33 protein-coding genes are annotated in these 41,812 nt (G+C 58.3%); 22 read left to right on the forward strand and 11 right to left on the reverse strand.

Annotation, left to right across the window (positions count from 1 at the left end):
* The 3 genes from IH881_12470 to IH881_12480 all read left to right on the forward strand — a co-directional run.
* Window positions 1–225 (forward strand): IS3 family transposase (locus IH881_12470; GenBank protein MCH7868500.1); only part of this gene is annotated, 225 nt, incomplete at its 5' end.
* Window positions 226–459: 234 nt separating this feature from the next.
* A complete protein-coding gene (locus tag IH881_12475; protein ID MCH7868501.1) occupies window positions 460–2,007 on the forward strand; it encodes a long-chain-fatty-acid--CoA ligase in 1,548 nt (515 codons plus the stop codon).
* 38 nt (window positions 2,008–2,045) lie between these two features.
* Window positions 2,046–2,900, forward strand: a complete 855-nt coding sequence (locus tag IH881_12480) for a TauD/TfdA family dioxygenase (protein ID MCH7868502.1) — start codon at window positions 2,046–2,048, stop codon at window positions 2,898–2,900.
* A 21-nt stretch (window positions 2,901–2,921) separates the two neighbouring features.
* Here the strand turns inward: IH881_12480 and IH881_12485 are convergent, their stop codons facing one another.
* On the reverse strand, window positions 2,922–4,184 hold the full coding sequence (locus IH881_12485; GenBank protein ID MCH7868503.1) for a Glu/Leu/Phe/Val dehydrogenase: 1,263 nt from the start codon (window positions 4,182–4,184) through the stop codon (window positions 2,922–2,924).
* A 378-nt stretch (window positions 4,185–4,562) separates the two neighbouring features.
* Between IH881_12485 and IH881_12490 the strand changes: the two genes are divergently transcribed.
* The 4 genes from IH881_12490 (at window position 4,563) to IH881_12505 (ending at window position 7,451) form a co-directional block, all read left to right on the forward strand.
* Window positions 4,563–5,057, forward strand: a complete 495-nt coding sequence (locus tag IH881_12490; GenBank protein ID MCH7868504.1) for an SGNH/GDSL hydrolase family protein — start codon at window positions 4,563–4,565, stop codon at window positions 5,055–5,057.
* 12 nt (window positions 5,058–5,069) lie between these two features.
* A complete protein-coding gene (locus IH881_12495; protein ID MCH7868505.1) occupies window positions 5,070–6,524 on the forward strand; it encodes an amidohydrolase family protein in 1,455 nt (484 codons plus the stop codon).
* Between the two features lie 92 nt (window positions 6,525–6,616).
* On the forward strand, window positions 6,617–6,865 hold the full coding sequence (locus IH881_12500; GenBank protein ID MCH7868506.1) for a CDGSH iron-sulfur domain-containing protein: 249 nt from the start codon (window positions 6,617–6,619) through the stop codon (window positions 6,863–6,865).
* Window positions 6,866–6,944: 79 nt separating this feature from the next.
* Window positions 6,945–7,451 carry a YIP1 family protein gene (locus tag IH881_12505; GenBank protein MCH7868507.1) on the forward strand — a complete coding sequence of 169 codons (507 nt, stop codon included), beginning with the start codon at window positions 6,945–6,947 and terminating at the stop codon, window positions 7,449–7,451.
* Between the two features lie 267 nt (window positions 7,452–7,718).
* On the opposite strand, the gene IH881_12510 is transcribed toward IH881_12505, so the two are convergent.
* Window positions 7,719–8,951 carry a CoA transferase gene (locus IH881_12510; GenBank protein MCH7868508.1) on the reverse strand — a complete coding sequence of 411 codons (1,233 nt, stop codon included), beginning with the start codon at window positions 8,949–8,951 and terminating at the stop codon, window positions 7,719–7,721.
* A gap of 716 nt (window positions 8,952–9,667) precedes the next feature.
* Here IH881_12510 and IH881_12515 point away from each other — a divergent pair.
* The 4 genes from IH881_12515 to IH881_12530 all read left to right on the forward strand — a co-directional run bounded on the left by IH881_12515 (window position 9,668) and on the right by IH881_12530 (window position 15,885).
* Complete coding sequence (locus IH881_12515) at window positions 9,668–11,026, forward strand: glycosyltransferase family 4 protein (GenBank protein ID MCH7868509.1); 1,359 nt, start codon at window positions 9,668–9,670, stop codon at window positions 11,024–11,026.
* A gap of 59 nt (window positions 11,027–11,085) precedes the next feature.
* The gene (locus IH881_12520) at window positions 11,086–15,252 is read left to right on the forward strand and encodes a phosphodiester glycosidase family protein (GenBank protein ID MCH7868510.1); all 4,167 of its coding nucleotides are present in this window, start codon (window positions 11,086–11,088) and stop codon (window positions 15,250–15,252) included.
* A gap of 48 nt (window positions 15,253–15,300) precedes the next feature.
* The gene (locus tag IH881_12525) at window positions 15,301–15,543 is read left to right on the forward strand and encodes a hypothetical protein (GenBank protein MCH7868511.1); all 243 of its coding nucleotides are present in this window, start codon (window positions 15,301–15,303) and stop codon (window positions 15,541–15,543) included.
* 165 nt (window positions 15,544–15,708) lie between these two features.
* A complete protein-coding gene (locus tag IH881_12530; GenBank protein MCH7868512.1) occupies window positions 15,709–15,885 on the forward strand; it encodes a hypothetical protein in 177 nt (58 codons plus the stop codon).
* Window positions 15,886–15,922: 37 nt separating this feature from the next.
* On the opposite strand, the gene IH881_12535 is transcribed toward IH881_12530, so the two are convergent.
* Window positions 15,923–16,981, reverse strand: coding sequence for a dihydrodipicolinate reductase (locus tag IH881_12535; GenBank protein MCH7868513.1), 1,059 nt, complete (start codon window positions 16,979–16,981; stop codon window positions 15,923–15,925).
* A gap of 87 nt (window positions 16,982–17,068) precedes the next feature.
* Window positions 17,069–17,878 carry an SDR family oxidoreductase gene (locus IH881_12540; GenBank protein MCH7868514.1) on the reverse strand — a complete coding sequence of 270 codons (810 nt, stop codon included), beginning with the start codon at window positions 17,876–17,878 and terminating at the stop codon, window positions 17,069–17,071.
* A 96-nt stretch (window positions 17,879–17,974) separates the two neighbouring features.
* On the opposite strand from IH881_12540, the gene IH881_12545 reads away from it, so the two are divergent.
* The 4 genes from IH881_12545 (at window position 17,975) to IH881_12560 (ending at window position 21,937) form a co-directional block, all read left to right on the forward strand.
* Complete coding sequence (locus IH881_12545; protein ID MCH7868515.1) at window positions 17,975–18,574, forward strand: hypothetical protein; 600 nt, start codon at window positions 17,975–17,977, stop codon at window positions 18,572–18,574.
* A gap of 105 nt (window positions 18,575–18,679) precedes the next feature.
* Window positions 18,680–19,924 (forward strand): sulfatase, encoded by a 1,245-nt coding sequence (locus IH881_12550; GenBank protein MCH7868516.1) that lies wholly within the window; start codon window positions 18,680–18,682, stop codon window positions 19,922–19,924.
* Window positions 19,925–20,006: 82 nt separating this feature from the next.
* Window positions 20,007–20,702 (forward strand): PEP-CTERM sorting domain-containing protein, encoded by a 696-nt coding sequence (locus IH881_12555; protein ID MCH7868517.1) that lies wholly within the window; start codon window positions 20,007–20,009, stop codon window positions 20,700–20,702.
* Window positions 20,703–20,767: 65 nt separating this feature from the next.
* Complete coding sequence (locus IH881_12560) at window positions 20,768–21,937, forward strand: SGNH/GDSL hydrolase family protein (protein ID MCH7868518.1); 1,170 nt, start codon at window positions 20,768–20,770, stop codon at window positions 21,935–21,937.
* Window positions 21,938–21,960: 23 nt separating this feature from the next.
* On the opposite strand, the gene IH881_12565 is transcribed toward IH881_12560, so the two are convergent.
* The 3 genes from IH881_12565 to IH881_12575 form a co-directional block, all read right to left on the reverse strand.
* A complete protein-coding gene (locus tag IH881_12565) occupies window positions 21,961–24,195 on the reverse strand; it encodes a N,N-dimethylformamidase (GenBank protein ID MCH7868519.1) in 2,235 nt (744 codons plus the stop codon).
* Window positions 24,196–24,226: 31 nt separating this feature from the next.
* Entirely contained in the window at window positions 24,227–24,436 is a 210-nt protein-coding gene (locus IH881_12570; protein ID MCH7868520.1) for a hypothetical protein, read from the reverse strand.
* Window positions 24,437–24,582: 146 nt separating this feature from the next.
* Window positions 24,583–25,827, reverse strand: coding sequence for an aminopeptidase P family protein (locus IH881_12575; GenBank protein ID MCH7868521.1), 1,245 nt, complete (start codon window positions 25,825–25,827; stop codon window positions 24,583–24,585).
* A 273-nt stretch (window positions 25,828–26,100) separates the two neighbouring features.
* On the opposite strand from IH881_12575, the gene IH881_12580 reads away from it, so the two are divergent.
* Window positions 26,101–27,618 (forward strand): sulfatase, encoded by a 1,518-nt coding sequence (locus IH881_12580; protein MCH7868522.1) that lies wholly within the window; start codon window positions 26,101–26,103, stop codon window positions 27,616–27,618.
* Window positions 27,619–27,829: 211 nt separating this feature from the next.
* Window positions 27,830–28,603: a sulfatase-like hydrolase/transferase gene (locus tag IH881_12585; GenBank protein ID MCH7868523.1), complete on the forward strand. Its 774-nt coding sequence runs from the start codon at window positions 27,830–27,832 to the stop codon at window positions 28,601–28,603.
* A gap of 89 nt (window positions 28,604–28,692) precedes the next feature.
* On the opposite strand, the gene IH881_12590 is transcribed toward IH881_12585, so the two are convergent.
* Window positions 28,693–30,045 (reverse strand): beta-glucosidase, encoded by a 1,353-nt coding sequence (locus IH881_12590; GenBank protein ID MCH7868524.1) that lies wholly within the window; start codon window positions 30,043–30,045, stop codon window positions 28,693–28,695.
* A 258-nt stretch (window positions 30,046–30,303) separates the two neighbouring features.
* Between IH881_12590 and IH881_12595 the strand changes: the two genes are divergently transcribed.
* Window positions 30,304–31,683: a glycosyltransferase family 39 protein gene (locus IH881_12595; protein ID MCH7868525.1), complete on the forward strand. Its 1,380-nt coding sequence runs from the start codon at window positions 30,304–30,306 to the stop codon at window positions 31,681–31,683.
* A 91-nt stretch (window positions 31,684–31,774) separates the two neighbouring features.
* On the opposite strand, the gene ggt is transcribed toward IH881_12595, so the two are convergent.
* Window positions 31,775–33,523: a gamma-glutamyltransferase gene (gene ggt / locus IH881_12600; protein ID MCH7868526.1), complete on the reverse strand. Its 1,749-nt coding sequence runs from the start codon at window positions 33,521–33,523 to the stop codon at window positions 31,775–31,777.
* Between the two features lie 137 nt (window positions 33,524–33,660).
* Here ggt and IH881_12605 point away from each other — a divergent pair, with 137 nt between their 5' ends.
* Window positions 33,661–34,734, forward strand: a complete 1,074-nt coding sequence (locus tag IH881_12605) for a hypothetical protein (protein ID MCH7868527.1) — start codon at window positions 33,661–33,663, stop codon at window positions 34,732–34,734.
* A gap of 207 nt (window positions 34,735–34,941) precedes the next feature.
* Window positions 34,942–35,457 carry a hypothetical protein gene (locus tag IH881_12610; protein ID MCH7868528.1) on the forward strand — a complete coding sequence of 172 codons (516 nt, stop codon included), beginning with the start codon at window positions 34,942–34,944 and terminating at the stop codon, window positions 35,455–35,457.
* A gap of 95 nt (window positions 35,458–35,552) precedes the next feature.
* Here the strand turns inward: IH881_12610 and IH881_12615 are convergent, their stop codons facing one another.
* Together IH881_12615 and IH881_12620 are read right to left on the reverse strand one after the other, a co-directional pair.
* On the reverse strand, window positions 35,553–36,443 hold the full coding sequence (locus tag IH881_12615) for a phytanoyl-CoA dioxygenase family protein (GenBank protein ID MCH7868529.1): 891 nt from the start codon (window positions 36,441–36,443) through the stop codon (window positions 35,553–35,555).
* Window positions 36,444–36,522: 79 nt separating this feature from the next.
* A complete protein-coding gene (locus IH881_12620) occupies window positions 36,523–37,761 on the reverse strand; it encodes an FAD-binding oxidoreductase (GenBank protein ID MCH7868530.1) in 1,239 nt (412 codons plus the stop codon).
* Between the two features lie 185 nt (window positions 37,762–37,946).
* On the opposite strand from IH881_12620, the gene IH881_12625 reads away from it, so the two are divergent.
* Both IH881_12625 and IH881_12630 read left to right on the forward strand, forming a co-directional pair.
* Window positions 37,947–39,530 (forward strand): APC family permease, encoded by a 1,584-nt coding sequence (locus tag IH881_12625; protein ID MCH7868531.1) that lies wholly within the window; start codon window positions 37,947–37,949, stop codon window positions 39,528–39,530.
* A 67-nt stretch (window positions 39,531–39,597) separates the two neighbouring features.
* Window positions 39,598–41,812, forward strand: a 2,215-nt coding sequence (locus IH881_12630) for an aminotransferase class III-fold pyridoxal phosphate-dependent enzyme (protein MCH7868532.1), incomplete at its 3' end; no start/stop codon positions are given.

The raw sequence follows: 41,812 nt of genomic DNA on the forward strand, positions 1-41,812 counted from the left end.
GTGGTGAAGCTAGAGAACTACTACTTCCCGTGGGAGCTGGAGGCAGCGCTGCGGGACTTCGTGGCTTACTACAACAACGAGCGCTACCACGAAGCTCTCGATAATGTGACGCCGGCAGATGCGTACTTCGGCCGGCGATACGCGATCCTCTCGAAGCGCGGGAGGATCAAACGACGTACGATGCAAGAGCGAAGGCGGCTGTACCGAGCTGGGAAGGCAGCCTAGGCAGAAACCGAAAACCGTCTCTTAGCTGAGGCCATCTGCAATCCGAAATAGTCTGACGACATACATTCACCGCCGCCAGTGTGGTCATTCAGGGCCCCCAATGTCAAGTCGAGAATCGATTGGAGGCCGAGGGTTTGCGCGGGAATAAACTGATTGGACTAAGATACGAAGGGGTACGGCGGACTGGGGCAGGTCACGCTATCGCCAGGGAGTCAAACCTCGGGAGTATTTGAGATGAACGTAAACATCGGACAGTTCGTCGCCAAGCGTGCCGCGCTTCGGCCCGACCAGGAAGCCATCTTCGACGTCGCAAAGGGAGTGCGACTGACCTACCGCGAGCTCGACCAGCGCTGCAACCGGCTGGGGAATGGCCTGGTGGGGGCTGGTCTCGCGAGCGGCGACCGGGTCGCGACCCTGCTGATGAACGGTTCCGAGTTCGTCGAGGTCTTCTTTGGCGCCGCGAAGGTGGGAGGCGTGATCGTCGCCTTGAACTGGCGGTTGGTCGCCGACGAGCTCTCCTTCATCCTGACCGACTCGGGTGCCGAGACCCTGATCTTCGGTACGGCCTTCGCCGACGTGGTGGCAGAACTGCAGTCCCGCGGCGAGGAGGGAACCCAGGTCAAGAGTTGGATACACGTCGGCGACGCCGCCGATCGCCCGGACTTTGCATTCGGCTACGAAGACTTGCTGTCGGGAGCGACGGCCGACGAGCCCGGGATCGGCGCAAGCGACGATGACTTACTCTTCATCTTGTATACGTCGGGCACGACCGGTTTGCCCAAGGGCGTGATGCATAGCCACACCACGACCATGTGGGCGTCGTTGACCGCCCTGGTGACCGCGGACGTCCAGTGGGACGATCGCTATCTCATCTGTCTGCCCCTGTTTCACGTGGGTGCCCTCAACCCACTGCTCACGGTGATCCACCGAGGGGGCGCGGTCACGATCATGGCCGAGTTCGATCCCGTGCGGATCTGGGAGATCTACGGCGAGGAGAAAATCACCGTGACCCTCGCGGTGCCCGCGATGCTCAACTTCATGTTGAGCACTTACGACGCAGGGGCACACGATATCTCGAACTTGCGCTGGATCATGAGTGGCGCGGCTCCCGTCCCCGTAAGCTTGATCGAGAAGTACTCGGCGATGGGGATCGAGATCCACCAGGTGTACGGACTGACCGAATCCGGCGGGCCGGCGTGCTTGATCTCTCCCGACGAGGCCATCAAGCGCGCGGGTTCAACGGGCAAGGCGTTCTTCCACACCGATATCAAAGTAATCGATCCGGACGGCGGCGAAGTCACGGCAAACGAAACCGGCGAAGTCATCATCCGGGCACCCCATTTGATGCTCGGCTACTGGAACCGTCCCGATGCCACCGCGGAAACGATCATCGACGGCTGGCTCCACACCGGCGATATCGCGAGGATTGACGAAGACGGCTTCATCTATATCAAGGACCGCATCAAGGACATGATCATTTCGGGGGGCGAGAACGTCTACCCGGCCGATATCGAAAACGTGCTCGCATCCATGGAGGGTGTGAAGGAGGTGGCGGTCATCGGGATGCCTTCGGCCAAATGGGGAGAGTCGCCGCTTGCGATCGTCGTCAAGGAAGACGATTCGCTCACTGCCGAAGAGGTTCTCGCCTTTTGTAAAGGAAAGCTGGCGCCCTTCAAGTTGCCCAAGGCCGTGGAGTTCATCGAAGTGCTCCCCCGCAATCCAACCGGGAAGATCCTCAAACGCGTTCTCCGGGATCAGTTTCTGGGCGCGGCACCGTCCTAGCGTAATCGCCCTATTCGCATCAAAGGTCAATCTTCTCCATGCCTGATCCCTCGATTCACGTCATGCCGATCACCGGGTCCATCGGCGCAGAGATCGAAGGTGTCGATATTTCCAAACCCCTCTCTGACGCATCGTTTGAATCGATTCAGATGGCCCTCGACGAACATCTGGTGATCTTCTTTCGAGATCAACCCATGACGCCCGATCAACAGAGCCAGTTCACCCGCCTCTTTGGCGAACCCCATCCGACACCCTTCATCAAGACAATGAAAGACCATCCCGAGGTCATCGAAGTCATCAAGGAGGCCGATGAGGCGAGCAGATTCGTATTTGGCGGTGGTTGGCACTCCGACTTCAGCTTTCTCGAGCGCCCACCCTATGTAACCTGCCTCCACGCCAAGGAGACGCCGGAGTTTGGAGGCGACACCCTGTGGGCCAATATGATCCTCGCCTATGAAACCCTGCCTCCGGAAATGAGAGAAAAGCTCAGCACGATGGTGGCTCTTCATTCGGGGGAGCGAGCCTACTCGCCCCGAATGCAGGACCTGCAAAATCTGCTCGAAAACATGCAGGTCGAGACCACGGACGAAGCACTGGTCCGGAGACAGCATCCTCTGGTCCGAACTCACCCGAGGACCGGCAAGAAGGGCCTCTTCATCAATTCTGTCTACACAGTCGGTATCAAGGACATGCCGGAAGACGAAGCGACTGAACTGCTTGCTGGTCTCAACCGCCATGCCCTACAAGAAGTCCTGACCTGTCGCTTCCGATGGAGAAAAAACTCTTTGGCCCTCTGGGACAACCGCTTCACGCAACACTATGCCCTCAATGACTACCCAGGAAAACGCCGCCAGATGCACCGAACCACTTGTACGGGCGAAGTTCCCAGATAGCCCAAGCGCCCAGCCGCTTTACTACGGAAATATCTGCCGCTGGCGATACGCGCCCTGCATCCGCTGAAGTGCGACACCATAGGCTGCGGTGCGCGTAGAGCATTTGAATTCAGAGGCAAAGGCCGACACGTTGCCAAACGCGTGCTGGATCGTTTTCGCGAGTTTGGCGTCCACCTCTTCGAGTTCCCAATGCTCGCTCTTCTTGTTCTGAACCCATTCGAAATAAGACACAATCACACCGCCTGAGTTGCAGAGAAGGTCGGGGATGATATCCACACCACGATTGATGAGTGCCTTTTCTGCATCGGGCCTCATGGGGCCATTGGCCGCCTCGGCGATTACCTTCACATCGATGCTATCCACATTGTCCACTGTGATCTGGTCCTCTAGTGCAGCGGGAACCAGAATATCGGCCTTGATCTTGAAGAGTTGATCCAGAGCAATGGTCTCGACACCGGAGAAATCAGCGAGATCCTTCTTCTGATCCGCCCATCGCTTGACCCCCTCCGCATCGATCCCGTCGGCACTGTAGATCGCCGTTCGGCTATTGCAGATCGCAAGCAGGCGGGCGCCGAGTTTGGCGAGAAGCACCGCGGTCCAACTCCCCGCGTTTCCAATCCCCTGCACGACGAAGGTCGATTGGCTGAGATCGATGCCCCGCTGCTTCGCCCACTCTTGAATGCAGTACACGGTGCCTTGCCCCGTCGCCTTGTCGCGGCCCTCGGAACCACCACATTCTAGGGTCTTGCCCGTCACGACATGTCTCATGCTGGAGCGCGCATGGGCCGAGGTGCTGTTGAGATAGGTATCCATCATCCACACCATCGTCTGGCCATCGGTTCCCATATCCGGCGCGGGGATGTCGTATTCGGGCCCGATGTTGTCGCCCAACGCATGGGTGAATCGACGGGTGAGGCGCATTTTTTCGTCGACGCTCAGCGCCTTGGGATCGCATTGCACGCCACCCTTCGCGCCGCCAAGCGGGATGCCCGCCAATGAACATTTGAACGTCATCCACATCGCAAGGGCCTTCACCTCGTCAATATGAACGTTCGGATGGAAGCGCATCCCTCCTTTATAGGGGCCGAGGATATTATTGTGTTGAACGCGATAACCCTTGAAGAGTCGAAATTCACCATTATCCATTTTTACCGGAAAGTGGACCATCAACTCGTTCTTGGGCTCACTTAGAATCGTCGAGATGGAAGAATCCAGCTCGATGAGATCCGCCGCCGCCCGCCACTGTTCCTGCGCCATTTCAAATAGATTGAATTTGTTTTCCATCGCCGAATTTAATCACAGATGGAAGGATTTGTCCCGGACCGGGACAATTGCGTAGTAGTTGGTGAACGACTGCCGGTAGGGACCTATGGAGAGAGCTACCTGCTGGGCCCCGATAATTTTGTGCACTAATTTACTGAAGCGATGACCCACATAAGAACAATCTCCCAAACTCTCGTTCTAGCGCTAATCGCCATCATTGCGACACCGATCGGCGATTCTGCAGGTGCCGACAATTCTGATTTACCGCGTTACCTGTTCATCGGCGATTCGATTTCGCGAAGCTACAACCGTGGATTGCGAGCGGCGCTCGAGGGCAAGTTCGACGTGCATCATCCGCCAACCAATTGCGGGTCTTCGGCCAGGGGGCGCGCGAATATTATGAGCTGGTTGGGAGCGTATGGCGAGAAGGGGCGTCAATGGGATGTGATTTCCTTCAACCATGGGCATTGGGATTCGGACATCACCAAAAGTGAGTACCAGGAGAACTTGGAAGCCATTATCGTGGAGCTGAAAAAGACGGGCGCGAAGTTGATTTGGGTCACGACATGCCCCGTCCCGAATGGACTGGGCGAGGCCAAAGAGCTAACTGAAGAGGGTCGGGCGCCGGGGCGTAGAACAGGTGTGATGGAAAAATTCCTCAATCTCTGGGCGGCCGAGGTAATGGCTCGGCATCCGGAGATTTCCATCTGCGACCAATGGCAGTTCGTGAAGAACAATGAAGGCGGCCTCTATACCCAATGGTGGGCGGGCAGGGACGTGCATTTCACGGGGGAACCCGCAGACGCTCTTGGTCGGTTCCTGGCGGAGCACGCGCTGATGGTCGCTGGGGACTCAAAGACTCGAGCCAAGGTTCAGCCGAAGGCCAAGCGGTAGGTGAGGTTCGCCATGAAGTTTCAGTTCATCATGTTTACGGCTTGCGTGTCGATGCTGCTTGCCGCTACTTCGGATGCGCAGGGGGCCGAGCCCTCTGCCGAAGTGGTGGTGCTGCGGGGTGGATGGCTCTTTGACGGGATCGCGGATGCGCGCATACGCAATACCGGGATCGTGATTCGTGACGGAAAATTTTCCGAGGTTGGCGCCGATTTGAAGGGGCGCAAATTCCCCAAGGCGCGGGTGATCGACCTGGACGACGACGCAACCATCTTGCCCGGGATGTTCGACTTACACGCCCACTATAACCTGGACCTGGTTGACGCCGGCCGCGCAGAAGAGATGCGCAACAATGCGATGTTGTTTCTCGCCAATGGCGTGACTGCGACCTGGTCCGCGGGCGAATTCTATCCCGAGCGTGTAATCGCAGCCCGCAGTCGCATCGATCGTGGCGAAGAGGTCGGTACACGGATTTTCAATTCGGGCCCCTATTTCGGTGCCTTTCGTTGCGAGTATCAGATCGAGACCGCGGCGGATGATTGTAAAGCTTGGCCCAATGACATCACCGAAGCGGAGATTCGCCGGGAGGTGGACTATTGGGCCAAACGGGGGGTCACGAGTATCAAGATCAAGCAGTCGACTCCGGAGGAGACGCGCATCCTGATCGACCAAGCGCACAAAAATGGCATGACGGCCACGGGCCACTTGGCAAATTACAAAGACGTCTACGACGTCCACGCCCGAGACGCGATCGCGATGAAGATCGACCGCCTCGAGCACTGGATCACGCTGGAAGAAGGGGGCGAAGAGAAGTCCGAACTGTCGGAAATGATTGCCCTCTTTTTAGACCACGGGGTCTACTTCGACGCCAATTTGCAGATGTACGGCGAAGGAAAACTTCGCAACGATCCCGCTCTCGACATGGTATGGACGGATGAGGGGCGCTTCTTCACCCCGTATACCCGCAAACTCTTGAAAAAACGCGTCGCCGCCGACCCCAGTTTTGAAACGGGTCAGTCTTCGGATTTTCCGCAACGTGTCGTCGAATTCAAAGCCTTCTACGACGCCGGCGGCGGCCCGCTCATGCTGGTGGGAACCGATGAGCCGGTCTACAACCTATTGCTCCCGGCGTTTGCCTATCACCGGGAACTTTTGGCGATGGTCTGGGCCGGCATGCCTCCGGTCGCAGTCCTGAAAGCTGCGACGATCAATGGAGCCCGGGCTCTCGGCGTGGACGACCGGCTCGGCTCCATCGAGGTCGGCAAGCTTGCGGATCTATTTGTCGCAAACGGCAATCCATTGGCAGAGATCACGGCGGCGCGAGACATCCATCTGGTCATCAAGGACGGCGTCGTTTATCGCCCCGAGGATCTCTTCGCTGCTGCGGAAAATCAGATCGGACCCTCGGGCCCGGATGACCACGAAGCATGGACGCTCCGTGTTACGCCACTCGTGCGCATTAAGTTCTAGCGTGGTCCAAGTCGTCGCTGTACTGTTTGCCAACAACCTTTGAAGGCTCGGGGGGTTCGACCGATCGAACCACAAAATAGGAGCTAACAAATATGAAGACTCCCGTGATTGCTCAAAGAGCGCCAATCTCAATCGATGTTGAAGCGGGTAAGGTTTACTTCTGGTGCGCGTGTGGAAGAAGCCAGAAACAGCCATTCTGCGACGGCTCTCACAAGGGCACGGAATTTACGCCGATCAAATACGAGGCAGAGGAGGCGACAGCAGTCTTTTTCTGCTGCTGTAAGCATTCGAAGAGCGCACCAATCTGCGATGGATCTCACAAGACATTGGAGGGGCGATAACGATATCGCTCGATCGTCCGGTCGTTACTATTCACACCCGTTGTAAGGAGAGAGAGCTGTGCCCAGTATTCAAGATCGTATGATCCGCGCCGCCAAGCTGGATGCCCAGCTCTACGAGGAGGTGGAGGCGGATCAAGGGGCCATGGGGCAGGCGAGGGCCGTCGTGATCCTCTCGGCCGTGGCGGCGGGAATTGGCAATTTTTCGCAGGGGGGCATCGGCGGGATCGTGGTGCTCAGCGTTGCGGCGCTCGTCAGCTGGTATATCTGGGCTTTCCTTACCTACATGATCGGAACGCGACTCCTGCCCGAGCCAGGCACTCGCGCCGACCTGGGGGAACTGCTGCGGACCCTCGGCTTTGCGAGTGCGCCGGGTCTGATTCGGGTGCTCGGGATCGTGCCTGGTTTCACCCAGATCGTGTTCACAGTGGCGAGTATTTGGATGCTGATCGCGATGGTGATCGCGGTGCGGCAGGCCCTGGACTACGAAAGCACCCCCCGCGCGGTCGGCGTTTGCGTGATCGGCTGGATCGTGCAGGCGATCCTGCTCGTGCTCGTGTTCTCGATGATAGGGGGTGCGCCTGCCTAGTGGAAGTCATGCCTGGTTCAGCTAAGCCCGGCGACCTGGACCCGTCGGTGCGAGAGCTACACTAACGGGATGGCGACGGACTTAGACAGTGCTGGCGTGTACTTCTTGAGCGTCGAGGAGTTTGAGTGGCGGCCGGAGCACGACAACCCAGACGAACCTGCCGGAAAGAAAAAGAAGAGTCGGACCGCCGAAAGTGGACATGGCAGCAATACTACGGATGGGCAGCATGGTCCGATCGAACCGGCGGCAGGATTCTCGAGGTAGCCGTCATATGACACCTTTGGTACGCAGCCCATCGATTTCCGCCTGGGTGTAACCGTGCACTTCACGCAGGATCTCGTCGGTATGCTGGCCGAGGCTCGGTGGCGCCTGGGTGTGGCTGAGAGGGGTTTTTGAATACTTGATCGGCGAGGCGACGCCGGGGGTCGTGCCTGTCACATCGTCTTCGATTTCGATTTGCATGCCTCGGCTCCGGATCTGGGGGTCGTCGAAAACAGCACCCATCGAATTGATTGGCCCGCAAGGAACGCCCACGGCTTCCAAATCACCAATCCACTGAAGCGAAGACCTGTCACAAAAAATCGTCTGCAAGACGGGGAGCAGTTCCTCGCGATTCTTGACCCTCAACGAATTGGTTACATAGCGCTCGTCCGTCGCCAACTCTGGTTGCCCCGCCACTTCGCAGAAGCGGGCGAACTGGGCATCGTTTCCCACGGCGAGTATGACAAAGCCATCGCTCGTCGCGAAGGCGTGGTAGGGAACGATGTTCGGATGTGCATTGCCAAGTCGCCCGGGCGGCGTGCCCGTGGCGAGATAATTCGAAGCTTGGTTGGCCATCACCGCCAGCTGCACGTCGAGAAGCGCAAGGTCGATGTATTGCCCTTCGCCCTTGAGTTCGACGTGGGCGAGGGCGCCTTGAATTGCGATGACCGCATAGAGACCTGTGAAGAGATCCGCTACCGCGAGTCCGACTTTCATGGGCTCGCCCCCGGGTTCGTCGTCGGGCTGGCCCGTTACGCTCATGAGGCCTCCCATTCCCTGGATCAAGAAGTCGTATCCCGGGCGGTTGTGGTACGGGCCCGTTTGTCCAAAACCCGTGATGGAGCAATAGACGAGCCTGTGGTTCAACTTCTTGAGGGATTCGTAGTCGAGCCCGTAGCGCTCGAGCCCCCCCGGCTTGAAATTTTCGATCAGCACGTCGCTCGATTGGGCGAGTTGGTTCACGATCTCCTGGCCCTCGGGCTTTGTGAAGTCCACGGTGATGGAGCGTTTGCCACGATTTGTACACAGGAAGTAGGCGGCGTCTGTGGTACCCGCCCCATCGCCTTGCTCACCTCTTTTGACGAAGGGCGGCCCCCAGCTGCGGGTATCGTCGCCGACTCCCGGTCGCTCGACCTTGATCACGGAAGCGCCCAGGTCCGCGAGGGTCTGCGAGGCCCACGGCCCAGCGAGGATGCGACTCAGCTCGAGCACTCGGATGTGACCAAGAGGCCCTGCCATGGACTGGTTTCCTCGTCTGGACTGATGTGGAATCGCGTGGGCTGATCGAGATCGACTTCATTCGTCGCAATCGAATCAGCACAATAACCATGTCGGCTCGGATTGGCGATGGCCAACGGATTGGTCCACGAGCCAGCGTGCTATTTGCGCGCCGGTGGCTTGTTTTGCAAAATTGCGGCTTGAATTGCCTATTCTCCATGGATCCATCGTTGGAGGTTGGCGTGAGCCGGAGAGCAGGCAATCTTACACTCGTTTGTCGACTCGTATGCAGCGCTCTCGTTGCCGGGGCTTTGGTTTACTGGAACGGTGTGGCTGACGGCGACGTGTACCACTTTCTCGGCTTGGTTTTGCTTGCCCCGATTGCTGGGGTCGTCCTCATTGCAAATTCCCTGTTCTGCCTCGTTCGCTATCACGGCTGGAGGTCGGCCTCGGTTGCGCTCATCTTCATTCCTGTTGGCGCCGTGGGAATCCTTCTGGCGGTGCATTTTCTACCGCAGTTCAGGATGTGAGCGCGAATCCTGAGGCCAATGAGCGCGGTCTCGTTTCCCGACTTCCTGGGAACCCAATTTGGGGAAGCCGCCCTGTAAGTCACGCTCTGGGCGGCTGAATTTGATGGCGGCTCGGAACGGTCGAGTCCCCCTGGAAGCGACCCCCAGAAAAAATATCGATCAGCCCCACGGGGGATCAAGCCATTGGCGCAAATTTGCGACACACTCATGGAAATTCCCCCCCCAGCCGATCTCTATCCAATGCTCGAGGCCACGAAGGTGGCCCATCACGAGCAAGGCCGGGACATAGTGAATATCGGAATGATCATTGGTCGGATCGGTGACGTTGATGGGGTCGCGCTCGAAGCCGAAAAATGGATACAGGTGCTCGAGCGGCTGGGGCACCAGGTCTTCATCCTGTCTGGGCGTTTCAAGGGCCACCCGGTCCCACTCGAACGCGAGACCCACCTCCCGATCCTGTCGTTCTTCTCGCCCGAATGCGAGTGGGAACAGAACCGCGCGTTCTTCTTCCCCCCCGACGATCCCGATGAACTCCTCACTACGGTAGAGAGCAACGGCCATAACATCGCGACGGAGATCTTTGCCTGGGCACTGCGCAACAAGATCGACGTACTACTTTCCGAAAACGCGTCGGCGCTTCCCTGCCACCTCTCGATGGGACTCGGGATCAAGCTTGCGGTCGACTCCATGGACATCCCGGTGGTGACCCACGATCACGACTACGCGTGGGAGCGCGGCTCCCGATACGATTCGCCGTTCCAAGAGATTACAAGTCTGGTCCACGACACCTTTCCGCTGCGTTCGGATCCCCAGATCCGCCACGCAGTAATCAACTCCGCGGCCCAGCAGGAACTCAAGCAACGCTTCGACATCAATGCCCACGTGGTTCCGAACGTAATGGATTTCAAGCGACCATTTGGGGTAACGGACGAATACAACCGCGATCTCCTCAAAGAGATCGGCTTCGACCACAACGACATTCCGGTCTTCCAGATCACGCGAATCGTCGAGCGGAAGGGAATTGAGGTCGCGATTGATCTGATCGGGCAACTCGACGACCCGCGCATCAAGCTCGTCATCACGGGCAGCGCTGCGGACGACGAACGCAAGGGATACTTCAAGCGCCTTGTCGACCAGATCGCCCAACAGGGACTCGGCGATCGCGTTCGTTTCGCTTATCACCGTATTTTGTCCGACCGCGACCGTCTTCCCGACGGCCGCAAGATCTACTCCCTTTCCGACGCGTACGCGAGCAGCCTTGCGTGCACCTACTTCAGTACCTACGAGGGGTTCGGCAACGCATTTATCGAGACGATCCTCGCGAAGCGTCCTGTTTTTGTGAACAACTACAAGCCGGTCTTTTGGCCGGACATTGGGAGCAAGGGGTTCAAGTGCGTGATGCTCGAGAACAACCAGCTCACCGACGAGGTGCTCGAAGAAGTCGATGAAATTCTCCACAACCCCGAGTTGCGCAAGGAGATCACCGAGCATAACTTCCGACTTGGTCGCGAGCATTTTTCCTACGAGGTACTCCAGGACAAGCTCGAGGAGCTGTTCTCATTCTGAAATAGCGCAATTTTGCCCGCGTCCGGTGATCCGCAACAGCGTGAGTCTTAGGGGGCGAATTGGGCCAGCAGCGACACCCGCGCAGCGATGAGATGCTCGACTCGCTGCGCGAAGAAAATGTCACGACCTGGTTCGACCTGTGTCTATTTCTGGATCGCCTGCGAGAGAACCGACCGAGTCCCGCGTGCCAGCCCAGCGCGGATCTGCCTGCCTTCGAGCGAAACGTCGCGACCGGTATTGCCTTCATTACATTCGATATCGGGATCGACGGCGTCTCGATGGAGATTGCGAAGTACGCAGAAGCGCTGCGGCTGTTTCTCGGAAATCCCAGGATTCACTACATCGCAGGTCACTTCGAAGAGTTTTCGGACCACGTCATCAACCCCGAAGATACCTGGCACATCCTTCCAATCATTCAGGGATTCAATGATTGGCCGAGTTATCGCCACTTCTTCTCGCAAAAACTTGACCGAGGCGGGCCGCTCTACAACGAGTTGATCGGAAGGATCTGGTCCGAGGTGTTGAGCATCTGTGAGCAGCTGGGTGCGATCATCGAAGAACATGACATCCGCCTCCTCTATCTGGTGAACACGAATTCCAACCCCGGAAACGTCAGCCTTGGCCTGGCGACGGTCCTCGTCTCTGAATACCTGGGGATTCCCGTCGTCAATAATTGTCACGACTTCTACTGGGAGGACGGTGAAAGCGCGGTTGCGCGCGAAGTCGCAGGGACCTCCCGCGGCCCACGCGATCACTTTTTCACCAACTCACATGTGGGGGAGTTTTTCTCGGTGATCGAGATGCTCTACCCGTGGGAGTCGCGCAGCTGGGTATCGGCGTGCATCAACGCGACCCAGGTCGACGTACTGTGCAAACGCTTTGGTCACAATCCCGCGAACCTCGTTGAGATCGGAACCGCAATCGACACCCAGCACTTTAGAATACTCGACCGGCGCCGCACCAAGGATGCGTGGAAGCAGGTCGCGGATATCCTGAGTGACGGTCGCGTAAGGCTTCCCGCCCATGCGGTTGCCGATGTCATCAAAGAGGGACGGCTTGCGGCGGATATTCGCCGTCCGATGCTGATTGCCGGGACCAAGCAAGCGAACGTAGACTTTGCAAACGCGAACACAGTTCTCCTTCAACCCACCCGTATCATCTCACGCAAACGGATCGAGGTGAGCCTCAAGCTCATCGAAAAGCTATTCGGAATCTCACGCTTCCTGAACGCCTTTCTCGATCATCCCGAGAAGAAGCTCACACTCCTGGTCAGTGGCCCCGTGGCTCAGGGCCAAGATGCCTATCTGGAACGATTAGTCGGCGAGTTCTCGAAGTTCGTTGTTCGGCTTCCGAAGGCGGTACAAGGCCGGGTCTATCTCGCTTTCCTCTTCAGTGAATTCGATCATGCGGAATTTCGCGCCCAACAATCGGATCCGATTGAGATGCCTGAGCTCTACAACATCTCCTCCCTTGTCGTGTTGCCGAGCAAGACCGAAGGACGAGGCTTGCCCATCATCGAGTCCGCGGCGTGTGGTGTTCCGATTCTGACCCATCACTACGAACCCGCCGAGGTCTTCGCAGCGGTGATCGGTGAAACCCTTGCTCGCGAGGATCGCCTCGACGTCATCATCTTTCGAGGTACCAAGTTCAAGGACGCCATGGTCGAGAGGCTCTGTGAGCAATTGTTATCTCCCGATCGTCCAGAGGATATGCGCAGTCACAATCGTCGGGTCGTCGAGCGCCGATTCAGTCTCGCCGCTCTGACTCTGGATTTTGGACAGATACTTGAAAAGCTCCACCTTCAAATTCAGAAACCCAAGCGCTGGATGAAGTGTGCGGGCAATGCGATGGAGCGGTTCGCCGAGCGAGTCGCCGTGAAAAGTCCAGAACTCGACGCCTTGCTCGAGACTCGGCAACGCACGTATCTGCCCGGCTTCGGTCGCATGGGCCTCATGCTGATGCTGAAGTCGCTGATCGACCCCAGCTATTTCCGAATCGAGGAACAGCGCATGCGCGGAATGGCTTTCGAGTTTGCGAAGAGGCTGATGCGCGAGACGCCTGGGGCAGACGACCTGGACCTCGGGGATTGTGCGGACTTCTACAACGCCATAGACAGTCTCTTCTGGGTTCAAGCTGGCGAGATTCCGATTCAGGTCGATCACTCCCTTGCGTACCGACACCGGAGTCGCCGTCATCATCCCTATCGCGAGCTGACCCCCCAGGAACTTACTGGTGTCATTATCTCGATCCACCGGGAGGCGTTCGGTCCGATTCCATCGGTCGAGGTTGCGTACGATACTTCGCACCAAGTAGCGGATTGGCCCGCAATGGTGGCGCGGTGCTTCGGCGGCGGGATTCCCGAAATCGACGACCGGGACTTTCTCAACGAGCGCCTCCGCGAGGACGTTCCGGTTGCAATCTTCCCCGGAGCATTGACGGAGCACGAACTCGAGGTCTTTGTGCTCCAGACGGCGCGCATGCGGCTAGGCCTTGGAACCCATGACGAACTTCCGGCGGAGTTTCTCGCTCGAATCAGGCGCCTTGCACCGATCACGATAATCGAAAGACGGGACCCACTGCCTGGGGGGGTCAGCGCCGAGACGCTCGAGAAGTATTTGGTGGAGCGGGCGGACTGGGAACTCAAGCTGCTCTACGACACTGGAGTCTGTCGCGTCATCGCCAGCGAGCAGATGTCCGTAGGAATCGACTTCCGTCAACTCGGTGACGAAGCAACTCGGGTACTCGATGAGATTCGCGCAGCGGGAGGCTTCATCGTCGCGCTCTGTCCAGAGGCGGCGATGACCACCGATGCCGCAACACTGGACCGTTTTCACATCGGTTGCGCCACAGATCCGACGACGGCGAACATTCTCGGCATCGCGCTGGGCGCGGGCTATGTACAATGGTCACCTGCGGGTGTCCGTTCTACGCTCGCGTATCCGACACCAGTGCAGACCGCAAAGAGTCTCAGCGAAACGCTACACACCGGGCGATATGCGCGACTACGCAAGCGCCTTGGTGACTCCGCGCTGCGAAAGGCACTCTGCGAGGACGCGATCACTTGCGGTTCGCGGGTTGAAGACCTCATCGAACGTCTCGCGACCGTGAAGGGTTCTCAACCGGGGCGGGTGGAAGCCCATGCACTGAACGGCGTGTACAGCGATGGCTGTCCGTGGTCGGGCGTGATCGCGCGAGTCCCGCCCTCTCGCAGGGCGCTCCAGTACGAGATTCTCTCTTCCAACAAGGGCAACCAGACCGTGCCCGAATTCGTGCGTCGCTTTGATAAGTCTGCTGACCGCCGCGCACAAATCGCGTGGAATGGCGGCTACATCCTGAACGCAGAGCTGGTGGGAAAGCTCGGTCTCCCCGAGAGTTACATCGGCTCTCCCCTGGGATTGATCATTTCGCAGCAGCGGCTGCTGAGTCCACCGCTGTTCGAAAAGCCTGCGTTTCTGGTCGGAGAAGATCGAACACTCTCGATTCGTCGCGTGAGTTGCAAACAAGGGCTGACCCTGCGAGCCGGACGAACCACCATCGAACTCGGCCCAGAAACTCGCAATCTCGCCAAGCCCGGATCTGATCCGTGCTTCTACGACCTCTTCTACGATGCACCGACACTGCCCGGAGACGGCCGATCGCTCGTACGACTGGTAGGCAATCGAATCATGGAAATCGTGAATACGAAGTCGGGTGAACATCCGCCAGTGCTCCCGGTTGGCCTGGTGGTTTCGTTCTCGGCAAAGAGTGTTCCGAACAGCTGGAAGGTTGGACGGGCTCTCGCAATCGAGATCGTTGGACTCACGGGCATCGGGAATGCGGTGGAGGCTGGACCCCTGCTGCTCGCCGAGGGCAAGATCGCGGTCGACATGGAACGGGAGGGATGGAAGACGCGAACCTCCATTCAGTCCCAAGCCGCTCGCATCGACTACCTCGACATGCGCGGGCCAAAAATTGCGATCGGGCTCGACGACCAGGGCACTCTGGTTGTTCTTGCGGTGAACGGCCGCATTCGCGAGTCAGTCGGTGCGACCCACATCGAAATGGCGGAGATCCTGCTCGAGCAGGGCATGCGGAGCGCGATGGGATTTGATCCCGGTGGCAGCGCGACGCTTGTCGTCAACGGAGAGACCCTGAATATTTCGCCCTACAATCGCGACTACGAGCGGAACGTTTATTCCCTCTCACCGGAGCCCCGCAGCGTGGCGAACGCCGTGGTGGGCTATTGATGAGACCACAGCAAGTGGACCGCAAGAAGGATTGCAAAGGAGATTCCCGTGGCGAGGCTTGAAGGCGTTGGCGATTCAGAAGCTGGCCTGGTTACCCGCCAGGTCTTCAGGGGTGCGGCGAAAAAGTTGGGCGTCGTACCCGATCCGCTGCGCCTCATGGCCCACTCAAAGCCGGTCATGTTTGCAGACATCCTGTTTGAACTCGCTTGGGCCAAGGCCAAGAACCTCGACCCGGTGCTCAGAGATCTGTGCCAACTCAAGGTTGCATCGATGGTGGGATGTTTGTTCTGACTGGACATCGGCTCTGCCGTCGGCAGAGAAGACGGAGTCAGCGAAAGGCAGATTGCCGAGCTGGCGAGTTATCGGGAAAGTGATGCGTTTGACGAACTACAGACACTGGTACTCGACTACGCGGTTGCCTTGACCCAAACCCCGGCGGTTGCAACGGACGAGCTGGTGGCTTCGTTGCGAATGAGCCTCGACGAAGTGGAACTGGTCGAACTCACCACCGGTATCGCCTGGGAAAACTTCCGCGCACGCTTCAACCGCGGGTTCGATGTCGCGGCACAGGGCTTTTCAGACGGAGCGTTCTGCCCAATTCCGGAGCGTGCTGGAGCCGCGCCGACGACTTGACCGATGTCGCCAGCGCAGAGTGGTCTGACAGGTGCGCTCATCGCCGGTGCTCCGGTGCTGCGCGACCCGCGACCAACGGCAGATCGAGATAAGTCTTGATCCCAGGGTCTGCCTGACAAACATATGGGATTGCGCTCACGACGTGGATCGCAGTGGCGACGATACCGGGATTGCGCTTCAGCCCCGCCTCGACTGACTCGGGATGCCAACCGTGAAAGGTGACCTTGGAAGTGGGATCCCCGGTGACCTCAACTTCAAAACGCTCGCCCTCGGGTCCAAAGGTCCAGGCCGGGTCAAGGCCTTCTTCGCCCATGAACCAGTTGGTGATGACCGAGATCACGACTTTGCCGCGCACGCTGGCCTCCCAGGTAAATCGTTGGGCCGCGACCAGGCCGGGCTCGATGATGCCGATCGGTGAATCGATCGGCACCGTGGCGACCGCGACCTCGTGGTTCGTGCGCTTTTGTTCATCGAGGTCGAAGCCCAATGCGTCCGCGATCATGTCGACGGATTCCAGAAAGCCGCCTCCCAACACGTCGAGCATCGGGCTCTTGGCTGCATCTTCCGGGGTCTTTCCAAAGCCCATGATCTCACCGACGACAAAAGGAGCATCGTAGCTTCGAATGTCGGAGAACTCTTCGGCGCGAATGTGGGTGATGTTGCGCGACAGTGCCGAAACCATGAGCGGAAAGCGCTCGGTGATACCGCCGGGGTGAATGCCGGTTCCATGGAGTGTTGCGCCGCCGGCGATGCAAGCGGCCTGAAGGTCAGCAACGTCTCGCTTGCCCGGATAGAAGTAACCAAGCGGGGTGACGACATTCTTGCCCGATTCGAGAATGCGAATGATCTCTTTTCGATTCGCCACAATCGGGCAGTACATGACGCAGTCCGCGTCGAGGGCCAGAAGCGCGTCTGCGTCATGGGTGGCGGTAATGCCGATGGGATCCATGTTGCAGAGTTCGCCAACGTCTTTGCCGACCTTGTCGTCGCTGTGTACCCAACAACCCACGAGTTCGAGTTCGGGGTGAGAGCGAATGCCTTCTATCGAGGCACGTCCCACTCCGCCGGTTGCCCACTGAATGACGCGATAGCCCATGCTGTTTCTCCCTCCATGCAATCATCGTAAGAATTCTTGGAGACACCGAGATTGGTCGACTCTGTTGAATCTGCGTGCGAATCGCGCCTAGAGATCGACCGGCGGCATCTCGACCTGGATCTGGGTGAGTCCACCGTTGACCCCGTAGATTTCGCCGGTGACATAGCTGGCCGCGGGTGAGGCCAGGAACAAGGCACAAGCAGCGATGTCCTCTACCTGTCCCAGACGCGCCATCGGCGTCTTGGCGAGCATCTGCTTCTCGAGGTCGTCGGTCATGAATCCTGCCAACGCCTCGGTGAGGATCGCGCCTACTGCGATTCCGTTCACCCGAATCTTCGGCGCGAAATCTTGCGCGAGGTTGCGGGTCAAGAAGGTGAGGGCTGCCTTGGCGGTCCCATAGGCGGCGAAGCCCCTGGCGTTGAAGCGTCCCGCTACCGACGAGATGTTGACAATCGCACCGCTGCCCGCTGTCTTCGCCATCAGGGGTACGGCCAGTCGGGTCATTGCAAGAGTAGTCGTGACGTTGAAGCGGAAGCAGGCGTCAAACTCGTCCTCGCTGGTATCGAGGGTGGGCTTGGGAGGCCAGCCCCCGGCGTTGTTCACGAGAATGTCGAGGCGACCGAATTCATCGATGGTGCGGTTCACGAGGTGTGCGCGCTGCGCCGGGTCGAGTACATCGCATTCAACCACCAATGCCCGTTGCCCCCGGGCGCGAATCTTCTCCGCGGTCTCTTCGAGTTGAGAGACCGTTCGGGCGGAAACCACGACGTCACAACCGGCATCCGCAAAGGCAATTGCCGTGCCGGCACCGATGCCGCGGCCAGAGCCCGTAACGATGGCGACTTTGTCGTCGAGTCGAAAGCGATCCAAAATACTGGGTTCTGAATTACTGGTCATGGGGGGTCCCTTGGGTTGTCGAAGCGCGCGATTCCGGTGCGCGCAGTCCAGTCCGAAATAGCTGGGTACGGAGCATTATTGATGGCACTAGAATAGGTGAGACCCGACCTGATATCGGCCCGCACGAGCATTCCCTACTCTTCCGCCATGGCGAATTGGTTCATCGGCTTGCCGATCCCCTCCGACCACTGGTTCCAGACCCTTCCCGATCCCCCTGCCTGCGTGCGGCCCTTCGCCGCCGAGGACCTTCACGCAACCGTTGCGTTCTTGGGACGCGTGGAGGCCGAGCAAGCGAGAGCCGCCTTCGAGCTGGCGCAGAACTGGCCCACCGGCCCCATCCCCGCCACCCTGGGAGATGTCCGGCCCATGGGCAACCCCCGCCGCGCCTCCGCTCTCAGCGCCATGATCCAGGCCGAACCCGGGCTGCTCGAAGACGCCATCGCCAGCGTGCGTGACGCCATGCTGGCGGCCGCCGGGGCGCCTCCGGACCAACGACCACCCCTGGCTCACGTCACCCTGGCGCGCATCGGCCGCAAGGCATCGAAGCAGGAACGCAAAAATGCGATCAGCTGGGCGGAGGGGCTGGACCTCGGACGCCCGGTGGTGAGAATCAATCGACTGGCCCTGTACACGTGGGCCCAGGATCGCAAGCACCAGTTGTTCGAGATCGTGGAGAGTATTGGGCTGGGGGAATGATGATTCACACGAAATTCGCGATCCGAATCTCTCGGTCGAGGTCCGTGGGATTCCTCTCATCGTCGGGATCGGATCGCCGGAGACGCTCACCTGTTGTACTGCTGCTTGGGGGTTGTTCTGGCGATCGGGGCCTGTCAGAGAAGCGGCCCCGAGCCGCCCGAGCGCATCATCCTGATCGTCATCGACACGCTGCGGCCGGACTTCCTCACCCCCTACGGAAGTGAGGTCCTGACCCCGACGATCGGACGCTTGGCTGCGGAGGGACAAGTCTTTCGCAACGCGGTCGCCTCCTACCATCAAACGACGATGTCGATGGCCGCGCTCTTCACCGGCCGAACACCGAGTCTCGAGAGCGGATCGCGAGAGAGGAGCCTCCCATGGAATGGGAATTCCTTCTGCGGAATGGCGCGATTTGCAAAGCCTCCTCACGACACGGCTTGTGTGCCCAGCGCGTTGGAAACCCTGGCCGAGAAGCTGCAGGCTGCTGGATACTGGACCATCGGTGTCGTCTCGAACCGCTTGCTCTTCGCACCTTATGGTTTCGAGCAGGGCTTCGATCAATGGGTCGAAGTGAGTGGGAACCAGCCGGTCGAAACCGAGGCCGCGAAACGCACCGGCGCTGGCACCCGACCCGCCGATTTCGTAAACCGCGCAGCCCTGAAAGCGCTGACCCGTCGCGAGCGGGACAAGTTCTTTCTATACCTGCATTACGTCGACGTACACGACTGGCAGCAGGGTGCGAAGGGCCAGCGACGTGACTACGGTCGGTCGGTGGAAGCCCTCGACCGGTCGCTCGGGAAATTGCTCGCAGAGCTCGAGCGACAGGGGCTGCTCGAGGACGCGACCATCATCTTCACATCGGATCACGGCGAGGCACTTGGCGAGAAACACGCATTGCCCGGCCGGCCAGCCCACATGGGCAATCCATCCTTCGAATCGGTGTTGCGCGTTCCGCTGATCATTTCGCCAGCACATTTCGATGACAGCGACCGTCTCGTACGTTCTGAGGATCTGCTGAGCTTGGTGATGGAAATGATCGGGGTCCCGCACGAGGCCGCGTCTGAGCTTCGCGACCAGGAGCTGCTCGTCACCGAGGCCCACTATCAGACCTATCGCTACGGGCACTGGAAGAGCGTATGGCCACGCGGGTCGGAAACGCTCCATCTGTTCGATCTGGAGAGCGATCCGCAGGAGTTGCAAGACGTGGCCGCGGAGCATCCGAAGGTGGTTCAGGAGCATCGCGATCGCATTACCGAGCTGAGCGAGACGCTTGCTACCCGTCGCCAACTCGCTCCGCAAATGAGCGAGGAGGATCGGCGGCGCCTGCGCGCACTCGGCTACCTCGATTGATCGCGTATCCCCCTTGGGAGATAAGAAACTCGACACAAATCGGCTCAGATCACCACTCTTCTATGTGAATCATTTGACTCGAGTGGCTCTGATCGGTTTTGTGGTGATGCTGTCGATCGCTCCCTCGCTCGCTTTTTCGGCGACCATTCAGCATTCCGCGACATTTGCGGCGTATCAGCCGAGCATGTTCCGAACCGATTCATATTCCGATTGTATCTTTGACCCCGGTAGTTCATCGCACGGCCAATGCTACACAGACGAAACTTGGTTTGGCATATCTGAAGTGCCGCAATTCGACAGCGAGCTCGGTAAATTGACGAGCGTATCGGTGGAAGCGATTTTTTTTGCCGATGTGACTGCGGGGACAGATGGGCGGGAGGGTTACATACCCAACAAAACATATCTCTATTTGGATATGGACTTCGCGATCTACAATGGCCCGAGCATATACAGCAGTCGTTACACCGTGAACGATTCCCAAGATGAGTGCGATCCCACTTGCAGCTTGAATTGGATGTTGAATAACACCATCGAAACGATCTTCACCGACGACGCCTACCTGTTCATTGGCACGGGAACTCTTGAAGTCAACTTCCAGGCACGTGTTGACATCCGAGGGATCCTTGCGCTGTTCTATCAAGAGCCCCGTTTAGAGGGAACTCTCGTCACGACCTACACCTATACTCCAGTGCCAGAACCAGGAACGGGCGCCATGCTAGGCGCCGGCATGCTAGTGCTGAGTCTGGGGCGGCGGATCACACACAAGCGAACTGACTGAGGGCGCGCCGACAGAAAGTGCTTGAATTCACCTCGGAAGTCGTGATACTGCTTCCGAGGTTTTTGATGACGGCGCCGGATTCCCCTTCAAAGAAGTCGCACGCCGGCTCTCTTGTATCCGGCCTGGTTTCGACCGTCAGCTTCGTGCTGATCGTCTTGGTTCTACTCGAAGGCCTCTCGCGACTCTTTCTGGACCCGGTACCCGAAGTGCGCGTCGCGGCGCGAGTCATCCCCAAGAGCACGGAACCCATTTCTCTTGAACTCGAAGGCGTTCCAGACCGAGGGGGGCTTTACCAGCGAACTCGCTCGGGCTTGCGGCTACGGCCCCAGACCCACGCGGTCTTGAAGAACGAGCGGCTCAGCGGTCTTACCATCGATATACGAACCAATTCACTGGGCTATCGCGGGCCGGAGATCGATGCGCGGGAAGGCACGCGGATTCTCTTTCTAGGAGACTCGATCACCTTCGCCAACTACTTGCCCGAAGAAGAAACTTTCGTGCACCTGACCCGGGTTTTGGGTGCGGCGAAGGGTCACTCCTGGAACACCATCAATGCAGGGGTGGGTACGATCAGCCTGGGCAACGAACTTGCGATTCTCAAGGAAACGGGAATCTCCGTCGAGCCCGATGTCGTGGTGCTGGCATTTTATCTCAATGACTTTCACGAGTCGCCGGGAATATTTGTCGCGAGAATTCCCAAGGCCATCGCTTGGAGCAGGGTGGTTCAGCACGTTGCACGGATCCACAGCCAGAACGCGAAATCGTCCAAGGAGAAGAAGTCGAGATTCATCGCGCAGGTGCGGGAGGATCTCGCGCGTCAACTGAATCCCGCCCCTGGAAACTGGCGCATAAACCCGCGAGCCTTTGATGCATTGATTCTCAAGAATGCTCGCGATTGGGGAGGCGCCTGGTCGGACGCAGCGTGGACCTCAATGGTGCCGCTCTTCGAAGAGTTGAAGCGACTCTCGGACGAGCACGGCTTTCAGTTGGCCATCGTTGCGTTTCCCGTCCGCTACCAGGTGCTGTCCGAGTTTTCCAACGACTGGCCCCAGCAACAGCTCGCCAAGATCGCAAAATCTCTGGACGTACCGTTGCTAGATCTTCTTCCCTCGCAGCGTCGTGCCAAGGGAGCGCTCTACTACGATCATTGCCATCATTCGCCACGGGGTGCCCGACTTGCAGCCGTGGAGATCACAGAGTTCTTGGCAACTCAGGTGTTGAACGACGAACCCTGAAATTTGGTGGGGCTGAGATCACATCAGTCGGGCATGGAAAAGGGATCGTCTTTCAGGAAACGTCGAACCACGTTCTCCGTAATTCTCGATACGTTGTTGTCGTATTTGTGATGGGAGAGGCTCGCGCTCCAGGCGATCGATCCGACAGAGAACACGGCACCGCCTCCGGGCGTTTCAAAAAACGTCATATCAGCCCGAATGTCCGGGTTCTGAATGCCGTCCATGGCGCTGTGGTGAAAGCCTGTTTCGTCGGGCACCAGATAGGTGTTTTGCGAATGGCCTTCGGAACTGGCAACCACCAGAGTATGCGAGGGGGTTCCCAGCATGGTGTTTGTCGCATCAATTTCTCCACCGCTGGCACCATCGCCGCCAATGCCAAAGTTGCCGATCACTTCGTCCTCACCGATGCCCTCGAACATGAAGCGGACCCGAGGATCGAAGCTCGCTTCCTTACGCTTGTAATAACCGGAAGCATCAAATCCGACGGCGACCGTGCCTACGCCAACCAAAGCCTGGGGTGCCATACCGAGGCGTCGCCACAAGCCACCGTACTCTCCGGTGAACTCCAGATAGTATTCACCGGGTTCCTCGTCGCGGTATCGAATGCCGTCTTCCGGCCGGCGCAGCTCGAGCATGCCGGGCATGTCGGATGAAAGAGCGCAGCGCCAGATGAATCCATTGCCGCCGAGATAGACCAGGCGACCCTCTCGTGCGAGATACGCCCGCATCCCGTCCCACATGGGTGTGGTGTAATATTCGGGATGGGTGCCCGTCAGCACGGCCTGGTATCCATCCAGCAACGCGGCACCTTCCTCGTGAAGGTCCTCATCGGTGATCACATCGTATTCAATGCCTTGATTTTCCAGCCAACCCATGATGTGGGTATCGGCATTGAAACCCCACAGGTGTGTCTTGGGTGACATATTGAGCACGGGACGCAACCTCGACGCATAGCGCACGCCGCTTCCGTCGGAATGAGTGTCGTAGGTCGATAAACCGAACTCGTTGTGCTCCTGCAGAAAGACGTCGCCTTTCTCCAATGTGGTCCAACCAGCCTCTGTAACCTCGCAAAAGCGTTCATGGAATAGCCAGTGATAATTCGCATACGCCATGTAGGTGACTGTCGAAGCCAAGAAGGCGAGTTTCGAGGTAGTGGTACCTCGAGGGGGTCGCACGAAGAAGGTCACGTACGATTCGTCGTCTTCGGCTTTGAGACGCACCGCATACACACCACTTGGCAGATCATCGGGTACGGTGTACTCGAAATCTGTGTCCCACCCGGCGTCATAAAGGTCATCGTCGTGGAAATGAATGGCGCCATATTCCTGCGGTGCATGTCGCCAGTTCTGCTCTTTACCGCTCCAGTTGTAACCTTTGCAACCGCGTGAAGGCAGATTGACCGTATTTCCGTGAAGCCCGTTGGGACCCACATCGGTGAGTGCGCCACCGCCAATATCGCGTGAGAAATCCCAAGCTCCAATCACTCGGTTGTTTTGTTCATGGGGTTGGGCGTCCTCGGCCATCGCTGAACGTTCCGCCGAAGACAGTACTCCTGCAGTCAAACGCGGCCGGTCGATCTTGCCATTGTAATGACATTTCGATCCTGGCTTCCCCGTCGATAACGTCGCGGGCAAGGCCGCAAACATGAGCGGTAAATTCGACTCGACACAAGCGCCCAGATCCACTGAACTCGTTGTACTGGCAACGATGTGATTTTCATGGTCGACATTGATGGGTTCCTGGCAGACGTTGAGTTCGCCCTTCAGCGCATCATACGATCCGCTCACCAGATACCAGCGCCGCATGGCCAATGGCTCGCCGGTGCTGATTTCAACCTTCTTGCCGCAACCATCCCCTAGCTTGATCGCAAGCGCACCAGCTTCATCGATGAATAGAGCAAACCCGAGAGCCGGATCCTCCTGCCAGCGGGTAATCAGAGCTTGCTCTCCCTTATGGGGTGTCGTCGGCCATATCCACGCCTGAACTGTGAAACTTTCGAGGGCGGAGAGTTCCGGTGCATTGGGCACCACCGCATAAGAACCCGCGTCGATGGGCTGCAACCGTCCAGGATATTCACCACTGAAGGCTGCCTCGATCTCTTCTTCACGATAAATATCATGCCTGGGGTCGTCATCGCCGCAAATGACCCGGATGAGATCGGCGTGATAGCGCTTGGGCCCGTATGTGCTCACCTTGACGTCGAGCGTCTCGCCCGGTGCGATGCCCCAGGTTTTCGAGTATCCCAAAATTTTCTTCATACACTCACCAGCCGGGCCATTGGAAAACCGTTCATGTCAGGCTCTCCCCCGTCACTGTTTCCCAGCGCAGTCTGAAAACTTCCCAAACCCCTTCATCGTAGTCGGTAAAAACACGGTCTTCGAAGAGTTCCACCGTGGCTCCGCGCTCTGTTGGCATTTTTGCCAGGGTCCATTCACAACCGCGCTGGGTGCAAACCAGAATGTGACGATCGGCCATGGGCATGACTCGCAATCGATTCACGACGAGTGCAAGTTCCGGGCTAAAAGGTCCGCCCGGATTACCTCGAAACTCTAGGGCGAGATCCGTTCTCGATGGATCGATTTCATACATCGGGCATCCCTTTTTCGACTTTGTTTCTACGTTGCTGGAACGACGGACTCACGCCGCTAATCGCCCACGACAATGAGATCCAGCGGCGACTTTAGCGGCAGATACGCAGTATCCGCCTTGAACAACAGTGTATCGATGTAATAGGTAATTCCCGACATGCGGGGCGAGTAGAACTGGCTCTCGAAATTGACGACCGTCCCCGGTTCTAGAATCTTGTCCGTCTCGGTGTCCGTCATCTCGTAGACATAATTGCCAACCCAATCGGGCGGAAAGGCGAGACCAAGCTCGTAACCGCCGACCCAACCAGCATCGGACCAGATGCCAACCTCCTCGTAATAGGCCCGGGTCCTGGTCACGAGTTCCGAAATCGGCAGGTTGGGACGCATGATCTCGGCGATCACATCGAAAACACCCGCGGACAGCCGGTGATATTCCATTACGTCCTTGGCGGGCTCGCCGACATGAAAAGATCGTCCGGCGTTGCCGTGATAGCGATTGAACACGCCACTGATGTCGACATTGACTTGTTCGCCAGCCTTGATGACTTTGCGACTGGCAAGCGAATGGCCGCAATTGGCTTTCAGCCCTGAATTCACCGGCAACGTAATTCCCGGGTTCTCGCCGCCCGCCTGCGCCATGGCGTAGGCGATCTCGCCGTAGACATCGAGTTCGGTGACACCCGGTCGGATTGCATTCTTCGCGGCCTGCAAACCGATATCGGTGATTTCAGCGGCCTTTTCGATACACGCGATCTCGGCTTCCGATTTGATCCAACGAACATCGCGCAGGATATCGCTACCGTCGGCCACACTCATACCGCTGCTCTCGAAAGCATCCCGGAAGCGTTGGCTGATTACAGGATTGGGCCGGTAGCTGTGAAACTCCATTCCGACCGTGCCAGAGGACAGCCAACCCTGAGATTTCAGTTCGTCGATGATGAATGAAATGCCATCGCGACGCCCCCCCAGCGGGAATATCCGGACATCCTTCGCGCACGTCACAAAGCGGGACATGATGGCTTCGCTGGGCGTGTCGAAGAGGATGAAGTCGTCACGCTCCTTGTGAATCGCAATTCCGCTTGTGGCCGGCCATTGCTTGGGGCCCTGCGCCTGATACCAGATGCATTTGTAGCCGCTCACGTAGTAAAGGCTCTCGGGAGCCATGAGCCACAAGACATCAATGCCATCGCTTTCCATTCGCGCACGAATGCGCTGAAGACGATTTTGAAACTCTTCGATGCTGAACGCCAATTCCTTCTCGGGCTGGCATTGCTCGAGGGCAAGCTCGCGATTGATCCCCATCGACCCTCTCCTTCATTTCCATGGATTGCGTTACTGCGCCACCAATCAACATCCCGCGTCATGACCAAGTTTGAGATGTCTAATATGGGCCATGGAGAGGCGTTGCATACGGCTTCTGCTATTGGGAGGAAAGCAGACATCGCTGGGAAAAGCCCGCCGTTGCGGGGCCGCACCAGCCGGGCCCCGAAGACGGGGATCACTCTCATGATCGCGAGAAGTTCCACGTTGCACCTGCCTGACGGCAATCGTACCATCGGCGCCGAGGCTGGTAATATGCGCGCTGTACACTGCACCGTCATAGCATTTGCACTCCTTTGGATTCCCATCCAGTTCGCCCAAGCGCAGTCCCCCGTCGCCTCCGCCCCCCCTGCGCAATTAAACGTCTTGTTCATCCTGGCCGATGATCTTGGTTACAGCGATACCACTCTCTACGGAACGACCTGGTTCTACGAGACGCCGAACATCAGACGTCTCGCGAGCCGAGGCATGGTCTTCCGCAATGCATACTCGGCGAGCCCCGTCTGCTCCGCGACCCGTGCCAGCATCTTGACTGGGCAGGCACCCGGCCGTCTCGGGATAACAGCAGCGGGCGGGCATATTGAGCGAGCGATCACGAAGTCCAGATTTCGCACACCGGAAGAGATTGCGGACCGGCCCAAATTAAAATCGAGGAAGGCCAGTACCCCGGTCGCGGCAACCCGGCTTGGCCTCGAAGTGGAAACGCTGGCCGAAGTACTTCAGAGTGCGGGTTACGCCACTGGACACTTCGGGAAGTGGCATCTCGGCCATGAGCCCTACAGCCCTCTTGAGCAGGGCTTCGATGTCGACATTCCCCACTGGTCCGGCCCCGGACCCGCGGGTTCGTATACGGCACCTTGGCAATTTCCGGAGGAGTTGGACTTCGAACCCAATATTCCGGGTGAACACATCGAAGATCGACTGGCCCAAGAGGCCGTGGCGTTCATGGAGAAACACAAGAACCGGCCATTCTTTATCAACTATTGGGCGTACTCGACCCATGGACCGTTTGACGCCAAGGCGATCCTGGTCGACAAATACGTCAAGAAAGTTCATTCGGTCAATGCCCAACGGAGTCCGATCTATGCAGCGATGGTTCAGAGCTTCGATGAGGCGGTCGGGACATTACTCGATGCCCTGGATCGACTCGAACTCGCAGAGCAAACGATCGTCGTGTTCTACTCGGACAATGGTGGGAGTACCTATGACCGAATCCACAACGTTCCGGCGACGAGCAACGCACCGCTGCGGGGCGGTAAGGGAGAGATCTACGAAGGCGGAATCCGGGTTCCGGCAGTTGTGATCTGGCCCGGACATGTAGCGCCCGGCAGCAAGAGCGATGCATTGCTGAGCAGTACGGACTGGTATCCCACTCTGCTCGAGATGCTCAACCTGGTCAAACCAAAAGGACACATTCTGGATGGTGTGTCGCAGGTTCCTGCATTCTTGTCCCAGAGCGATCCGCGTGCCCAGCTTCCTTGTTTCGTCCCCCACTATTTTCTGAAAGCCGGGACCGTACCGGCAACTTCGATGCGGCGCGGAAAATGGAAATTGATCCGCTTTCATCACGATGGGGATGACCAGCGCGATCGCTTCGAACTGTATGATCTCGAAGCGGACATCGGCGAGAGGGTGAATCTGGCCAGCCGACATCCAGATCGGGTGCTGGCCCTCGACACAGAGATTTCCAACTACCTGAGCCGCATTGGCGCATTCGTCCCGAGGCGAAACCCGGCGTACGTAGGTTCTATCACGGTGGACGCCATGAAGTAGTTATGCACTACCATCAATCGACCGTGCGAAACGGGGAAGAACCACGGCGTCAGAAATAGGGGTGATACCGAATTGCGGATGCCGAGGGCGTGTTCATTGCGAGAGGGGTGGGGCGATCCTCCGATTCGTCTTGATCGCATCAATGTTCTGGGCCTGTGGATCGGATCCCGCGGAAGAGATAATCGGCGAGGGGGCTCCTCGGGAAGCGCGCGTGGAGCAGAAGGCCCCGGCCCAACAGAACATCGTCGTCATCTTGATCGATACGCTTCGTCCGGATCACCTCGGTTTCAACGGCCATCATCGCGAAACGGCACCCTATCTCGCGTCGCTCGCCGAGCGCTCCGTGGTCTTCAGCCATGCGGTCTCGACCTCTACCTGGACCGCGCCTTCGACCGCGTCACTCTTTACGGCGCTGCACCCCCTGCGACACGGTGTGCATATCGGCGTCGTGGCCCATCACAAGCGGGTCGTGCTGGACGAAGCGGCCGGGGTCATGAAGCTCCAGATCAACCGCTTGCCGGAGTCGATCGCGACGCTCCCTGAACTCTTTCGCGATCTCGGTTATCGCACCTTTGGTATCGCGGCGAACCCCAATATCGGTTCGAGTATCGGCTTCGATCGCTTCAAGCTACTAGAGGGTCGCTCACTCAGTGTCGAGGAAGCCCGCAAGGCGGGCCGCACCCGGAAGCCCTTTCGTTGGGCCAATGGAGAGGAACTCTACAAAGAACTCTCGAGCTGGCAGGCCGACATCAAGCGCGGCCCGGAACCGTTCTTCCTCTACATCCATATCAACGACGTTCACGATCCCTGCAAAAAGCACGCTGGCTTCTATCGCGAGCCGACCGGTGAAGATTACGGTCGCGCCCTCTACGACAGCGGGATCGGCTACGTGGACGAGATTCTTTCGCGCGTACACCGCGATCTCGATGTTCTGCTCGATCCGCAGAAGGTCGAGGCGCTGCGTGTCCTCGGGTACGGAGACTAGCGAGGGACACAGGAAATTTGGAGATTGACCGTTTGCTCGCAACAGAGGAAAACGGCGAGGGTTTGCTGTTAGAGGCCCTGAGCTAAGAGCTACTTCACTCGGTTGTTCGCCGCGACTTCTGCGTACCAATGGCCCGACTGCTTCAGGGTTCGCTCGCCGCTCTCGAAATCAACCCAGGTCAAGCCAAAACGCTGGTCATAGCCCTCGCTCCACTCGAAGTTGTCGAGCAGGCTCCAGGCGTGATAGCCCCGCACATCGGCCCCTTCGGCGATCGCACGGCCGAGGGCGTCGAGATAGCCACGGTAGAATTCGATGCGGCGATCGTCGCAAATCACGCCCGAATCATTGGGGGCGTCGTCGTACGAGCAGCCGTTCTCCGTGATCTCCATTGGAAGCTCTGGATAATCGGCACTGACACGTTTCACCATGTCGTAGAGCGCATCGGGCCAGACTTCCCAACCAAAGTCGGTGCGTGGGACCTCGCGACCGCCGAGGCCGAGATCCGGCGCGGCATCGATCCCGATCGGGCCACCGGGTTGATGGGCGACCAATGTCCGCATGTAGAGATTGATGCCGACGAAGTCGAGGGGGGTGCGCAACCGATCCATGTCATCCCGCTCGATTCCCATTCGCTCAATCGGCAGGCCCTCGGGAAAGGCGTTGGGGTAGTGGCCCTCGAGGGCGGGCGTGAGGTACCAGTAATTGGTGAAGGCATGCCAGCGCTCGGCGGCGGCCACGTCGCGTTCGTCGTCGCCGGCGGGTCCGGTGGGCGACATGCTGAGCGAGGTTCCGATATTGGCCGTTGGACAGGTGGCCTTCATGGCGCGAAAGGCATCGGCCTGCGCGAGATTGACGACGTGGCTTGCGCGCAGGGTGTCGTCGAGGCTGCGGCGGCCGGGAGCATGAATACCCGCGAGGTAGCCCATCACGGTGAAGATCCCGGGCTCATTGAAGATGATCCAATCCGAAACCCGATCGCCCAGAGCACCCACGACGTGTTCCGCATAATCGGTGAAGCGGCCCGCGGTGTCTCGTGCCGGCCAACCCCCAGCCTGCTCGAGGGGGAGGGGCAGGTCCCAGTGATAGAGCGTGGGGAAGGGGCGAATGCCGGCTTCGAGCAGGGCGTCGACCAGGCGGCGGTAGTAGTCGACGCCGTTGGCATTGGGCGGGCCGGAGCCGGTGGGCTGAATCCTGGTCCAGGAAATCGAGAATCGATAGCTGGTGAGATTCATCTCTCTGAGGAGTGCGATGTCCTCCTCAAAACGATGGTACGAGTCGCATGCCACGTTCCCGGTATCGCCGTTCTTGATCTTGCCGGGTGTGTGGGTGAAGTGATCCCAGATCGATACGCCCTTGCCATCCTCGTTCCAGGCGCCTTCGATCTGGTAGGAGGCAGTCGCCGCCCCCCAATGAAAACCTGTCGGAAAATCCATTCGCTCCATCCCGCGTCGCTCGAGCGAACGCTCGAGGAGGGCAACTGATTCGCACAAAGCGTAGCCGCTATGACGGGGAGTGGCCCCGAATACAGCTAGCACGATCTCCCCCGATCTTGATCGCCTACAGTTGCAACGTTAAGCTGTCGATGGTTTCTCTCCCTGGCGGCGAAAACAGGTCTCGCGCATCATCATGGAAAGCTCAACCAGCGAGGAGTTCTTCGCCTTGATATCCGCCTCGTTTCATTCCAGTCGCGGCAAACAGTCATGAGCGAGGCGAGCAGCCGTGGGCAGGGTAGGTGGGGGCGCTGGCTGTCGCAGCTTCATTCACCGGTTCCGCTCCCGAAAGGTACGCCCTTCGAGCAGCGCTTGATCACCATGGGTGCGTTGCTGATCTTCGCCGCAGGGCTGGCGTTTCGCCTGTTTTACGGACACCGCATCCGTGAAACCTTCGGGCTGATAGGAAACCGTTTCGGGCAAGCGACGGGAATTGCGAACAACCTGCTGGAAAACGGTTTCTATTCGATCGACGGAATACACCCAAATGTGACCGAAGAGCCCGTTTATCCGGTCGTGGTCGCATTTTCCCAATGGCTCCCGGGAGCACCGTGGCTTTCCTACCTGTTGGTGCAGATTGGGGTTGCAGCGGTTGGTGCCTGGGCGGTTTATCGATTGTGCGTATTGTGCGGAACTCACCGCCCACACGCACTCCTTACCGCGGCGCTCTTCTTCACGCACCCCTACCTCGCGAGCCAGTCAGTCGCGATCGCAGATACGCAACTGTTTGCGAGTGTGCTGATCTTGACGGTTTGTTCATGGCTCACACTACAGGAACACAACAACGTGCGCGCGGCGCTGGGCGCTGGATCTTGCCTTGCGCTTTGTTTCTTGACTCGGAACACAACCCTAGTTGTTTTGCCGGCTATTGCTGTGTTTTTTCTGGCAACGATGTGGGCAGAGGGTTGGCAAGGCTGGCAGAATCGCGTGCGGAATGTTGCGTTGGCCTGTTCTATTACACTGGTACTTGTCACGCCATGGTGCATTCGGATTTGGCAGCTGACCGATCACTTCATGGTGGCGACGCATGGAACCATGGAATTCCATGCTGGGAACAACTCACACATCTACAAACGCTTGGCGGACAATCTCAGTGTTGACGGCATGGAATTGGATCCTGGGCTCAAGCTTTGGAAGCTCGCTGAGTCACGCTATCAGCCAAGGTCTCCAAGATTTACGGTCTACTTGGAGAATTTGCATCGAAGCAAAGGGGTCGATTGGGTAATCGAACATCCAGACGAATTCATTGCAATGGTGCCACTGCGCTTGTTCAGGATGTGGAGCTGGAACCTCAATCCTAAATTCGACAGATATGGGAAGCTGAATCCCAACTACGAATTGAAGGCGAGCATATTGAGGGTATTTTATATTCCGGTTACCCTGCTCGCCGGATTCGCGTTCTGCGTTCCGGTATTGTGGAATCGAGGCACCGTGTTCTGTGCCGGAATTTTGATCTTCTTCAGCTGCGCGGCAGCCTTGCTCTTTGGCTTCACTCGGCTCCGTACGCCATTTGACATTTTTTTGATCATCCCTGCAGTACAAGGTGCGTTGTGGTTGTCGACTCGGTTGCGAGAAAGATGGGGAAGCTAAGAGAAGAAAAGGGGAGTGGCGGATCGCTGATTCTATTCGCCACCATTGGCGTAGTGACCTGTCCTCGAAATCCCGCCTCAGCAAGTTGCAATCAGTAGCCGACGGCCTGACCATCGAAGCGCATCTCTGAGGCGCCGTGGTAGACGCCGGTTTTCGGGTCGCGCCAGATGGCCTGATAGCCGCCCACGTAGGGGCGGGTTTCGTTGCTTACCCGGTGACCGCGTCGCTCGAGTTCGTCGGCCACTGCCCGGGGGATTCCGGCTTCCAGCTCAACGGTGCCGCTGCCGTCTGCAGCTTTGCCGTTGGGTTGCGAGCTGCCGGAATGGATCAGCCGGGCGGCGTCGCCGGCCTCTTGAACATTCATCCCGAAATCAATCTGATTGATCAGAATTTGGACGTGGGCCTGGGGTTGTAATGCGCCGCCCATTACGCCGAAACTCATCACCGGTTGGCCGTCCCGCATCACAAAGGCGGGGATGATGGTGTGGAACGGGCGCTTGCCCGGGGCGTAGACGTTGGCGTGACCATCCTCGAGCGAAAAAGACGATCCGCGGTTTTGCAATACGAAGCCTGCTCCCTTCGGTACCACCCAGCTTCCGAATTCCCAGAAATTACTTTGAATCAAGGACACCATCATTCCAGCTGCGTCCGCGGTCGCGATGTAGGTGGTATCGCCTTTTTCTGGAGGGGAGCCGGCCTCCACCGCGGGGGCTGCGGTTTTCATCTGGATCCGTTTGCTTCGCTCCCGCGCGTAGGCGTCTGAGAGCAAGGCTTCCACCGGAGTCTTTTGAAACGCGGGGTCGGCGTAATAACGAGCGCGGTCTTCGTAGGCGAGTTTTTTGGCCTCGATGAGGACGTGCCAGAAGTCAGCGCTGTCTCGTCCCATCCCTGCCAGGTCGAAGTGTTCGAGGATCTTGAGCATCTGAAGCGCAGCAATCCCCTGGGTGGGAGGTGGGAGTTCGTAAACCTCGTACCCGCGATAATTTACGCTGACCGGTTTCACCCAATTCCCCTGATGGGCGGCGAGATCCTCGACACTCAAAAAGCCACCCGCAGCTTGAACCGCGGTGGCGATGGATATTGCAAGCTCTCCCGTGTAGAAGGCATTGCGGCCTTTTGTCGCGATGCTCTCGTAGGTCGCTGCAAGATCGGGATTGCGAAATATTTCTCCCACCTCGGGTGGCTGCCCAGCGCTGAGGAAGGTCTGCTTGAAATTCGAAAACCTTCCTTCGGGCGCCGAGGGCTCTTCGAGTCCTTCAATTCCCCATTCCCACTGCAGGGCGTCGACTTCTGTAATTGGAACCCCCTCGCGCGCGTAGCGGATCGCCGGCGCAAGCAGTTCCTTCATGGGAAGTATCCCGAAACGTTCATGCAGCCGAAACCAGCCATCGACTGCACCCGGAACCGAAACGGTGAGGGGGCCACGAAGCGGGATCTTGCCCGTCGAGGCGGTCAACTCACGCAATTTCTGGGTGCTCAACCCTTGCGGTGATCTGCCGCTGGCGTTGAGTCCGTGCAGGGATTTTGTGTCGGGGCTAAAGACGATGGCGAAGAGGTCGCCGCCGATTCCACAAGCAAAGGGTTCTACCAGGGACAGCATTGCATTTGCGGCGATTGCTGCATCTACCGCGCTACCGCCGCGTTTTAAAATATCGACCGCGACCGCGGATGCGAGCGGGTGGCTGGTTGCCGCCATGCCGTTGCGCGCCAGCACGGGGCTACGACTTGCAAACGCCTTGCCGCTGAGACGCGTGCCTCCGTGATCCGATGCCTGAACATCCGCGCCGAAGTTCACGATGAGGAACACCGTGAGCAGGGTTCGCAAAGAAGGCTTTAGCATGTTGGGATGTCCTTGCGACAACTCTACCATGCTGCCGGATCGCTTCGTAGATTCGAATTCAAGCTCGATTGTGCCCGCAGAAGGCATGGTCCATACTTTCATGCATGTCAAATCCGCAGCCGGTACCGGGAGAAGGCGTGCCCAGGCCACCTGTCGAGACGGCAACGCGTGTACTTTCCACTCTATACGTTGTACTAGTCGTTCTGTTTGCAATTCACGTCGTGTGGGTCGCGATCGACACTCACTATACGATTCCCACCAGGGACGACTGGCGCCTTCTCGACGGCATGTTCTCATCACCGACCCTGGAGTGGATACTTACAGACCAGGTCGGCCACCGGGTCCCCGTCACGCTGTCATTGATGTATTTCGATTACACGATCTTTGGCGGCCACATGCACCTGCTCGTGTTGGCTTCTTTGCTTTGGACGGGTGTCGCGGTCGCAATACTCGCGCGAGCACCGCGCTTTCGAGACTTGTCGCTTGACCCGCTCGCCTGGACCGCCGTGGCCTTCGCGTGCTTCTTGTTTTTCTGGGCCGTCTCGAGACACGACCTCGGGTGGGGGATGCATCAAGGAACGCTCCTATCGGCCATGTTCGCTGTCGTGTCTGTAGCCGCATTGGGAACTGCCGCTCGTCGCAAGCTCGACAACGGAATACCTGGGACGCTCCCGCTACTCACCGCAGTTGCCGCGGCGATCGGGGCGAGCTTCAGTTCGGGAATCGGCTTTGCGTGCTGGGCTGGCCTGTTTACCGTGAGCCTGCTCATCCCGTTGTCGGCGCGTGCGATTGCTGCGCTTTGGGTCTGCGCTGCAGTTGTGCTCGTGGTGTACATGACGGGGCTCGAGGACTCGGGTTTCAAAGCGCCCAAAGACGCCTATCTTTGGAAACTTTCGAACGTTCCTGGCAGACTCTTCGAGTTTGCAATCGCCTACGTCGGAGCGCCCGCGGCAACCCTTTTCGCCGGTGCTCCAAAAGCCGATGCGTACAATTTTGCACGATTCGCCGGCGCCATCGGATTTGCCGGGTACGTCACCTTGGTTTTGTACTTGGTGATTCGTCGCGACAAAATGACACCACTTCATGTGTTCGCAGTCGGACTGCCGAGTATCGCGCTGGCCGGAGGGTTCATGGTCGGGCTCAACCGCCTCAACTGGCCGAATTACCCCTCGATGGCCCTTCGCTATTCAACCTGGTCGACTCTTTTTTGAATTGGTCTCGTTTTCGCGATTCCCTCCTTGCGTCGGCGTCCGAACTTTCGACCAGGCTGGCCGTCTCTTTTCGGCATAGTGCTATTTGTCGGGCTGTCGGTTCTTCTCCTCCCAGAGTTTCGCGCGCAGCGTGGCGCTCAAGCTGCGCACAAGTCTTACAATGCATACATAAGCACAATGCATCTGCTCGGGATTCGCTGGGACCCGATGTCGAAAAACTCGATCCGACCGCTGCCTGACCGCACCTACCGGATCGTCGAACGGCTGCGGCGAGATCGTCGAAGTTTCTTCGGAGAGCATCGCGCTTCATGGGTTGGCAGTTCCATAGCCGACGACTTCGAACTGGCCGACGATGACCGTTGCACGGGTGGCGTTAGTTGGACGCAGCTGACGCTCACGCGTGATGATCCGGTGCTGCGGGTAACAGGCTGGGCCATCGATCACAAACGCGAAACGCCAATCGAACATATCCTGGTCGCAGACGGAGCAGGAATCGTGAGAGGGCTCGGAATTTACGTTCGGAGGGACGCAGATCTCGGCGAGATCCAGCTCCCCTTGGAAGATTTTCCATGGGCCGGGTTCTTGGGACAGCCCAGTGGCCGCGGGCCGTACCGCGCTTTCGGTGTCCTGAACGGATCGCTCATCTGCGATCTGAAACTGTCAGCCAAGGCGATTCGGTGGCCTGGCTACCAGCACCGCAAGTTGAGAGCCAAGCCGTTATAGGATTTATTCGCAATCGACTGGAGGCGAATCGAGCGCGACGCCTCTCCGGTGATCGACACCGATCGTTAGTGGCGCAGTGTCGGTGAGCTCCGCGGCTAGAGTTCGACTGCCGGACTGAAGGTGCCGCCCAGATCCAGGATCGGCTTTTTGAAGGGCGTGTCGTGAAAGGCGGACGTGAACAGCTTTTTGCGGAGCACGTTGTCGCTCAATTTCTTGAGCGGTACATACGCCCGTTCGGCCGGCGATATGTTCATGAACGCGCCTTCTTCGTTCGGGCCCTGAGCCGCGGGGATGGGTGCGTTGGAAACAGCATTGTAGGAAGAGAAGAGAAGAGGGCGAGGGGAGTCTGTCTCGTTCGCGCCGGAACCGTGGAACAGGTTGCAGTGGAAGAACACGGCATCGCCGACATCGAGTTCGATCTGCACCACGCCAAGGGTTTCCTTCGCCGCCGCTAGCCTCGGCTCAAAGCTTTCGAATCCGTTATCGCCTGTCCGGTGGTCGATGCGCCCCATGAGGTGCGAGCCGGGGATGAACTGCGTGCAGCCGTTGGCTTTGGTTGCGGGCTCCAGCGCAAGGGCGACAGTGAGCATATTGGGATACGGAACGCCATCGTCATACCAGCTGGCAAAATCCTGGTGCCAGTCCACGTGTGCACGAGACCGCGCCGGCTTGATCGTGATCTTCGAATGCCAGTGATAACAGGCGTCGCCCAATAGCGACTCGGTAGCCTCTACCATCCGAGCCATGCGGGGAATCATGCCAATGATGTCATCCGCGAGCTCAGTCCAGATGCAAATCGGATGAGGCTCGTCCGCGTGATCCACCATGCCATAGAGCGAGCCGTTGATCGTGGGGTCTTCACGTGTGGCGCGCCGGAGCGGTTCCAATTCCAGCGGGTCGAAGAAATGTGGCAGGTGGAGCAGACCGTCGCGCTGGTAGGTTTGGAGCTGTTCTTTCGTGAGCGTGAGCTTTTGGGTGTTGTCCATGGAGGATCTCCGGTGACGCCCTCTGACCCAGCGAGCGTAGCACTGAGCCTCAAACACGTATCCTCTCGGATGTTGGCGCCTACTTGCGAGCGGCGCCGGGGGCGAGCACCTCGAACATTTGCCGGGCGCGCAGCGGCACCCTTCCCGTGTCGATGAGTTCGGCCATCAGTTCACCGGTCGCGGGGCTCATGCAGACACCGTCCCCTCCGAAGCGCGTCGCCACGTAGCCGTTTTGCCATTCTGGGAGTCGGCCCATCACGGGCTTCTGGTAGGGAGGCGTTGGCGCCATGGCGAGCAGATCGCCCCGATGTTCGACGATCGTGGCGTCCTCGAGCGCGGGCAAGATCCGCGCGACACCTTCCAGGGTCTGCAGCTTTACTTCGTCGCTCAGGCTGGCGTCGAGATTGGGACGATCGATGAAATCGTCCGAACCGTACTTGGCAAGAATCACCTCGCCGTTTTTCTTGGGGAGGATCCAGTAATCCCCGGCTGAGAGGATATGGAGCGGCAGGTCGATCGGCATCTTTGCACGCAGACACTCGGTGAAGACGGGGCGGCAGGCAATCTCGCAGCCGAGCAGGGCGCTCCCTTCTCCAATCCACGGGCCAGTGGCGAGCACCACTGCATCGGCTTGCAGTTCGTTTCCCGATGCGAGTCGGACGCCAGTAATCTTGTCGCCCTCGGTCGCGAAGCCCACCACCTCTCCCCGCACGATTTCGGTGCCCAGTTTTTCCGCAGCCTGGGCCATGGCGAGGGTGAACTTGTAGGGCTCCACCTGTCCAGCGGGATAGCTGATGCCGCCCACGTAGTCCGGGTTCAACGAAGGAAACTGCTCTCGCAGCGCAGCTGCGTCGATCCAGGTGGATTCGACGCCGCCCACTTCTCGCATGGGGCGGAGCAGTTCCTGTGGCCCCCCCGCTTCCTCGAGTGCCTGCTGGGTCAACAGGTTTGTGCAGGGCGTTTCGCAGTACTCGATGTCAATCCCGCCGCGCTCCTTCAACTCGATTGCGAACTCCGGCATGCGATCATTGGACGCGGAGTGGAGATAGAGCCAATGCTCGACGCTCTCGCCGGGCACTGTCAACGCGGTGTCCAGGGGGCCGCCTTCGAGTGCTTCGGAGGGCGTCGTGACGCATGTCTCCCAAGCGAACATCGCCGGCGCGTAGACAAACATTGCCCAGGCCTTGCCCGATGCACGAACGGCGATGGATTCACGATCGACGATGCATGCAGAGATCCCCCGACGGCCTAAGTGATAGGCAATTGAGCAGCCGATGACTCCGGCTCCGACGATGATCACATCCTTGCGTATCGACATGGTGCGTATTCCTAGAATTCCTTGTTGTGGGTCGCCAGATGAAACGGAATCGTTGCGCCTGGGGGTTGAACTCGCGCCGTAGGATACCCCGGAGAGGAGAGGTCGGTATAGTCCCCCGGATGATGGATTCGAATGTAGCGGGAACCATGATCGATCCTGCGCAGGCAGGGTTGAAGAAGCACCGGATGACGACGTCCACCGTTGTCTTCATGATCTTTTGTCTTTGTGCCGCCGGCGCCTACGGGATCGAAGAAATGATCCCTCAGGCGGGGCCTGGTCTGACGCTCGTCATGTTGATTGTGCTTCCTTTCGTGTGGAGCACTCCGATGGGGCTGGTGGCCTCGGAGCTAGGGTCCGCAATCCCTCAAGAGGGAGGATTCTACAAGTGGGTACAGCGCGCCTGCGGTGAATTCTGGGGCTTTCAGGCCGGCTGGTGGCGGACCATCTCCATCTATTTCGACAATACGATCTACGTCGTGCTTGCAGGATCGTATACCGCCAGCGTCATCGACCTTACACCGATCGAGGAATATCTCTTCAAGGCGTCGGTCATCGTCCTTTTCACCTACATCAATATTCGAGGCATCAAGGACGTCGGGGCGGTGAGCACGGCCATCTCCATTGTCGTCATGATCGCCTTTGCGATGGTCGCTGCCTTCGGTTTCGCGAACTGGCAGAGCAATCCCTTTGAGCCCTTCATTCCACCGGGTCAGACTCTGCTGCAGAGCATCGGGGCCGGGATTGCGATCGGCATCTGGGTGTACTCCGGCTATGAGTCCATGTCGACCATGGCGGGCGAAATCGAAGATCCCCAGGTGATTCCGAAGGCCACCATGATCACGGTTCCCTTGATCATGGCGGTGTACATCCTGCCCACCATGGGCGGGCTCGCCTCTCTTGGATCCTGGAGTGAATGGGCTTCGGAAGGCGGCCTGTCCTACAGCGATGTCGTAGCGAATCACGTTCCCGCTCTCGGGATCCTATTTGTGTTCGTGGCGGTGATCGCACAGTTTTCCATCTTCAATACCTATATTGCGTCCGGCTCCAGGGGGTTTTTCGCCCTCGCTCAAGATAATTTGGCACCGAGAGCGCTCGTCAAGTGCAGCAAAGAGCGCGGCGTTCCCTACATCGCAGTCTTGTCTCTGGGGGCGTTCAGTCTCGTCGTCTGCATGTTTCCGTTCGAAGTAATCGTGGTCGTGGACGTGATGCTCTTCATGGCCGCCTACGTGCTGATCTTCATCTCCGCCTGCATCTTGCGTATCAAGGAGCCAGACCTCGAAAGACCCTTTAAGGTTCCGTTCGGGACCAAGGGTTTCATCGCCATGTGCGTCCCACCGATCAGCATCGCTTTCGTTGCACTGTTCATCAATGGAACCGATTACTTCGTGGGAGGCATGCTTGCCATGGTGAGCGGGCCAGTCGCGTATTTCATCTTCAGGAGAAAATACGGTGGCTTGACGAAGATCGATCCTGTGCGCCATCCGGGCAATCCAAAGACCGGACTGGGAATCGGCGATACAAAGAGAATGGCGTGGATGTTCGGAATCCTGACGGCAGTCGGAATCATCGCCGTCTTTTTCCTGCCATGGTACGACGACCCACAGTCTTACACGGACGACTACGGGATCGAGGGACTTTTCGACATGCTCATGAGTTGCATACGCTGGATGACCGCGGCCTTTGGCATGCTCACCGCCGCCTTGCTGATCATTGCCAGACGCGTCGAGCCGGCCGAAACGGCGGCGCGACGAGTTGCTGCGTCTCTATGAATTAGCCTAGTATCCGCGGATTACCGAAGGTCCAAACTTTTGTTTTGCGATCAGGGAGTGAACGTCTGTGGCAAATCCGAGTACGAATCCTCAAATTTCAGTAATACGAACCCTCGAGTCCGATCCACCACGATTCACATCCGGCGCCGCAGAGCGAATCGCGCTGCGCAGCTTTGGCATCAAAGCGCAGGCCGCATCGTTAGACAGCGAACGCGATCAAAATTTTCGCCTGCACACAGCCGACGGTACACAATACGTTTTGAAAATCGCCAACGCAGAGGAAGATCCAGCCGCGATTGATTTCGAAAACGCTGTGCTGGAGCACATCCGCACGGTGGCGCCCACTATTCCCGTACCGCGAATTGTTGCATCGACGGGCAACGAGAATGTCGTCATTCATCCTTTCAAGGGCGTGAATTATCTTGTGCGATGTCTTACGTGGCTAACCGGAGAATGCGTGGATGACGTTGAATCGACACCTGGCTTGCGCAAGCAAATGGGCGTGGAATTGGCCACCCTGGGCCGGGCATTGCGCGGTTTATTTCATCCTGCTGCACGCAAGCCCTTGCTCTGGGACATACAAAATCTTGCAGAGCTGACGCCCTGGATCGCCGACATCGAAGATGCCGGTACGCGCGAGGTCTGCACCACGTTTGTTAGCCGTTTCGCGGAGAACACCCTGCCAAAACTGGCGGGGCTGCGATGCCAGGTTATTTACAACGACCTGCACGGGGGCAACGTATACGTTAACGACGATTCGCCGCGCCGAATCAGTGGTATAGGCGATTTTGGCGACACCCTTTACGGGCCCTTGATTTGTGATGTGGCGGTTGCGGCGGCCTACCAATTGTCAATGGGCGATGATCCGCTCAACGACGTCATCGAGTTTGTGCAAGCCTACAACAGCATCACGGCCCTGGAACGCGAAGAACTCGACCTGCTCCCCGACCTTATAATGGCACGACTGGTTACGATGCTGACGATCGCTGCGTGGCGCGTCAGCCGCTATCCGGAAAATCGCGATTACATTCTCGGTGATACAGGCGCGGCGACTAAGGGGCTGAAGGTACTGTCCGAGGCTCCGACACACGAATTTGCGCGGCGCCTTCGCGAGGCTTGTGGGCTGGTTGACTCTGCGGACGATTCGGCGAACCAACAAAGTGATGAGGAGTTAAGAAATCGCCGCGAGTTGGTTTTCGGTTCAACATTCGAATTGTTCTACGATCGCCCCGTTAATCTCGTACGTGGTGACGGCGTATGGCTTTATGACCGGGCCGGCGAAGCGTATCTCGACGCTTATAACAATGTACCGCTGGTGGGGCATTGTCACCCCGCTGTCGTCAATGCGCTGAGTCGCCAGGCAGCGACGCTGAATACGCACACGCGCTATTTGAACAACGCTGTCGTCGAATATGCCGACCGGCTGTTGTCGCTATTCCCTGCGAACCTGGATCGGGCTATGTTCAGCTGCACGGGTAGTGAGGCAAATGAACTTGCAATACGAGTCGCGCGTGCCTACACCGGCAACGAGGGAGTCATCGTTACACGTTGCGCCTATCACGGCAATACAACGACGATCGCCGAGCTTTCTCCCGGTGACTCCGGGAAAGAAACGTTCGAAGATTGGGTGGAGACCATACCCTCGCCCGATACGTATCGGCGAACGGCACGAAAGAATAGTTCCGAGTGGGTGCAGGACTACCTGGACGAAGTCGATCTCGCACTCGAGCGCATGCGCGGCCGTGGCGTCAAGCCGGCGGCGCTATTGCTGGATTGCGCTTTCACCAGCGATGGCATGTTTCTGCCGCCGCAAGGGCTTGTCACTGGAGCGTCGGCCAAGATCAGGGCTGCCGGTGGCGTGTTGATCGCCGATGAGGTGCAGGCGGGTTTCGGTCGGCTCGGCCAGGCGATGTGGGGCTTCGAAGTTCATGGCGCTGAGCCTGAAATCGTAACGCTGGGCAAACCGATCGGCAATGGCCATCCCCTGGCCGCGACGATCATGCAACACGAACTCCTGGACGCGTTTATGGAGCGCGATCATTACTTCAACACCTTTGGCGGCAATCCCGTATCTGCGAAAGTCGGCCTGGCCGTATTGGACACCTTCGAGCGTGACGGCCTGTTGCGAAACTCCCTGGAAACCGGACGCTATCTAAAGGATCGCCTGGAGGGTCTGGCCGAGAGTTATGAGTGCATCGGCGATGTTCGTTCATTCGGTCTCTTCGCAGGCGTTGAACTCGTGTCAGATCGCGCTTCAAAAACTCCGGCAACGAACCTAGCCA

The sequence above is a fragment of the Myxococcales bacterium genome (assembly GCA_022563535.1).
Taxonomy (GTDB): Bacteria; Myxococcota_A; UBA9160; order UBA9160; family UBA4427; genus DUBZ01.

Coding starts and splice junctions, on each gene's coding strand:
- IH881_12475 (MCH7868501.1), top strand. CDS start 460: ATGAACGTAAACATCGGACAGTTCGTCGCCAAGCGTGCCGCGCTTCGG.
- IH881_12480 (MCH7868502.1), top strand. CDS start 2,046: ATGCCTGATCCCTCGATTCACGTCATGCCGATCACCGGGTCCATCGGC.
- IH881_12485 (MCH7868503.1), bottom strand. CDS start 4,184: ATGGAAAACAAATTCAATCTATTTGAAATGGCGCAGGAACAGTGGCGG.
- IH881_12490 (MCH7868504.1), top strand. CDS start 4,563: ATGAGCTGGTTGGGAGCGTATGGCGAGAAGGGGCGTCAATGGGATGTG.
- IH881_12495 (MCH7868505.1), top strand. CDS start 5,070: ATGAAGTTTCAGTTCATCATGTTTACGGCTTGCGTGTCGATGCTGCTT.
- IH881_12500 (MCH7868506.1), top strand. CDS start 6,617: ATGAAGACTCCCGTGATTGCTCAAAGAGCGCCAATCTCAATCGATGTT.
- IH881_12505 (MCH7868507.1), top strand. CDS start 6,945: ATGATCCGCGCCGCCAAGCTGGATGCCCAGCTCTACGAGGAGGTGGAG.
- IH881_12510 (MCH7868508.1), bottom strand. CDS start 8,951: ATGGCAGGGCCTCTTGGTCACATCCGAGTGCTCGAGCTGAGTCGCATC.
- IH881_12515 (MCH7868509.1), top strand. CDS start 9,668: ATGGAAATTCCCCCCCCAGCCGATCTCTATCCAATGCTCGAGGCCACG.
- IH881_12535 (MCH7868513.1), bottom strand. CDS start 16,981: ATGGGCTATCGCGTCATTCAGTGGGCAACCGGCGGAGTGGGACGTGCC.
- IH881_12540 (MCH7868514.1), bottom strand. CDS start 17,878: ATGACCAGTAATTCAGAACCCAGTATTTTGGATCGCTTTCGACTCGAC.
- IH881_12560 (MCH7868518.1), top strand. CDS start 20,768: ATGACGGCGCCGGATTCCCCTTCAAAGAAGTCGCACGCCGGCTCTCTT.
- IH881_12565 (MCH7868519.1), bottom strand. CDS start 24,195: ATGAAGAAAATTTTGGGATACTCGAAAACCTGGGGCATCGCACCGGGC.
- IH881_12575 (MCH7868521.1), bottom strand. CDS start 25,827: ATGGGGATCAATCGCGAGCTTGCCCTCGAGCAATGCCAGCCCGAGAAG.
- IH881_12580 (MCH7868522.1), top strand. CDS start 26,101: ATGCGCGCTGTACACTGCACCGTCATAGCATTTGCACTCCTTTGGATT.
- IH881_12590 (MCH7868524.1), bottom strand. CDS start 30,045: ATGGAGCGAATGGATTTTCCGACAGGTTTTCATTGGGGGGCGGCGACT.
- IH881_12595 (MCH7868525.1), top strand. CDS start 30,304: ATGAGCGAGGCGAGCAGCCGTGGGCAGGGTAGGTGGGGGCGCTGGCTG.
- ggt (MCH7868526.1), bottom strand. CDS start 33,523: ATGCTAAAGCCTTCTTTGCGAACCCTGCTCACGGTGTTCCTCATCGTG.
- IH881_12610 (MCH7868528.1), top strand. CDS start 34,942: ATGTCGAAAAACTCGATCCGACCGCTGCCTGACCGCACCTACCGGATC.
- IH881_12615 (MCH7868529.1), bottom strand. CDS start 36,443: ATGGACAACACCCAAAAGCTCACGCTCACGAAAGAACAGCTCCAAACC.
- IH881_12620 (MCH7868530.1), bottom strand. CDS start 37,761: ATGTCGATACGCAAGGATGTGATCATCGTCGGAGCCGGAGTCATCGGC.
- IH881_12625 (MCH7868531.1), top strand. CDS start 37,947: ATGACGACGTCCACCGTTGTCTTCATGATCTTTTGTCTTTGTGCCGCC.